At 48.3% G+C, this 57,671-nt stretch carries 41 protein-coding genes (2 of these 41 cut by a window edge); 26 read left to right on the forward strand and 15 right to left on the reverse strand.

The window, feature by feature from the left end:
* The 6 genes from GWG06_RS13095 to GWG06_RS13120 form a co-directional block, all read right to left on the reverse strand.
* Positions 1-274, reverse strand: the start of a protein-coding gene (locus GWG06_RS13095; RefSeq protein WP_202183011.1) for a SusC/RagA family TonB-linked outer membrane protein. 2,843 nt of this gene lie to the left of the window's left edge; the window shows 274 of its 3,117 coding nt (coding positions 1-274); the start codon lies at positions 272-274; the stop codon falls past the left edge of the window.
* A gap of 390 nt (positions 275-664) precedes the next feature.
* Positions 665-2,239: a SusD/RagB family nutrient-binding outer membrane lipoprotein gene (locus GWG06_RS13100; protein ID WP_160713716.1), complete on the reverse strand. Its 1,575-nt coding sequence runs from the start codon at positions 2,237-2,239 to the stop codon at positions 665-667.
* A gap of 10 nt (positions 2,240-2,249) precedes the next feature.
* Positions 2,250-5,714, reverse strand: coding sequence for a SusC/RagA family TonB-linked outer membrane protein (locus GWG06_RS13105; protein WP_160713718.1), 3,465 nt, complete (start codon positions 5,712-5,714; stop codon positions 2,250-2,252).
* Between the two features lie 26 nt (positions 5,715-5,740).
* Complete coding sequence (locus tag GWG06_RS13110) at positions 5,741-6,757, reverse strand: FecR family protein (RefSeq protein WP_160713720.1); 1,017 nt, start codon at positions 6,755-6,757, stop codon at positions 5,741-5,743.
* 72 nt (positions 6,758-6,829) lie between these two features.
* Positions 6,830-7,429: an RNA polymerase sigma factor gene (locus GWG06_RS13115; RefSeq protein WP_127037795.1), complete on the reverse strand. Its 600-nt coding sequence runs from the start codon at positions 7,427-7,429 to the stop codon at positions 6,830-6,832.
* Positions 7,430-7,621: 192 nt separating this feature from the next.
* The gene (locus GWG06_RS13120) at positions 7,622-8,497 is read right to left on the reverse strand and encodes an AraC family transcriptional regulator (protein WP_127037793.1); all 876 of its coding nucleotides are present in this window, start codon (positions 8,495-8,497) and stop codon (positions 7,622-7,624) included.
* A gap of 250 nt (positions 8,498-8,747) precedes the next feature.
* On the opposite strand from GWG06_RS13120, the gene GWG06_RS13125 reads away from it, so the two are divergent.
* The 6 genes from GWG06_RS13125 to GWG06_RS13150 all read left to right on the forward strand — a co-directional run bounded on the left by GWG06_RS13125 (position 8,748) and on the right by GWG06_RS13150 (position 21,067).
* Positions 8,748-9,767, forward strand: a complete 1,020-nt coding sequence (locus GWG06_RS13125; protein ID WP_160713722.1) for a LacI family DNA-binding transcriptional regulator — start codon at positions 8,748-8,750, stop codon at positions 9,765-9,767.
* 282 nt (positions 9,768-10,049) lie between these two features.
* Complete coding sequence (locus tag GWG06_RS13130; protein WP_160713724.1) at positions 10,050-13,136, forward strand: SusC/RagA family TonB-linked outer membrane protein; 3,087 nt, start codon at positions 10,050-10,052, stop codon at positions 13,134-13,136.
* Between the two features lie 11 nt (positions 13,137-13,147).
* A complete protein-coding gene (locus tag GWG06_RS13135; protein WP_160713726.1) occupies positions 13,148-14,716 on the forward strand; it encodes a SusD/RagB family nutrient-binding outer membrane lipoprotein in 1,569 nt (522 codons plus the stop codon).
* A 123-nt stretch (positions 14,717-14,839) separates the two neighbouring features.
* Complete coding sequence (locus GWG06_RS13140; RefSeq protein ID WP_160713728.1) at positions 14,840-15,562, forward strand: hypothetical protein; 723 nt, start codon at positions 14,840-14,842, stop codon at positions 15,560-15,562.
* 519 nt (positions 15,563-16,081) lie between these two features.
* On the forward strand, positions 16,082-19,333 hold the full coding sequence (locus GWG06_RS13145; RefSeq protein WP_160713730.1) for a SusC/RagA family TonB-linked outer membrane protein: 3,252 nt from the start codon (positions 16,082-16,084) through the stop codon (positions 19,331-19,333).
* A 21-nt stretch (positions 19,334-19,354) separates the two neighbouring features.
* Positions 19,355-21,067, forward strand: a complete 1,713-nt coding sequence (locus tag GWG06_RS13150; protein WP_160713732.1) for a SusD/RagB family nutrient-binding outer membrane lipoprotein — start codon at positions 19,355-19,357, stop codon at positions 21,065-21,067.
* Positions 21,068-21,180: 113 nt separating this feature from the next.
* On the opposite strand, the gene mutS is transcribed toward GWG06_RS13150, so the two are convergent.
* A complete protein-coding gene (mutS, locus tag GWG06_RS13155) occupies positions 21,181-23,790 on the reverse strand; it encodes a DNA mismatch repair protein MutS (protein ID WP_160713734.1) in 2,610 nt (869 codons plus the stop codon).
* A gap of 46 nt (positions 23,791-23,836) precedes the next feature.
* On the opposite strand from mutS, the gene GWG06_RS13160 reads away from it, so the two are divergent.
* The 9 genes from GWG06_RS13160 (at position 23,837) to GWG06_RS13200 (ending at position 30,645) form a co-directional block, all read left to right on the forward strand.
* A complete protein-coding gene (locus GWG06_RS13160) occupies positions 23,837-24,373 on the forward strand; it encodes a TrmH family RNA methyltransferase (RefSeq protein WP_160713736.1) in 537 nt (178 codons plus the stop codon).
* A 35-nt stretch (positions 24,374-24,408) separates the two neighbouring features.
* Positions 24,409-25,275, forward strand: coding sequence for a UbiA-like polyprenyltransferase (locus GWG06_RS13165; protein ID WP_127043766.1), 867 nt, complete (start codon positions 24,409-24,411; stop codon positions 25,273-25,275).
* Positions 25,276-25,415: 140 nt separating this feature from the next.
* A complete protein-coding gene (gene ruvX, locus GWG06_RS13170) occupies positions 25,416-25,826 on the forward strand; it encodes a Holliday junction resolvase RuvX (protein WP_127043767.1) in 411 nt (136 codons plus the stop codon).
* 40 nt (positions 25,827-25,866) lie between these two features.
* Entirely contained in the window at positions 25,867-26,445 is a 579-nt protein-coding gene (def, locus tag GWG06_RS13175; protein WP_160713738.1) for a peptide deformylase, read from the forward strand.
* Positions 26,446-26,515: 70 nt separating this feature from the next.
* Complete coding sequence (locus tag GWG06_RS13180; protein WP_127043769.1) at positions 26,516-27,067, forward strand: RNA polymerase sigma factor; 552 nt, start codon at positions 26,516-26,518, stop codon at positions 27,065-27,067.
* A 102-nt stretch (positions 27,068-27,169) separates the two neighbouring features.
* Positions 27,170-27,961 (forward strand): anti-sigma factor, encoded by a 792-nt coding sequence (locus GWG06_RS13185; protein WP_160713740.1) that lies wholly within the window; start codon positions 27,170-27,172, stop codon positions 27,959-27,961.
* Between the two features lie 198 nt (positions 27,962-28,159).
* Positions 28,160-28,708 carry an RNA polymerase sigma factor gene (locus GWG06_RS13190; RefSeq protein ID WP_127043771.1) on the forward strand — a complete coding sequence of 183 codons (549 nt, stop codon included), beginning with the start codon at positions 28,160-28,162 and terminating at the stop codon, positions 28,706-28,708.
* A gap of 16 nt (positions 28,709-28,724) precedes the next feature.
* The gene (locus tag GWG06_RS13195; RefSeq protein ID WP_127043772.1) at positions 28,725-29,573 is read left to right on the forward strand and encodes an anti-sigma factor; all 849 of its coding nucleotides are present in this window, start codon (positions 28,725-28,727) and stop codon (positions 29,571-29,573) included.
* A 121-nt stretch (positions 29,574-29,694) separates the two neighbouring features.
* Complete coding sequence (locus GWG06_RS13200; protein WP_127043773.1) at positions 29,695-30,645, forward strand: hypothetical protein; 951 nt, start codon at positions 29,695-29,697, stop codon at positions 30,643-30,645.
* Here the strand turns inward: GWG06_RS13200 and GWG06_RS13205 are convergent, their stop codons facing one another.
* Entirely contained in the window at positions 30,646-32,274 is a 1,629-nt protein-coding gene (locus GWG06_RS13205; RefSeq protein WP_158631642.1) for a T9SS type B sorting domain-containing protein, read from the reverse strand.
* Between the two features lie 205 nt (positions 32,275-32,479).
* A complete protein-coding gene (locus GWG06_RS13210; RefSeq protein ID WP_160713742.1) occupies positions 32,480-33,550 on the reverse strand; it encodes an RluA family pseudouridine synthase in 1,071 nt (356 codons plus the stop codon).
* A gap of 181 nt (positions 33,551-33,731) precedes the next feature.
* Between GWG06_RS13210 and lipB the strand changes: the two genes are divergently transcribed.
* On the forward strand, positions 33,732-34,430 hold the full coding sequence (gene lipB, locus GWG06_RS13215; protein ID WP_127038511.1) for a lipoyl(octanoyl) transferase LipB: 699 nt from the start codon (positions 33,732-33,734) through the stop codon (positions 34,428-34,430).
* Between the two features lie 134 nt (positions 34,431-34,564).
* Here lipB and GWG06_RS13220 read toward each other — a convergent pair whose 3' ends face one another.
* The 3 genes from GWG06_RS13220 to GWG06_RS13230 form a co-directional block, all read right to left on the reverse strand.
* Positions 34,565-35,314 (reverse strand): hypothetical protein, encoded by a 750-nt coding sequence (locus GWG06_RS13220; protein ID WP_127038514.1) that lies wholly within the window; start codon positions 35,312-35,314, stop codon positions 34,565-34,567.
* A gap of 65 nt (positions 35,315-35,379) precedes the next feature.
* Positions 35,380-36,246, reverse strand: a complete 867-nt coding sequence (locus GWG06_RS13225) for a 1-aminocyclopropane-1-carboxylate deaminase/D-cysteine desulfhydrase (protein ID WP_160713744.1) — start codon at positions 36,244-36,246, stop codon at positions 35,380-35,382.
* Between the two features lie 136 nt (positions 36,247-36,382).
* Entirely contained in the window at positions 36,383-37,723 is a 1,341-nt protein-coding gene (locus GWG06_RS13230) for an alpha-L-fucosidase (protein WP_160713746.1), read from the reverse strand.
* 131 nt (positions 37,724-37,854) lie between these two features.
* On the opposite strand from GWG06_RS13230, the gene GWG06_RS13235 reads away from it, so the two are divergent.
* Positions 37,855-38,757, forward strand: coding sequence for a nucleotidyltransferase family protein (locus tag GWG06_RS13235; protein WP_127038523.1), 903 nt, complete (start codon positions 37,855-37,857; stop codon positions 38,755-38,757).
* Positions 38,748-39,839, forward strand: a complete 1,092-nt coding sequence (locus tag GWG06_RS13240; RefSeq protein WP_127038526.1) for a phosphotransferase enzyme family protein — start codon at positions 38,748-38,750, stop codon at positions 39,837-39,839. Before GWG06_RS13235 ends, GWG06_RS13240 begins: the two co-directional genes overlap by 10 nt.
* A 90-nt stretch (positions 39,840-39,929) precedes the next feature.
* On the opposite strand, the gene GWG06_RS13245 is transcribed toward GWG06_RS13240, so the two are convergent.
* Together GWG06_RS13245 and GWG06_RS13250 are read right to left on the reverse strand one after the other, a co-directional pair.
* On the reverse strand, positions 39,930-40,502 hold the full coding sequence (locus GWG06_RS13245; RefSeq protein WP_160713748.1) for a hypothetical protein: 573 nt from the start codon (positions 40,500-40,502) through the stop codon (positions 39,930-39,932).
* The gene (locus GWG06_RS13250) at positions 40,502-44,482 is read right to left on the reverse strand and encodes an RHS repeat-associated core domain-containing protein (protein ID WP_160713750.1); all 3,981 of its coding nucleotides are present in this window, start codon (positions 44,480-44,482) and stop codon (positions 40,502-40,504) included. The genes GWG06_RS13245 and GWG06_RS13250 overlap by 1 nt, the downstream gene beginning before the upstream one ends.
* Before the next feature lie 563 nt (positions 44,483-45,045).
* Here GWG06_RS13250 and GWG06_RS13255 point away from each other — a divergent pair.
* The 6 genes from GWG06_RS13255 (at position 45,046) to ilvA (ending at position 52,734) form a co-directional block, all read left to right on the forward strand.
* Positions 45,046-45,948 carry a branched-chain amino acid transaminase gene (locus tag GWG06_RS13255; protein WP_127038535.1) on the forward strand — a complete coding sequence of 301 codons (903 nt, stop codon included), beginning with the start codon at positions 45,046-45,048 and terminating at the stop codon, positions 45,946-45,948.
* Positions 45,949-46,204: 256 nt separating this feature from the next.
* The gene (gene ilvD, locus GWG06_RS13260) at positions 46,205-47,884 is read left to right on the forward strand and encodes a dihydroxy-acid dehydratase (protein WP_160713752.1); all 1,680 of its coding nucleotides are present in this window, start codon (positions 46,205-46,207) and stop codon (positions 47,882-47,884) included.
* A complete protein-coding gene (gene ilvB / locus GWG06_RS13265; protein ID WP_235938315.1) occupies positions 47,850-49,598 on the forward strand; it encodes a biosynthetic-type acetolactate synthase large subunit in 1,749 nt (582 codons plus the stop codon). Before ilvD ends, ilvB begins: the two co-directional genes overlap by 35 nt.
* A gap of 94 nt (positions 49,599-49,692) precedes the next feature.
* The gene (gene ilvN / locus GWG06_RS13270) at positions 49,693-50,217 is read left to right on the forward strand and encodes an acetolactate synthase small subunit (protein WP_160713754.1); all 525 of its coding nucleotides are present in this window, start codon (positions 49,693-49,695) and stop codon (positions 50,215-50,217) included.
* Between the two features lie 81 nt (positions 50,218-50,298).
* On the forward strand, positions 50,299-51,342 hold the full coding sequence (ilvC, locus tag GWG06_RS13275) for a ketol-acid reductoisomerase (RefSeq protein ID WP_127038544.1): 1,044 nt from the start codon (positions 50,299-50,301) through the stop codon (positions 51,340-51,342).
* 135 nt (positions 51,343-51,477) lie between these two features.
* Entirely contained in the window at positions 51,478-52,734 is a 1,257-nt protein-coding gene (ilvA, locus tag GWG06_RS13280; protein WP_160713756.1) for a threonine ammonia-lyase IlvA, read from the forward strand.
* A gap of 56 nt (positions 52,735-52,790) precedes the next feature.
* Here the strand turns inward: ilvA and GWG06_RS13285 are convergent, their stop codons facing one another.
* The gene (locus tag GWG06_RS13285) at positions 52,791-53,381 is read right to left on the reverse strand and encodes an RNA polymerase sigma factor (RefSeq protein ID WP_127038550.1); all 591 of its coding nucleotides are present in this window, start codon (positions 53,379-53,381) and stop codon (positions 52,791-52,793) included.
* 101 nt (positions 53,382-53,482) lie between these two features.
* Between GWG06_RS13285 and GWG06_RS13290 the strand changes: the two genes are divergently transcribed.
* Positions 53,483-54,463 carry a FecR family protein gene (locus GWG06_RS13290; protein WP_160713758.1) on the forward strand — a complete coding sequence of 327 codons (981 nt, stop codon included), beginning with the start codon at positions 53,483-53,485 and terminating at the stop codon, positions 54,461-54,463.
* A gap of 63 nt (positions 54,464-54,526) precedes the next feature.
* A protein-coding gene (locus GWG06_RS13295; protein WP_160713760.1) for a TonB-dependent receptor domain-containing protein crosses the window boundary here: on the forward strand, positions 54,527-57,671 show its 5' portion. 191 nt of this gene lie beyond the right edge of the window; the window shows 3,145 of its 3,336 coding nt (coding positions 1-3,145); it begins with the start codon at positions 54,527-54,529; its stop codon lies off the right edge, out of view.

Raw genomic sequence — 57,671 nt, forward strand, 5'->3', positions numbered from 1 at the left:
CACCGCTTTTAGCGTTCAGATGAAACTGGCCGCTGGCATTTGTCTGCGCACCTCTGTTGGTGCCTTTTACCTGTACGGATACGCCTGGCAATGGCGCACCTTTGCTATCCCGTACAGTTCCGCTTATTTCCTTCTCCTGTTGAATGCTACGAAATGAAGCTGTGGGCGGATAAGTATAGCCGGCAGCCTTCACATACGCATGGTCTGCTAATATGGAAGTGAGCGCCAGTCCCGTAACAGCACACACTTTCATAAGGCGTAGGTTTGTTTTCATACTTGCCTGTTTTTTTGTGAATAATGGTATTTAACTTGTTGAAAAAAATTTACCATCGAATTGCGTGCATGAATATTATACCATTCCCTTCCGGCATCAGCCAAAAGAAGTCCCGCAGCATGGCGTGCGACCATACCTTGTCACGTGGTGATTAAAAAATGAATTTGAATTTGTGATGGGTACCTGCCCGGATCCGATAGCGTGCTGAACGTTGATGTCTGTTGCGGTTGTTGGCTGAATCCCGGCAATACCTGCTGTAATAGTTTTTCTACATGAAATTGTATTTAATCAATTCTGGTGATACGCACCGCTGCAATCGTCACCTGCAGCTATGCAACGGTAAAGATGTCGTGTGGTAAAAACAATGGTACCATCAGTAACAAAAAAAAATTATTTCCTGTCCCACCATAGGCGGGTGCCTCCGTCATCATCGTCTTTAAGCGTACGTATGGCGCGTTCCAGCGCCCTGGGGTTGGTGGTCTGCTCTATCTGTGGCATAGGCAGGCGGCGGATAAAAGTACCCTGCGGGATTGTATTGCCACTGTTATTGATAACCACCGGGAATAACCTGGGGTAACCGGTACGCCTGAATTCACTCCAGGCTTCCTGCCCTTCGGGAAACATTGCTATCCATTTCTGGGTGATGATACGTTCCAGCTTTTTCTCCAGGGAGGCGCCCTCTTCCCATTTAATGGTAATGGTACTCAGATGCGGACTGCCGGCTAATACATTGTTGACCTCGTTCTGCGGATCAATATAGGGCCTGGGCCGGCTGGTGCTGTTATTCGTATATTCGGTAACGTTAGGTATCTGGTATTGGGCGAAAGAAGTGCTGATACCCTTTTCGTAATTCGTGGCAGCATTGCCGGCATTCGCCCAGCCATATAGTGCTGCTTCTGCCTTCAGGAACCAGGATTCTGCTGCTGTCATGAATTGTATTTTGTTAGGAAACCTGACTAGTTGGGAGAATCCTGAATATTCTTCCTTGGCGGCAATGGCGATACCGTTACGGATGCCGTGATATGTAGCAGCGCCGTCTGTAGGCACAAAGTAGTAAGGTAAGCGCGGATCATTGTAGCCGGTAAGTATGGACTCCATCGGAGCGCTCATACGCAGGTCCGCCCAGGTGTAACACATGATGTTCAGCGGATGTGTGACGGGAGCGATGTTGACAGTGAAATTTTCCTGGTAGGCTTCCAGCAGCCCCAGCGGATGGGCCAGCGCCTTTTCACCTTCATATCTCGCCTTGTCCTCGTTTACGGTGGAAATACGTATGGCCAGCCGCAGCCGCAGCGTATTGGCAAATTTTACCCACTTGCGGTAATCCCCGTTATACACAAGATCGAAGTGCTGAAACCGCTGCTCGTCATTCCGGTTAATACAGGCGGTCAGGGTGTCAATGGCTTCGTTCAGGTCTTTGAAAAAAGCTGTGTATGCTTCTTCCTGCGAATCAAAGTCCACGCCCTGCTCATTGTTGATATGTCCGTAATGCGTATAGATGATAGGTCCGTAGATATCGCTGATACGATGCATGGCTTCTACTTTCAGTATCTGTGCCCACGCATAGAAATCGGAATAATGACCTTTGGCTTTCTGCTGGGCAAAATCGCAGGTCTTCATCACATTGCCATAGGTAACCGTCCAGGGTTTGTTGTTCCAGTAATACAACAGGCCGTAATTGGTGTTGTTGATGTTACCTTCAAAAGGGGTAGGCGACATCATATATCCGGAGAATACATCTGCATTCAGATTCTGTTGCAGCTGCGCGGTCGGAGGGTCGTTGTAGATGAGCAGGTTCAGCTGGGCCTGCGACAAAGGCTCGCCCATCAGCTGGAAGTCTGCCTGCAGGTCATCTTCCCCGAAACCGTAGGGGTTTTTGTTTATCTCGCCAAATTTCTTGACACAACTGCTTCCCAGCATCATTATGGCGATAGCCACCAGCGCTGTATATCTCCGGCTTTTCATTTGTGCGTTTTTAAAATCCGATTTTCAGGTTAATACCGGTACTCCGCGTAGGCGGCAGCCCGAACACATCTACCCCACCCAATCCGTTGGTAGTACCCATAGATACTTCCGGATCAAACGGCGCATCCAGTTTAAAGAAAAACAGGTTACGGCCGATGATGCCGGCGCGTAGGCTTTTGACCCATTTCCATTTCAGCGGAATAAGATAGCTGAGACTCAGCTCCCGCAAACGTATATTGGTAGCGTCGTACATATACATCTCCCCGATACCGGCCCTGCCACCGATGGTGGTATAGTAGGCCTGCGCATCAATCTTGCCGGTGAACGGCGTACCGTCTTCCTGCACGGCATCTATCACTACGCCGCCATTATCGCGGGCATTGGCGGTAACAGCGCTGACGCCGTACCAGTCCAGCACTGCCTGCGTAACACTCATCACTTTTCCACCGAAACGGCCATCTACCAGGAAGCTGAGGGAGAAGTTACGGTACTCCAGGGTGTTGTTCCATCCCAGCATGAAATCAGGGCTGGGGTTGCCGACTCTTTTGAAAGTGCCGCGTGTCCGCAGTTTACCTTCGCTGTCTACAATAATCTGTCCTTTCTGGTTGCGCACCAGTTCCTTGTTGGAGTAAATGTCGCCCCAGGAGCCGCCTTCCTTGATGTATGCCCCGAACATATTCACGCCGAATTCTGTCAGGGTGAACATATTGGTATTATCTGCACCGGGAATATTGATATTACTGAGTTTAATTACCTTATTCCGGTTGGTGGAAAAATTCAGGGTGCTGTTCCAGGTAACCGCTTTATTACGTATAGGTGTTACCGTTAGTGCTGCTTCCAGTCCCTGGTTCTGTATATTTCCCATGTTGAGATAATAGGTCATATACCGGGATCCCGGAGGGGCGGGCACTTCCATGTACTGCTTGTAGTTATTGTTTTTATAGAAGGTAACATCCAGGTGTACGCGGTTGCCGAAGAGGCGTGTTTCCAGGCCGGCTTCGAAGGAGCGGTTATCTTCAGGTTCCAGGAATACGCCGGGATAAGGTGTTTTCTGATTCAGTACTACCCTGGTAACGCCGGCAATGGTCTGCAGGCCGAATATGGAAGGCCTGGAAGAATAGGCGGCAATATCATTTCCTACTTTGGCGTAGGAGATGCGCGTACGCAGAAGATCTATATATTTCGGCATCTTAAACATATCATTCCAGATGGCGGAAATGCCGGCAGAATAATAGAAGTAGCCTTTCTCCAGGGTGGGCGTAAAGGCAAAGGTACTGGACCAGTCGTTGCGACCGGTAAGATCCAGGAAGACAAAATTTTTGATGCCCAGCTGTGCGTTGGCGAAGACCGCCTGCAGTTGCCGCTGGTCCACATTGTGCTGTGCATCCAGCGAATTGTTGGAAATATTGGTAACGGCGAATTTGTTAGGGTAGTTAAGACCGGGATCTGCATTGGGATTGGCGCCACTGAAGGTTCTTTCATGCGCTTTGATATCCGTGATACTGGACCCGATGTTTCCGGCCAGGTGCAGCCAGCTGTTGATCTTGCTGCTGGCATTCACCATAATGTCTGCATACAGCTGGGTATTAAACTCCCGTTCCAGCGTATACCGGCCGTTGGAGCCAGACAGTACCACCTGTGTGCCTGCGTAGGCTTCCAGTTCGTACTGGTCCAGCGATTTGTCGAAACTGCCGCGGCCCTTGAGGGACAGCCAGCTGTTGAGCTGGTAGCTGAGCGCCAGGGATGCCATGCCACGATAACGGGAATCCAGCCGCAGATTGCGTTCCAGCGCCCACACCGGGTTCTGCTGGTCATCCTGCCCGATCCATTTTTTATCATTGCGGATGTTCCACCAGTTCTGCATGTACAGGCTACGCGTTTTATCAAAGTATTCGAAATTATCGCGGTAGTAGTTGAAGTCCTGTCCGCGCGGAAAGGTATAGAGGCCGGAGATTGGGCTGAAGTACAATCCGGACGATAACCGGTTGTTGGTTTGCTGTGCCAGGAAGGATACGTTGGCATCCATTACCAGTTTGTTGTTCAGCAGTTTCAGTGTTTCCCTGAAGTTGAGGGTATGCCGGTCAAATTTATTGGTAGGCAATATGCCTTTGTTGTTGGTGTTGGAATAGGAAAAATAACTCTGTGCTGTTTCGGTGCCGCCGCTGAAGGCGATGGTATTGGTCCAGGTGTGGCCGGTATTATAGAACGGGCGCACATGGTCGGGGGCTTGTATGGCTTTGCCCCAGCTGCCGAGGGAGCCGGGTTGGGGAATGCCTACCTTATCCGGTCCCGGAGGGTCTGTCTGTGCATACCGGTATTGTAGTCCGGGTAGCAGGGACGGTGTTTCCAGGGTAAAATCGGAGGATACATCAATCTTGTTTCTGCCGGGGCGTCCTTTTTTGGTGGTGATGAGGATAACGCCGTTGGCTGCCTGGCTGCCATACAGCGCTGCTGCGGATGCGCCTTTGAGGATGCTGATGCTCTCAATGTCATCCGGGTTGATATTAGAAATGCCGTCGCCGCCATCGCGGCCGCCGGCGCCGATGATGTTGTTGGACTGGCCCCATACATCCTGTGGCTGCGAGGGGGTGAAGTTGGCGTATGGTACGCCATCTACAATATAGAGCGGCTGATTCTCGCGGGTAGATTTATTACCGCGGAGAATAACGCGGACAGAGCCGCCGATACCGGAAGCGCTGCGGGTAACGGAAACGCCTGCGGTTTTGCCGCTGAGACAATTAATGACATTGGCGTCTTTCACGAGGGAGAGATCGTCGCCGTCGAGCTGCTGGGTGGCATAGGGGAGTTCCCTTGATTTTTTCTGAATGCCCAGGGCGGTCACCACCAGTTCGCTGAGCGCTTTGATATTTTCCCGCAGAATGAGATTGATTTCGCTGTCGGTACCAACGGTTATTTCGCGGTTGAGGTAGCCGACGGAGCTGAAAATAAGTACATCGCCGGGGTAGGCTCTGATGTTGAAGCCTGCCTCAGCGTTGGTCTGCGTGCCTTTATTGGTGTTTTTGATTTGTACGGTTACTCCCTGAAGTGGCGTGCCTTTGCTGTCGCGTACAGTTCCGGTTATTTCTCTTTCAAGTGAAACGTGCTTTAGCAGGTCTACAGTGGGTGTATTACTGGTATCACTTTCTGCGCCTACGATTATTTTGTTATTAATGCGGGTAAACTTTAGTCCGGTCTGATCTGATAATAACGCCAGTACGTCTTCTATCGGTGTTTTGGTGCAATGTAATGAAACCTTTTTCTTCAGGTTCAGATCAGTTTTGTCGTAATGAAAGTTTAGCCCTGTTTTAGCCGAAATTTCGGCGATTACATCTTCCAGGTTTTTATTTTTCACCTGGATACTGACAAGGATAGTACCGGGAGGGTGTTGGGTCAGCGTGATAGCGCTGGTTAAGGTGTTCAAGCTCCCGGCCAACAGCAGTGTCAGCATCAGCCCCATGGATAGAAACCATATCATGGGGCATGGCTTTACCCTCATATGAGCTATTTTTGATTTACAAGATAAACGGTATCTTTTTTAATGGTATAAGAAAGTGATTTGGCGATACAAATGATGTCCATAACTTCGGCAAGATTTTCATTTTTAAAGCTGCCGGTGTAATTCCATGCTGTTTTATTACTTTGGTTGATAACAGTAACTCCATAACGGTTTTCAATTCCTGTTACAATTTCCTTATACGGAGCGTCTTTAAATACGAGGTAGCCCTGCTTCCAGGCGGTGACTTCGTCGGGTTTGCCGAAGGAAGTTTTAATCATACTGAGCTGGAGGCAGTCGAAGCTGATCTGTTCGCTGGGGAGCAGTACCATGGCGGTGTTGCTCTTGCTGTTGAGTTGTTCGATTTTTACTTTACCGGAAATCAGTGCTACGGTAACTTTATTTTCGCTGTCATAGGCCCTGATATTGAAAGCGGTGCCCAACGCAGTGGTGGCAAGATCGGAGGTACGCACCACAAATCTGCGGGCAGGATCCGGAGCGGCCACGAAGTAGGCTTCTCCTTCCTGCAGCTGCACGCTTCTTTCAGTACTGTCAAAATCAACGGGGTAGCGTAAGCGGCTGCCTGCGTTCAGGGCAATGGTGCTGCCATCCGGCAGGGTAATATTTTCTCTGGCTCCTTTTGCGGTGGTAATTTCCACGAAGCCGTCTTTAACGATGCGGGTACTGCCTGTTGCGGGCAGCTGGGCCAGTGGCTGGCTGCCGGTATGGTCTGCGGATAAGGGCCTGTTGCTGAACCAGAAGGCGCCGGCGGCCAGCACTACGGCAGCCGCTGCGGCAGACCAGTACCAGGGGCGCATATTGCGCACCTGTGGTGCAGGCCTGATATGTTCCTGAATGCGCAGTTTTACTTCATCGAGTTGCTGGTCGAGGATCCGGTCGTCTGCAATAACAGACTGGCGGCTGTTGATCTGCTCAAACCATTTATCTATAATATCCGCTTCCTCCGGTGAGCAACTCCCCTGATTATATCGCTCCAGCAATATTTTTATCTGTTCTGTGTCCACCTGATAGCGTTTTTTGGATGTGCATGTAAGTCGTAATAACGTGGAAAAGGTACCATTTACTCTTAAAAATTTTTAGGTATGAGTATTACTTGCAGCCAGGAGTACAGATATTACCAATAATATCATATCTGTCTGGGCATAGTTGGTACGTAATATCTTTAAAGCTTTGGTAATCTGGTTTTTGACGGTTTGCTGGGACAGTCCCAGGTGAGTGGAGATCTGTTCAATGGAAAGGTTCTCAAACCTGCTGAGCATAAATATTTCCTTCATGCGTTCCGGCAGGTGATTGATGGCTTCAAACAGTTCCTGTGTTCTGGCCTTATAGTCTACAGTGTCTACTATGGAATGCGGCTGCGCATCAAAATGCTCAATCAGCTGCTGCAGGTATTTGCGGTAGGTGGCATTCTTGCGGTAGATGTCAATAATTTTATGACGGGCTGCCTGGTAGAGATACGATTTCAGCGATTCCTGCAAGACTAATGTCTTTCTCTTCTCCCACAGGGAAATAAACAGGTCCTGCAGCACATCCTTACTGATCTCTGCGGTATCGAGCTTGCTGTAGATAAAGAGATACAACATTTTACTGTACCGGTCGTAGATGGCATTGAAGGCTGCGCTGTCGTCGCTTTTCAAAAGCGATAATAACTGGTTATCTGAATAACTGCTGAACATTGAATTACAGTAGCAACTTAGACGTTTTGGTTGAATACTAAAATGAAAGTAAGAAGAATATTTGAGATTTTATTATTTGGTTATCTGAGATTTTGCTGTCATGCAGGATATACTTCAGAAGTTATTGGTACAAGGTATTTCATGAATTGCAGCAAAATCTCAGATAACCAAATAATAAAATCTCAAATAATATTATGCTTCTTTCAAACGTAGCTCATTCTTGTACTCCTTCGGTGTCTTTCCTACTATTTCCTTGAAGAAGCGGTTAAAGTTGGACAGGTTTTTAAAGCCGCAGCTGTAGGCTATTTCGGCTATGGACCAGTCTTCCTCGGTGAGGCGCTTGCAGGCATGGCCGATGCGTACTTCATTCAGGAACTGTACAAACGACTTTTTGGTGCGGTTTTTAAAGAACCTGCAGAATGACTGCGGGGAGAGATTGGTGATACTGGCTACATCCTGTAGTGAAATTTCTTTCGGGAAGTTATTCATGACGTACTTGAAAACTTCGTCGATCTTGTGGTTGTCCTTCACGTTGTAGGCATGCGAGTAGCCGGTACTGGCCAGGTAGTAGCAGTCTTTTGTTTCGGATAATGTTTTGAGAATGCCGAGCAGTGAGATGATCCGCTCCAGGCCCTCTTTACGGGGGAGGGAAAGGATTTCCGGCTTCAGCCTGTCGTAGGTAGGACCGGTGATTTTCATGCCCCGCTGCGCCCGGTGGAACAGTTCCGTGAGTGCCTTCGTTTCAGGCAGGCCATAAAATTTTTCGCCAAAAATGTCTTTCGGAAAATAAATCACCACAGAGCGGGCCTTCAGGTTTTCATCTCCCTTGTAATATTCTTCTTCATTATACCACACATGCGGAATGTGAGGCCCCAGAAATACCATGTCACCTTCTTCAAAGCTCTCAATGCTGTCTCCTACAATTCTCTTCCCGTGGCTCTCCGTAACAAATACCAGCTCGCACTCCGGATGAAAATGGAACGGCGTGTTAAAATACGGATCACATCTCTCTATGATAGTGATCTGGTTATCGGCAAAAGCCCCAACTTTAATAAGAATGGGTTTCATTCATGTATTAATTTAAACTGCTTTTTACATGGTATTACCCTGTTTAGTATTACCATTGTCCTATGAATGTTGCCAAATTATTAAAAATTGGTTAAAAAAACATCATTCTCCCGAAAATGACCCTTACATGTCATATATCTCTGCCCGCCGATAATTTTTCCCTTATTTGGATAAATTCCGGCAAGGACGTAAATTGTTGTTTTCATTTTGTAATTTACGCTGGGCTAAATCGATATAGCAACTGTTTTCTATGAAAGGGATCTCTATTAAAGATATTGCAAAACAGGCGGGAGTGTCTCCGACAACAGTCTCGTTCGTTCTCAACGGAAAAGCAAAGGAAAAAAGAATCAGCGAACAGGTCAGCAAGAAAATACAGAAAATAGCCACCCGGTTGAAATATAAACCCAACCAGCTGGCACGTGGCCTCCGTACCGGTAAAACCAAAACCATCGGCCTCATGGTGGAAGATATTGCCAACAACTTCTTCGCCAGCCTCGCCAAAGTAATGGAAGATGAAGCCGACAAACACGGCTATAAAGTGCTCTACGGCAGTACGGAAGACAATACAGAAAAAGCCAGGGGCCTGCTCGAAGTACTGAAGTACCGCCAGGTAGACGGATACATCGTTACGCCCACCAAAAACCTGGAAAAGGATATTGAACTCCTGAAAGAAACCGCTAAACCCGTAGTTCTGCTGGATCGGTACTTTCCGCATGTCAGCTCCCACTACGTGGTAGTAGACAACTACCGCGGCGCCTATAACGCCGGCAGCCACCTCGCCGCTCAGGGATATAAAAAAATAGGCATCGTCACCATCACCTCCGATCAGATACAGATGAAAGACCGCCTGGACGGCTTCACCGCCGCCATGAAAGATCATCATCTGCCCTTCAGTAAAGCCCAGATCAAAAAACTCCCCTTTGAACTGGACCACGAAAGCTTTAACGCTGAAATAAAAAAATTCCTTACCTCCATCAAAGACCTGGACGCCGTCTTCTTTGCCACCAACTACCTCGGTATCTACGGCATCGAAAGCATCCGCTCCCTCGGCTGGCAGATAGGAAAACAAATCGGCGTGGCCAGCTTCGACGACCATGACCTCTTCCGCCTGCACAGCCCTGCTATCACCTGCGTTGCCCAGCCCATCACCGAAATAGGCCGCAACATCATCGAAGTGCTGATGAAAGAACTGAACCACCCCTCTGCTGCTCCGCAACAGATCGTGCTGGAACCAGCGTTGATTGTAAGAGAATCGTCGATGCCCCTGTAGGAATTACGGATTCATTTTATTATGTGATTATTTGGTTATTTGAGATTTATATAAAAGCGAAGACCAGAGCAAATACTTAAAGTATAATCGCTCTGGTCTTCGCTTTTATATAAATCTCAAATAACCAAATAATCACATAATAAAATGAATCCGCAATTCGTAATTGTGAAACAAAAAATCTCTCCGCGTTGTTATCTCTCCACGTATCAACCAACAAACGCAGTATCCCCGATTATTCTTCACCTCATTCATTAAAGCATGATTAAGAGTTCTATTCGTCTTATGCTCCTGCTTGTAATGTTGCTGGCTGCCCCTGCTATATGGGCGCAGCAGGCGGTTACAGGGAAAGTAACGGATGCCTCCGGCCAGCCCCTGGCAGGTGTGAACATCCTCGTAAAAGGTACTTCTAAAGGAACCGCCACCAATCCGGATGGCGCCTATTCGTTATCCGCCGCCGCGGGCAGCACCCTCGTATTCCGCTTCCTCGGATACCTCCCACAGGAAGTACAGGTGGGCAATGAAACAGTTATCAACATTACCCTGCAGCAGGATGAAAAAAATCTGAGCGAAGTAGTGGTGACCGCACTCGGTATCAGGAAAGAAAAGAAAGCGCTCGGCTATGCCGTTTCTGAAATCAAAGGGGAGGAACTGACTCAGGCCAGATCCACCAATATCGCCAATACCCTCTCCGGGAAAGTGGCCGGACTGAATGTCACCAATACCTCCACAGGACCGGCCGGCTCCAGCCGCATCATCCTCCGGGGTAACACCTCCATCGATAAAAACAGGAACAACCAGCCCCTGATTGTGGTAGACGGTATCCCCATCAATAACGATAACCTCGGCACCGCCAATGAATATGGTGGTACCGACGCCGGCGACGGTATCTCCAGCATCAACCCGGATGATATTGCTACCATGTCTGTACTGAAAGGAGGCACTGCCGCCGCCCTTTACGGCTCCCGCGCTTCCAACGGCGTTATCCTCATCACCACCAAATCCGGCGCCAGCCGCAAAGGCGTAGGTGTGGAATATAGCAGCAACATCGTATTGGACCGCCCCGCTGTAGAAAACCTGGACTGGCAATACGATTACGGCATGGGCAGAAACGGCCTGAAACCGCAGAATGCCGCTGATGCCCGCTCCGGCGGACTTTTCAGCTGGGGCGAAAAGCTGGACGGCTCATCTGTTATCCAGTACGACGGCATCAGCCGCCCCTACAGCGCAGTGAAAGACAATTTCAAAAAGTTCTATAAAAGCGGCTATACCTTCACCAATTCTATCGGCATGAGCGGCGGCAATGAAAAAATTACCTACCGCTTCGGCGCCACCGATATGAAGAATGAAGCCATGCTGCCCAATTCCGGTATCAGGAGAGACAACCTCTCCCTGAACATCTCCGCTGCCCTGGGCAGAAAATTACACCTGAACGTATACGCAAAATATATCCGGGAACGTACCGATAACCGCCCCCGCGTATCCGACTCCCCCGGCAACGCCAACTTCGCACTGTACCTGCTGCCTACCAGCTTAAGCGTACAGACGCTGAGAGACAGCAAACTTAATGCTGCCGGTAATGAATACCGCTGGAACGCCAACGAATACATCACCAACCCCTGGTTCTCTGTATATGATTTTGTACAGGACGATAAAAAAGACAGATTTATCAATTCCGCCGAACTGCGCTATGATGTGCTCAGCTGGCTGTATGTGAAAGGACGCATAGGCGCGGATATGTTCTTCCGCAACAACAAAGCCGTAACACCCAATGGTACCGCCTATCAGGTTGGCGGCCAGATCAACGACCAGACCCGCCAGCGCTTTTATGAACTGAATGCCGACGTTATGGTGGGAGTGGATAAAATGATTAAGGAAGACTGGCGCATTTCAGGCTTTATCGGCGCCAACGTTATGCGCAGCAAAAATGATAAACTCTTCCTCAGCGGAAATACATTCAATATCCCGTATTTCTATGATCAGAGTAACCTGCAGACAAAAACCATTACCAACGATATCTTTGAAAAGAAGATCAACTCCCTGTATGCTTCTGCAGAAGTATCTTTCAAAAGCTATCTGTATCTTACCCTCACCGGACGTAACGATTGGTTTTCCACACTGCCGCTGAACAGCAACAGCATCTTCTATCCTTCTGCAGGGCTGAGCTTTGTACTGTCCGACGCGGTAACAATGCCCAAATGGATCAACTACGCCAAAATCAGGACTTCCTGGGCGCAGGTGGGCGGCGATACCGATCCCTACAGGCTGCGCTTAGCCTATCAGGTACAGAACCCGCTTACCCTGGGCACTACCACGCTGCCCATTGCCGATATCAAGAAAGCACCCGATGGCAGCTACGCCGTGCCTAATCCGCTGCTGAAGCCTTATGTGAATACCAGCTATGAACTGGGCTTTGAAACCCGGTTCTTTGACAACCGGCTCTCGCTCGATTTCTCCTTCTATAACCGCCGTACCAAAGACGATATTGTGCAGACAACCATCTCCAATGCCTCCGGTTATAACACCGCCTTTATCAATGTGGGAGAGGTGAATAATAAAGGCGTAGAGCTGATGTTAACAGGAACGCCTGTACGTAATAAAAATTTCACCTGGGATATCACCCCCAACTTCGCCTATAATAAAAGTGAGGTGATACAGCTGGATGGCAAGCTGGCAGCGCTGAAGGTATCAGATGTACGCACTTTCAACGTAACCGTGCAGCAGGTGCCGGGGCAGCCTTTCGGCGTATTGCAGGGATACAGCTTCCAGCGCGATGCGCAGGGGAACATCCTGTTCAACTCCGCCGGTAAGCCGCTGCAGGGGCCACTCACCATTTTCGGCACCGGCGTAGCGCCCTATACGCTGGGCATTACAAATAATTTCACCTGGAAGGCTTTCTCCCTGGGCGTTCTCGTAGATGCCCGCTGGGGTAATAAAGTATACTCCGGTACCAACGACTACGGCTACTTCTTCGGACTGCAGAAGGAAACCCTCAAGGGCCGGGAAGGCGGCGTTTCCATTAAGGCCCAGGACCCCAATGATCCTACCAAATTTGTGGATAAAGTCATACCCGCACAGGACTACTATCAGAATATCGCTTTCAACATTGCAGAGCCATTCATTTACAGCGGCGCATTTGTGAAGCTGCGTCAGGTGATCCTGACCTACAGCCTGCCAGCCCGCATCCTGGCAAAAACGCCGTTAACAGGCGCCTCCCTGTCACTCGTAGCGCGCAACCTCTGGATTATCTACAAGGATACGCCGAACGTAGACCCTGAATCGACCTACAGTAATGGCGCAGGGCAGGGGACGGAACTGCTGGGATACCCGCAGGCAAGAAGTTATGGATTGAATCTGAATGTGAAATTTTAAATCATCTGATTATGGTTAAGATATTATATAAACGCGGCATATTAGCGGTGCTGGCCCTGTTCCTGCTGAGCGGCTGTACCAAAAATTTTGAACAGATCAATACAGACCCTACCTCATCGCCGGTGCTGCCGCCAGGTATCATGCTCACGAGGGGAATGATCTATACTTCCGGCGGCGAATTTGAAGCGTGGCGTACAAACCTCATCTACTGCGGCGCTATGATACAGCACATTTCCTCGCTGAGCCTTACGTATGCGGGCGATAAGTACCTGTATAACGACGGCTACAGCGGTGCCGCCTTCAACTCCTTTTATCCTAACGGTATTAAGATACTGGAGACGATGATTAACCAGACGAAGGACGATCCTTCCCAGGCTAACTATAATGCTATGGCGCGTATACTCAAAGTCATCCTGCTGCAGCGGCTGACAGACCTGTATGGCGATGTGCCGTATACCGGCGCCGGCAGGGGATTTATTGACCTGAACTTCACCCCGGCCTACGATCCGCAGGAAACGATCTATACCGGTTTCGCCAATGAGCTGCAGGCAGCGGCCTCCCTGCTGGACGCCGCCAAGGCTAACCCCGGCAGTGCAGATATATCCGGCTACGGCGGCGCTCCCGCCCAGTGGAAGAAACTGGCCTATTCCTTACTGCTGCGGGTAGGGCTGCGCCTATCCAAAAAGTCGGACCCCTCCAAAGGCCGTGACTGGGTACAGAAAGCCATTGCCGGCGGTGTCTTCACCCGTAACCAGGATATCTTCTATATTCAGCATGCCGGCGGAGATTACGATAATCCCAATAGCCACGTGATAGGCACCTATCCGGGCGCCCGCGGCGAAACCAGCAAGGATAACCTGAACATCAAATATTCCAGGTTTTTCATCAACCTGCTGAAATCCAAAGCAGATCCGCGTTTACAGATGATTGCCGAACTGCCCAAACCAGATTCCACTCCCGGCGGCAGCGATGTGCCGGCTCTGCAGAAAGGGCTGCCCAGCGGCTATGATAACAGCAGCGACCCGGTATATGGCATCGGCTCCACAGGCGATGCAGACCTCGCACACTATTCGCAGCCCAGGCAATCTATTGCGCAGCCTAATAGCCCCAATGTTTTTATCACCTATTCGGAAGTACAGCTGATGCTGGCCGAAGCGGCCGCCAGAGGCTGGATCGCCGCCGATCCGCTGGGCTATTTTATTGACGGGGTGAAGTCCGGCATCTGGCAATGGTCCCTCTATTCTCCCACAATTGTTTATGATGACGCTGCCGCCACCGCCTACGCCACCGCGCAATCTGCCGCGCTGGCAGGCTCCCTGAACAATAAACTGGAGGCTATCAACGTACAATACTATATCACTACCTTCCTGAACGAATACGAAGCATATGCTAACTGGCGACGCAGCGGCTATCCCGTACTGACGCCGGTGAACTATAAGAACAACGAAACCAACGGCCAGATACCCCGCCGCCTGCGATACGCCCGTAACGACTACGACGTAAACCGCGCCAATGTAGAAGCGGCCAACGCCGTGCAGGGACCGGATGTGTTTATGACGAGGATGTGGTGGGATAAATAGACGGTGAATTACGAATTACGAATGGCGAATTACGAATGGGAGCGGAGACAGCAGCGGATGTAATGATGAAGGAGGAATTAAGCGGGAAGGGAGGAAAGGTATATTTTAATAAAAACTAAAGTTATGAAGCAGACAATTGTGCTGATTCTTTGGGCGCTAAGCTGGAATGTGTTGCAGGCGCAGGATTCTATGGAGGTGATGAAAGCCATACGGGCTACCAATATCCTGGATAACGGCTGGAATCTGCGGACTTCCTATATAGGACTTACTTTTAGAGACAAGGAGAATACGGTTGGCAGTCCTTATCTGTATCCGGAGTGGCGGCGTATGTGGCTGGATTCCATGGATAACAAACCGGTAAAGCATTCGGTAGTATACGAAGCTAACCTGGACCTGGAGAAGAATGAGCTGATTATCAAAGGTGGCGATGGCAAGGCATATACTCCGGAAACCCGGCAGGTACAGATGTTCCACTTCCAGCGGGGAGATACGCAGCATATTTTTGTCGGCCTCCGCTTAGGCGATAGCTATAAATTCGTTCAGGAGCTGGCCGCCGGCAAATACTGCCTGGTAAAGGAAATCAAAATCTCCTTTGCCCGCGCCGATTTTGTAGACAAAGGCATGATCCAGTCGGGCAAGAACTACGACGAATACCGCAGGGAACCTGTCTATTACCTCGTAAAAGACGGTATTCCAGAAAAAGCCCCCCTGCGCAAAAAGTCCTTCCTCTCCCTGCTGGACAAAGACCCCCAGGCCGCCGCTACCAGCCGAAAGTTTCTTTCCTCCTACAACGGCCCCTTTGATGAAACCGCAATGGTAAAAACAGTAGAAGCGATTAATAAATAATTATGAATTAAGAATTATGAATTATGAGTTAAAGCGAAGATCTCAGCGAATAGATCAACATTCATCGCTCAGATCTTCGCTTTAACTCATAATTCCTAATTCCTAATTCGTAATTATTGGTGTTATCTTCACTTTGCTAAAATACTATTTTGTCTTCCTTAACGATCTGTTAACCAATTATCAAAAAATTGTTAAATCTTTTTTGCACTTCTCATAATTATACCTAAGTTTGAAACTGTTATTTTCTGTAATAAGACTTGTTTGTGAAGCGAATAGTGATGGGGGCTCAACAGGTTTTTTTTATTTGTAGCTAGCTAAAACGTTTTACTACTGTAGTTAAGCTGAACAGTGAATAAAGATGACGTAAGGAGTATTCCAGACAGAAAGAAACCACGACGGAAACCATTTAATATCAAACTGCCTCCTGTGCAATGCAGGGATGCTGTGGTAAAGGGTTTTACCGTGCATTAATGCTCATGTGACTGATCACTTGTAATAATTTAAATTCAAAAGGAAGCTATGCGAAGATCACTTCTTCTTGCCACGTTGCTTTTCTTATGCTGTGCTGTTGCTGCATGGGCGCAGGATAAGAAAGCTGTTACGGGAACCGTAAAAGATGAAAAGGGAACACCTTTGCCAGGTGTAACGGTAAAAGAAAAAGGTACAGCCAATGGCGCAATGACCACAGGCGATGGTACCTTTAAAGTTCAGGTAGCTCCCAATGCTACACTGGTACTGTCTTATATCGGATTTATCAACCAGGAAGTGCCGGTAAACGGACAATCCACATTAACCATTACATTAAAAGAGGACAACAAGAACCTGAACGAAGTGGTGGTAACGGCGATGGGTATGAAACGCGAACAGCGTAAACTCGGTTATGCCGTAACTGAACTGAAAGGTGCTGATGTTGCCAAAACAAATGCTATCAACCCGGTGTCCGCATTACAGGGTAAAGTAGCCGGTCTGGATATCTCCGCTGCTGCGGGTGGTCCTGCCGCTGCTCCGCGTATCGTACTCCGTGGCGCCAAATCCCTCAACGGTAAGGATCAGCCGATCTTCATCATTGATGGTGTGATCTTCGAAAATGATGAAAGTGCTGCCGATGTAAACTTCGGTAACGTACTGAAAAACCTGAACCCGGACGACTATGAATCAGTAACCGTGCTGAAAGGCGCTGCTGCTACTGCTTTGTATGGTTCCCGTGCTATCAATGGCGCCGTTCTCATCACTACCAAAAAAGGAAGTGTGAGAAAAGGTATAGGCGTTAGCGTTAGTCAGACTGCCCAAATGGAGAAAGTTTACCGTGGCGCTATCGACCTGCAGAACGAGTTCGGTCAGGGTCAGGATGGTACTTATAACAACGGCGCAGGCGGGTATAGCTTCGGTTCAAGAATGGACGGCAGCATGGTAAAACTGGCTAACGGTATGGAAGTACCTTATACTCCTAAGCCTAACAATGCCAAGGACCTTTACCAGACGGGTAAATATTTCAATACTAACGTTGCCATGGAAGGCGGTAACGATAAGGGAACTTTCCGTTTATCTTACTCCCACCTGAATAATAACAGCGTTTCTCCGAACAACGAATTCGGCAGAAATACCTTCGCTTTCCGCGGATCTTCCCAGATATCAAAAGTATTATCTGCGGATGCGGGCGTAACCTATGCTACTTCCAAAACACAGAACCCGGACCGTCAGGGTGGTGATTACACCAACTACAATATTGGTCGTAAATGGGTATATGTTTATCCACGTAACTACGATCCTTCTATCTGGAGCAAGCCTGAAAATTACATCGGAAAGAACGGCGGACGTGCTAACCTCAGCACTAACCCAGGTACTGATTATTTCTACCAGATGGCTTTCAACAGCTGGACCCGCAAAGAGTCGCTGATTACCGGTAATTTCTCCCTCACCGCAACTGCTAATGAGTGGCTGAAATTTGTAGGTAAGGCTAACTTCAGCAATGAGCAAACCACTGACGAGCGTAAGGAAGTAGGCACCGGAGAATTCTTTAAGGGATCTGATGGTTTCTATAGTACTGCAGGTGTGAATAAATCACAATATACCTTCACTGGTATGGCGATGATTACACCGAAACTGGGCAAGAAATTCGAAGGTAGCCTGAACCTGGGAGCTGAAACCTGGAACAGTGGCATCGGTAAACAGTATAATAACCGTACTTCCGGTGGCTTACGTATTCCGTTCCTGTATGATATTAGTAACAGCATTTCTGCTCCAATAGTAAAAAATGATCCGCTGCTGCGTAAAGTGATCAATTCCGTATTCTTCGCTGCAAGCCTTTCTTATAACAACGAATTGTTCCTGGATGTTACCGGCCGTAATGACTGGTCTTCTGCATTGACTTATCCTAAAGGCTCCCGTGGTAAAACAAACAACTCCTATTTTTATCCTTCTGTGAGCGGTGCCTGGGAATTTACACAGACATTCAAAGGACAGTTGCCTGAGTGGATCAGCTATGGTAAATTACGTGCCTCTTATGCAATGGTAGGTGGTGACCTTGATCCATATCAGATCAATATCGGTTACTATACACCGGAATTATTCCAGGGAGCTGCTTCTGGTAAAGATCTGCCACTGGTAAATATTTATAATTCCCATATCTTACCGAACATGAGCCTGAAGCCTTCCATCTCCAAAAGCGTGGAAGTTGGTGCCAATGTTCGTTTCTTCAATAATCGTCTTGGATTTGATGTTGCCTGGTACAGAACCAATATCACCAATCAGATTATTAACCTTCCTACCTCCATTGAATCAGGTGTAACATCCGCTTATATTAATGCTGGTAGCATGGTAAACAGAGGTATCGAAATCCTGATTAACGGTACACCGATTCAGAATAAGAACTTTACCTGGGATGTAAGTTTGAATGGAAGCCGTAATAAGAACAAGATAGTTGAGTTGGCGCCAGGCGTGGACAAACTGGAACTGAACGAAGACCAGGGTGTCAAAGCACTGGCTACTGTTGGCGGAAGTTATGGTGATCTGGTTTCTGACTATGCCTACACAAGAGATGCTAATGGACGTCCGTTGATCTCAATTGGCGGCAGTGATTTCCCTTATGTATACAAACGCGGTTATGCAGTGATAGGTAATATCATGCCTGACTTCAACCTCGGTCTGCAGAATAACTTTACCTATAAGAACTGGAACCTGGGCGTATTGATCCAGGCGCGTATCGGCGGCGACTTCTTCTCTGCTTCCCATCAGTATGGTACTGGTCGTGGTAACACTGCGAACACCCTGGATGGTCGTGATACTGAGCACGGTGGTATCACCTACACAGATGCTTCCGGTAAAGTACGCAACGATGGTATGATTCCTGAAGGCGTATTCCAGCCAGGCACCAAAGTTAAAGTTAATGGTACTGAAGTAGTACTGGATGGTATGACTTATCGCGATGCATATGACAAAGGTTATGTGAAACCAATGACTCCGCTGCAGTACTATGGTATGATCGGCGACTGGGGCGTTGGTATCCGCGAGGCTTCTGTATTTGACGCTTCCTATGTGGCATTGCGTGAAGTATCGCTCGGTTACTCCCTGCCTTCTTCCATCATTGACCGCTGGAAACTGACCAGCCTGCGCGTATCAGTGGTAGGCCGTAACCTGGGTTACCTGTTCAACAATCTGCCTAACCACATCAATCCGGAAGCAGTTCGTAACAACAAAACTTCTGCCTTCTCTGAATATGGTGCCGTACCATTTGTACGTAATATGGGTATAACTGTACAGGTAGGATTCTAATAACCGCTCAACAACAAAAACATGAAAATGAAAGCTGTAAATAAATGGGGTATAGGTGTAGCTGTTGCCGGTATGTTCCTGAGCTCCTGCACCAAAAACTTTGCAGATCTTAATACAAGTCCTGTTATCAGTCAGGATGCACCGCCTGAACTGCTTTTTACACAGTCTGCGAAAAGCGTTGTAGACCGTGATTTTGATTGGTTCTATGACTGTTACTCTTATCAGCTGCAATGGATGCAGTTTGGTACAGCAGCGCCTGGGTCTTCTGCCACCGGCCTCTTTAGTCCTAACAACACCAATAATTTTTATCAGGGATTCTATAAAGATATTGCCCGGAACCTGGTAGAAATTGAGGCAATGGTCAATAATAAGCCGGAGAGCGATCGCGCTGCTTATGCTAACGTGGTTGCAATTGCTAAAATTCTGAAAGTTTATGGCGCATGGAGAGTTTCTGATGCAAATGGAAGTATTCCATATTCCGAAGCACTCAAAGCACGGGAGAACCAGAATTTTACGCCTGTTTATGATACCCAGGAAAAGATGTTTGACGCATGGGATAAAGAATTGAAAGAGGCAGTTGCAGTGCTGGGTAAAAAACTCGGCAGTCAGGCTGGTTTAGGTACCGGGGATATTTTTTATTCCGGTAAAGCTGATAAATGGATCGCTGCAGGAAACGTACTTCGTATGAAGATCGCTATGCGCCTTCTGAAAAGAGCTCCGGAGAAAACAGCTGCCATTGTAAAGGAAGTTGTAGCCAACGCTGACGCTGGTTTGTTTAAGAGCAATGCTGATGAATGGAAATTTATCTCTGCTGATAACAACTTTGCCCGTGGTGGTAACTGGAATATGGATAACAGCCCGCTTTCTGCGAGCCAGAACATGCTGAATTACATGTATGACAACAAAGATCCGCGCCTCGGATTGTTCTTTGAGAAGAACAGTTACACGCCGGAACTGGTTGACAGTCTGAAGAATGGTGGAGTGTTCCCGGCTACTGCTACGTATAACCCACGCCGCTATTTCGGGTTGCCTTCCAACCCGGATAAAAGAGCTGACAAAAACCTGGCATCCATATTTGAGCGTAAGCAGTATACAATGAAGTTCAACGGTACAAATGTTGATGTAACTATTGACACTGTTTCCCGTGTACAACATCGTCTCTTCAACCTCGATGCGGAAAACGGCGGCGCCAACGGAGCCCGTTATACCCAGCCAATTCTGACATATGCTGAACAATGTTTCATGATGGCTGAACTGGTTGTACGTGGTCTGATCTCCGGTGATGCTAAAACCTACTATGAAAGTGGTGTTAAAGCATCTATCCAGGCTTATGACGATATGGGAAGAGAAGCCAAGATCCGCGACTACGCTGCATTAGATAACGCGGCAGTTGCTGCCTATATCGCATCTCCTGCCATTGCATTCACCGGCTCTCAGGATGTATTACTGGAAAAAATCAACATCCAGAACTTCCTGAACCACTTCAAATCTCCATGGGAAGCATGGGGCGCCTGGAAACGTACCGGCATTCCTAAAGTCAACGGTATCCTGGCATTCGAACAGAACACCGTGTCCGGCGTACCTGTTGAAGTTCCCCGCAGATGGCAGCTGCCACAGCCTACCATCGCCAACCAGACAAACTGGAGAAATGCGATCGAAGAAATGAAGAAAACAGGTGAATACGGTACCAACGATAACGACTTCACCGGTCGCGTATGGTGGGACAAAAAATAGATTCATGTAGTTATTTAATTAATTGAGATTTATATCCAAAAGAAAAAGCCCTCTGAACTGTTCAGAGGGCTTTTTCTTTTGGATATAAATCTCAATTAGTTAAATAATCACATTCAGTTGATCATCTCTTTTATTTCGCTGAGTTTGAGCAGGGCTTCAACAGGTGTGAGCCGGTTGATGTCTACGTGATCCAGTTTTTCCCTGATTTGCTGGAAGGTGTCGCTGTGAGCATCAAAAATATTGAGCTGCAGCTTCTGGGTGGCGGTGGCGATGTTTTTGATGTTTTTCTGCAGCGGCGCATCAATGTGTTTTTCTTCCAGGTTGGCCAGCACTTCGTTGGCACGGTTAATCAGTTCCGGTGGCATACCGGCCATGCGGGCTACGTGAATACCAAAGCTGTGGCGGCTGCCGCCGGGGGCGAGCTTGCGCAGGAAGATGATCTTATTGCCTGATTCCATATTGGTGATATGGAAGTTCTTTACGCGTTCGTGTTTGTTTTCCAGTTCATTCAGTTCATGGTAGTGCGTGGCAAACAGGGTTTTCGGGCGGTGCTCCGTCATGTCGTGGAGGTATTCCACTATACTCCATGCGATGGAGATACCGTCGTAAGTGCTGGTGCCGCGGCCTATTTCATCGAGTATCACCAGGCTCCGGGGAGTGATGGTATTGATGATGCTGGCAGTTTCGTTCATCTCTACCATGAAGGTGGATTCGCCTCCGCTCAGGTTGTCGGATGCTCCCACGCGGGTGAATATTTTGTCTGTCAGCCCGATTTCCGCGCTGCCAGCGGGTACAAAGCTACCCATATGGGCCATAAGGGTGATGAGGGCTGTTTGCCGCAGCAGGGCGGACTTACCGCTCATATTAGGTCCGGTGAGGATGATGATCTGCTGCTTGTCTTTGTCGAGCTGCATATCATTGGCCACATAGGATTCCCCCGGAGGCAGTCCCCTTTCTATAACCGGATGGCGTCCTTCGGTGATGTTCATGGCGAAGCCGTCGTTAATTACCGGGCGGCGGTACCTGTATTGCATGGCGTTGTGGGCAAAGCAAAGGAGGCAGTCTATTCTGGCAAATATCTGTGCATCCTGCTGTACCGGCTCAATGAAGGGTTGCAGGGCAAGCAGCAGCTCGTCGAACAGTTTTGTTTCCAGCGCCAGGATTTTATCTTCTGCGCCTACAATTTTTTCTTCGTATTCTTTCAGTTCCGGTGTGATGTAACGTTCGGCGTTGGCCAGTGTCTGTTTGCGTATCCAGGTGTCCGGTACTTTATTTTTGTGGGTGTTGGTTACTTCCAGGTAGTAGCCGAACACATTGTTGAATGCTATTTTCAGGGATGGGATGCCGGTGGCTTCCGATTCTTTCTGCTGTATCTGCAGCAGGTAGTCCTTTCCTTTGGTGGCGATGCCGCGCAGTTCATCCAGTTCTGCATTTACGCCTTCGCGGATAACGCCGCCCTTGTTAACCAGTACCGGCGGGTTTTCCATGACTTCGTTCAGTATCCGGTCGAGGATAGGGGGGCAGGCGTTCAGCTTTTCGTTGAGGCGTAACAGGTAGTTGTTTGCGGTGGCGGAAAGCAGTTCCTGTACGGCCTGTACCTGTTGCAGGGAACGGGCCAGCTGCATCACTTCGCGGGGATTGATCTTGCGCAGGGGTATTTTGGATACCAGCCTTTCCAGGTCCCCTGTTTGTTTCAGGTGGTGCTGAAGGGATTTAAAGAGGTCGGTTTCTTTAATGAAATATTCCACGGTGTCCAGGCGCTCATTGATCTGGAGTATGTCGCGCAGGGGGAATACCAGCCAGCGTTTGAGCAGGCGGGCGCCCATTGGGGTAACGGTGTTGTCCAGTACCTTGAGCAGGGTATGACCGTTTTCCACGCTGCTGTGCAGGAGTTCCAGGTTGCGCACGGTGAAGCGGTCCATCCAGAGGAAGTCTTGCTGATCAATGCGTTGTATGCCGGTAATATGCTGCAGATGCGGATGTTCGGTATCCTTCAGGTAGTGCATGGTAGCGCCGGCTGCGATGATGGCGGCGTTCATGCCTTCTATCCCGAATCCTTTCAGGGAGTGGGTCTGAAAGTGCTTGAGCAGTATTTCTTCGGCGTAGGAGGTGGTAAATATCCACTCATCCAGGTTATAGGTATAGAATTTTGCGCCGAAGGTGGCCTTGAAATGTTTCTGCTGCTGTCTGGCGAACACCACTTCTGCAGGGCGGAAGCTCTGCAGAAGTTTATCCACATATTCCGTGCTGCCTTCTGCGATGATGAATTCGCCGGTGGAAATATCCAGGAAGGATACACCGGTGATGTCCTGGCCGAAATGAACGGCGGCGAGGAAGTTGTTGCTGGCGTTTTCCAGCAGTTTATCGTTGACGGCTACGCCGGGTGTCACCATTTCGGTTACGCCCCGTTTTACGATGCCTTTTACTGATTTTGGATCTTCCAGCTGGTCGCAAACCGCCACCCTGTATCCTGCTTTTACCAGTTTGTGCAGGTAGGTGTCGAGCGAGTGGTGGGGAAACCCCGCCAGTTCAACATATGCGGCGGTGCCATTGGCTCTTTTTGTCAATACTATGCCCAGTACTCTGGACGCGATCACAGCGTCTTCACCGAAGGTTTCATAGAAATCACCGACACGGAACAACAGGATTGCATCAGGGTATTTATCTTTTATTGCCTTATGCTGCTGCATAAGTGGCGTTTCTTCCGATTTACTTTTTGCCATGCCGCAAATATATAAAACTCAGCTGATCCGGTTATCTTTGCAGATCATGAGAAAATTAAGCATGGATGAACTGGGCCGTAAAACGGTCGATGAGTTCAAGGCAGCAGATAAAACGCCGGTAGTGCTGGTACTGGATAACATACGCAGTATGCATAATGTGGGTTCGGTATTCCGCACGGCTGATGCATTTTTACTCCAGGGGCTGGTGTTATGCGGTTATACGCCTGTGCCTCCGCACAGGGATATTAATAAAACGGCGCTGGGCGCCACCGAAACGGTAGAATGGCAGTATTTCCCCACCACCATGGAGGCAGTACTGGCCCTGAAGGCTGCGGGCTACCGCATTCTGACGATAGAGCAGGCCATTGGCAGTACAATGCTGGATGCCTTTATGCCCCCGTCAGATCAGCCGCTGGCGCTGGTTTTCGGGAATGAAGTCAGCGGAGTGGATCAGGAAGTCATGAAAATAGCTGATGGCTGTATCGAAATTCCGCAGTCAGGTATGAAACATTCCCTGAATGTATCTGTCAGCACCGGTATCATAGTTTGGGATATCTTTGTAAAACTGCGTGCTGCCAGGTAGCCGTTTATATTATCGTATTCAATAAAGCGCAACATATGTTGACCACTATTAATAAGTATCTTTCGCTGGTGAAGTTCGCCCACACGATTTTCGCCATGCCTTTTGCCCTGACGGGATTTTTCATGGCTACCACCCTGGGCGGCGGCCATTTCAGCTGGCGGCTGTTTGTGCTGGTGATCCTGTGCATGGTCTTTGCGCGCAGCGCGGCCATGGCTTTCAACCGCTGGCTGGATGTAGATATCGATAAACTGAATCCGCGTACCGCCAAAAGGGAAATCCCTGCCGGTGTTATATCTCCGAGGAATGCCATGTTCTTTATCCTGATCAACGTGATGTTGTTTGTGCTGACCACCTGGTTTATCAATCCGGTATGCTTCTTCCTGTCGCCGGTGGCGCTGATAGTAGTACTGGGATATAGCTTTACCAAGCGTTTCACGCCGCTTTGTCACCTGGTACTGGGCGTGGGCCTGTCGCTGGCCCCAATCGGGGCTTACCTGGCAGTAACAGGCGAATTTGCCCTGCTGCCGGTACTGGTATCGGTACTGGTACTGTGCTGGGTTTCCGGCTTCGATATTATCTACTCTTTACAGGACGAGGACTTTGACAAATCCCAGCGCCTGAATTCTATTCCTGCCTGGCTGGGCCTTTCAGGAGCGCTGCGCTTTTCTGAACTGCTGCATGTTATAGCTGCCGCCCTGGTTATCACCATCGGACTGGCCGGCCACTTCCACTGGATTTACTGGATCGGCGCAGCAGTATTCATCGTGATGCTGATTTCCCAGCACCTCCTGGTAAAACCACATGACCTGAGCCGGGTGAATATTATGTTTATGACCACGAATGGTATTGCCAGCGTGGTGTTTGCAGTGTTTGCAATAGCGGACATGCTCATCTTTATCTGATATTTGTTTATTTGATATTTGATTATTTAAATACAGCGGAGATCTTTACGAATGTCTCCGCTGTATTTTTAAATGTCAGACATCAATCAGCAAAACGAAATAATATCTCAAATAAACAAATAATAAAATAACCAAATATTATGGCAAGGATAATGGCGATAGATTACGGGAAGAAGAGAACAGGACTGGCGGTAACGGATCCGTTGCAGCTGATTGCCAGCGGGCTGACAACGGTGGCTACACACGACCTGATTCCTTACCTGAAGAAATATTTTGCGGCGGAACAGGTGGAAACGATTGTCATCGGCGAGCCGAAGAGCCTGAAGGGAGAAGATACCCACGCTACGCCCCTGGTGGAGGAATGTATCCGTATTCTCCGGAAAAACTTCCCGGATATTCCCATTAAAAAGATAGATGAACGCTTTACTTCCAAAATCGCTTTCCAGAGTATGATAGACAGCGGGCTGAAGAAGAAGGACCGCCAGAACAAGGGACTGGTGGACGAAATCAGCGCTACTATTATATTGCAGGAGTATCTGCAATACAGGTAGAAAAATCGTAATTTCGCAGATTAAACCAAGAACCAGAAACATGATATTGCCAATAGTTGCTTACGGACACCCGGTATTAAGAAAGGTGGGAGAAGATATTACATCCGATTATCCTGAGCTGAAAACATTGATAGCCAATATGTGGGAAACCATGTACGCCTCTAATGGGGTAGGTATTGCAGCGCCTCAGGTGAACAAAGCAATCCGTTTATTTGTAGTGGATAGTGAACAGATTATTAATAATCTGGAAGATGATGAGAAAAACGATTATCCCGGAGATAATGGCATAAAAGAAGTTTTTATCAATGCGCATATAGTGGAAACAGGCGGCGACGATTGGGCCTATAACGAAGGTTGTCTCAGTATCCCTAAAGTAAGAGAAGATGTTAACCGTCCCGAAACCGTTACCCTGCGCTATGTGAACGAAAATTTCGAACCTCGTCAGCAAACATTTACCGGTGTAACCGCCCGTGTTATTTTGCATGAATATGACCATATAGACGGCAAACTTTTTATAGATCACCTCAAGCCATTGAAGCGCAGAATGTTAAAGAGCAAGCTCGATGATATCTCCAAAGGCAAAATACGCGTGGATTACAAAATGCTGTTTCCCAAATAGGAAATAATTTTGTAATGTAAATAAAACCCGTTATTTTGGTATTAGCAAAGCATAAACATCCGTATCCATTTTGGGAGCTACCTTAACATATACTGAAATAGAACTTGTTCAGGGCCTGCAAGCCAGGGATGAAAAAATATTCAGCTATCTGTACGACCATTATTCACCCGCATTATATGGCGTTGCACTCAAAATAGTTACGGATGAAGCTTCCGCAGGAGATGTGCTGCAGGAAGTATTTATAAAAATCTGGCGCAACATCGACAGGTACGACGCTTCCAAAGGCCGTCTCTTCACCTGGATGTTGAACATAGCCCGCAATACAGCCATTGACAGTCTCCGGTCAAAAGCGCATAAACTCGACCAGAAAGTCCAGGACGTTACCAGCACCTCACTCATGTATGAACCCCAACTAGCTGTACACCTTCCTGTGGACCACCTGGGACTTACCAAAGTGATAGACGGCCTGCCCAAAGATCAACGGATCATTATTGACCTTGCCTATTTCAAAGGTTGTACCCAGGAAGAAATAGCCAAGGTGCTTGAAATACCATTGGGAACCGTGAAAACCAGGATGCGTAATGCAATCATACAGTTGAGAATCCTATTAAAACAATTGTAAAATAAAGTGGATGTACAACGTTACATATCATCCGGTATTTTAGAAAGCTATGTGTTCGGGCTCCTGCCTGAATCAGAACAGGGAGACGTAGAAACAGCTGTCATGCAATACCCTCAGGTTAAAGCCGCCGTTCAGTCGCTGCAGCTTGACAAGGAGAAGTTTGTACAGTTGTACGCCTGTCCGCCGCCTGCTGAAATAAAGGATCGCCTGCTGGATATCCTCCGCAGGGAAGGCACGCAGGAAGGGAATGCCCTGTTGCCGCAAGAGTTACGTGTACCCGATCCCGTTAGTAACAAACGTATAAGGGAAACCCCGGTAAAACAACTGAACGGACAAAAGAAACCATCCACAGACCGTATCTGGAAATATGTGGCTGCGGCCTTTATTATCCTGCTGCTCGGAAGCGTATTTATGAACTTCTTTCTCGCCAGCCGATCCACTGACTATAAATCCAGGTACAAATCCCTGATAGCTGCCCGTGAAAAACTGGAAGCCGATAAGGAAGCACAATCCCTCACCAGTGCCGGTGCAGAACAAAAGGAAGCGGATATGCTGAAAGATCCCGCTTTCAAACAGATCAAGATTGAAGGCGCAGGCGAACAGCTGGGACATGTAGTCACCGTTTGCTGGAACCCAATCAGCCACGCCTTATTCCTGATGGCACAGGTAATGCCCGTACCTCCGGCCGGTAAAACCTACCAGTTGTGGGCTATCCATAATAAAAAACTCCTGGATGCAGGTGTGTTCGAAGGCGGCGCCCAGATGACGCAGAAAATACAGGAAATGAAACCAATGGAAGATGCCGAAGGCTTCGCCATTACCCTTGAAAATAAAGGAGGCAGCAATTCTCCGACTATGAACCAGGTAATCATGGCTGCCAGTATCAGCCGGTAAAACAGGAAACAATCATTTGTTTTCTGTTTTAAATATGTATATTGCTTCATAGTATTAATTGCCCCATTAACCATTATCAGCACCAGCCCTGAAAGACACTGGTAATTATGCACTGTAACAGCTATGCCCTTTGGGGATGCCCTGTTGTGTCATGTTATGAGTTCACCCTAAATGTTCAATCAATAGCCATTATCTGACTTGGATTTTTCAGCTACATACACTGAAGCCGAACTGGTACAGGGATTACGTGCCCGTGACCAGAAAATATTCAGCTACCTCTATGATCACTACTCCCCGGCACTGTACGGCGTGATCGTAAAGGTGTTGAATAATGACAGCACCGGCGGTGATGTACTGCAGGACGTATACCTCAAAATATGGCGCTACGCCGATCGTTACGATGAAACTAAAGGCCGCCTCTTCACCTGGATGCTGAACATCGCCCGCAACACCGCTATCGATATACTCCGTTCCAAGTCGCACAAACTTGAGCAGAAAATCCAAAATATTACGGATGACGTAAATGCTGGAAGCGGACCATTAACCGTATACCAATCCACCGATTACCTCGGGTTTTCAAAAATTCTGGAGAAACTGACCAAAGAACAACGTACGCTCATAGATCTGGCTTATTATAAAGGCTGTACTCAGGAAGAAATTTCCAGGGTACTGGACATCCCTTTGGGTACCGTTAAAACCAGAATGAGAAACGCTATCATACAACTGAGAAATATTTTAAACAAGTAAACACGTATCAACAATAGTGGACGCACAATACTTCATATCGTCCGGGCTGATTGAGCTTTATGCGGCAGGAATGGCTTCCGAACAGGAAGTCCAGGAGCTGGAAGCCGCTATGCGTCAATTTCCGGAAGTCGCCGCCGCGGTAGAAACCTACCGGCGCAATATGGAGGAATATGTAAGCCTGCAACGCCTCACCCCCGAAGCAGCCGTAAAAACCAGTTTATTTAACCAAATCAATAATGAACCCGATTTGCAGGACAGCTTGCAAAAGACTGACCAACAAATGCAACAACCAAAACTAGTGTCCATGACTGAAACAAAAAGCCTATCCTGGAAATGGATTGCCGCCGCATCAGCTGCATTGCTGATTGGCAGTCTCATTCTGAACTACGTGTTCTTTAACAGGTACAAGGAATTCAAAGAGTACAAAGACAAATACCAGTCTTTGCTATTATCCCAGAACTCCATCCTGTCCAAAGAAAATCTTTACAAAACGCGTCTTGAACAAATGCAGCAGTCCCTGGATGTTATCCAGGATCCTGATGTAATGAAAGTGAAGATGCCAGGTACCAAAGCCTTCCCTGAAGCAATGGCAACTGTATTCTGGAACCAGTCCAGCAAACAGGTTTACGTGAAAGTGAACAAACTGCCTGAACCTGCTGCAGACAAACAGTACCAGCTGTGGGCCATCGTAGATGGTAAACCGGTTAGTATGGGTGTGTTTGAAATGGGTGATACTGCTCAGCTCCTCCAGAAAATGCAAATCACCGGCGCTGCCCAGATGTTTGCGGTTACCCTGGAGAAAAAAGGCGGTGCAGCTGCTCCGACTATGGAACAGATGTATGTTGCAGGGAAAGTGCCAGGTTGATAACCATACATTTTAATTGCTGATCTTTAACAGCTCCGGCTTTTGGCGGCCCTCCCGCCGGAAGACCGGAGCTGTTTTTTTATGCCCCCGGAATAATGCAGCTTTTCTTTAAATTGCGGGCATGTCACATTTCTGGAAAAGTATAGCCGTAACCATTGTGGTTAGCCTGGTAAACCTGCAACAACTGTCCGCTCAGGACACTGCCCGATATAAAGGGATGACCGTTAACCTGGACGAAGTAATCGTGGCCGCAAAACGTATAGGCTTCGACGTTAACAGCTTTATCAGAAGGGTGGAAGAAGATACCACCTTTTACAAAGCCTTTAAAAATCTGCGCATCATCAGCTTCAGCGCAGATAACGACATCCGCATGCTGGATAAAAAAGGACAGTTGCAGGCATCGCTGAAAAGTATCACCCACCAGACCGTTCAGGGCAGATGCCGCTCCATGAAAGTACAGGATGAAAAAGTTACCGGCGACTTCTACACCCGTAAAGGCAACTACAACTATTATACAGCAGAACTCTACGCTAACCTGTTCTTTACCAGCGGCACCGTATGCGTAGACGCCAGCGGCGAATCCACGGATAAAGAAAGCGGCAGCCTTGCCAAACATAAGGCACAGCTGAAACAACTCATCTTCAACCCCGGAAAACCTATCCGTGGCGTACCTATCGTCGGACAAAAAGTAGCCATCTTCGACAGGGATGTTATCCGCTTCTATGACTTCTCTATCTCCGCAGAAAATTATGTGGACGGAACCCCTTGCTACGTATTTAGCGCCAGGGCCAAGCCCGGCCTGAGCCGCATCGACAGGGCAGACGTAGTGGTGGATGAACTCATCACCTGGTTCAATAAAGATAATTTTGAAATAGTAGGCCGTAAATACGCGCTCTCCTATAAAACCATGCTATTCGATTTCAACGTGAAAATGAATGTGCAGATGACGAAACAGTACGGCCTGCTCATCCCCGCACTGGTGACCTACAGCGGCACCTGGGATGTGCCGTTTAAAAAGAGGGAAACTGCTGAATTTACCGCCAGGTTCTTCGGTTTTAAGGCAGCACAGTAATCAGTAAACTACCGTCACCGTACCGGTTTTATGCACCGGCAACTGCGTACGTACCTCCTGGTAATCTACAATATACACATAGGTAGCTGCCGCAACCGGATCGCCATGCAGCTTGCCGGTCCAGCCAACCTGCGGATCCGTTGTATAAAAAATACGCTCTCCCCAGCGATTGTAAATGCTCAGCGTATATTTTTCTACCGGACATTTATACAGAGGCCGGAAGTAATCATTCCGCCCGTCGCCGTTAGGCGTAAACGCATTCGGGAAATGCATGGTGCATAGGCAATCCATGTAATCCACCACCACAGAATCGGTAGACTTTCCACAGGTATTGTACGCATAGATAGCATATACGCCGGGTCTGGTTACCACAAACTGCGGCACACTGGTGCTGTCCTGCCATTTGTACGCCGCGCCTGCCGCGCCGGTTACCCGCAGCGGATATACCTCATTGGTACAAAGCATCTTATCCGGCCCCAGGTTCACATGCAGTGTATCGTCAAAACCCACGTGGATGGTGTCGGAAGACTCACAGCGGCCTATCTGCGCATGTACATAATAATAGCCGGGCCTGGTTACGTAATAGGTAGCCTGGTCTGACTCGTCCTGCCAGCGGTAGATACCGTTCCCGAAATCGGCGGTGAGCACCAGGAAATTGCCTTTACAGATGGTTGTATCGTTACCCAGATTGAGTTTACGGAGACGGTTGAAATTTACGAAGATGGTATCTACCACACTGCAGGTGTTGTTGATTTCTACCAGCGCCCAGATATTGGCTTCGTAGTTAACAGTTATCGCCGGCATCCGGGAGCCGGTACTCCACAGCCAGCTGGTGGCTTCCGGAACATTGGGCGCCAGCCTGATAGATTCTCCCGGGCATAGCAGCGGGTCTGGTCCCAGCGTAAAGGGATACGGCGGACCGGTAAAAGTGATGGTGATCTGATCTGTAATTTCCGCGCATCCTTTAGGGAATATTCTTACGCTGTAGGTACCGGAGGTGCGTACCTGCTGGGTAGGCTCCGTATTGCCGGTAGACCACAGGTAGGTGCAGTTCTGTGCGGTAGCGTCCAGCATCAGCTGTTCGCCGGTACATAGCACCAGGTCCTGACCCAGCTCTACTTCAGGAACCGGCGTATAGAACACGTTGACAGAATCCGGTATCAGACATCCGTTGATTTTTACTTTATAGGTAGCGGCAGTATCTACCAGAATATCGGGCAGCGTGGAGCTGTCCTGCCACAGGTAGGTAGCACCCGGAATAACAGGGGCGCTGAGCGTCATGGTGCCGCCTTCACAGAGGGTTATGTCCTGTGGTCCGAAATCAAAGATAACCGGCGTCACAATGGTGATGGTCTGCACGGTAGTTTCGGCAACACCATTGCGCCACACAACCAGTGTATTGTTATAGGTGCCTGTATTCCTGTAAATATGATAAGCCTTCAGCGCAGCAGCGGAGTCTTTTTCCAGAGAGGCGGGGTCGCCAAAGTACCATTTCGCGGAATCAATACCAGCTTCATTCTTAATACGAAAAAAGACGGTATCATTTACACAGGTAGAAGACGTGGTAAAAGGGGTAGCGGCACGGACCTTTCCCGGCCATATGAGTGCGGCGCCCAACAAAAAAATCAATATATAAAACCTGCAAATGGAACTGCGTATGTATAGGTTAGTCATTGCGTTGACATGGTAATAAACGCTAATATATGATTTTAATTATGAATTAAGAATTATGAATGATGAGTTAGGGCGAAGATTAAAGCGAAGAACAAATTTTGTTACTCCCTTTAATCTTCGCCCTAACTCATCATTCATCATTCTTAATTCATAATTAAAATCAATTGTCTTCATTCAGCGGCCTCGCCGACCTATACCTTCTCCATTTTTCCAGAACGTTGGTGAAGTCTTCGGGCATGGGGCTTTCGAAGTACATCTGCTTACGGGTGCGGGGATGAATGAAGCCCAGTTGTTGGGCGTGGAGGGCATGTCTTGGCATTATTTCGAAGCAGTTTTCCACAAACTGTTTGTATTTGGCGAAGATGGTGCCTTTGAGGATACGGTTGCCGTTATAGGTATCATCATTGAAGAGGGAGTGACCTATATGCTGCATGTGTACGCGGATCTGGTGGGTGCGGCCTGTTTCCAGGCGGCATTCTACCATGGTAACGTAGTTGAAGCGTTCCAGTACGCGGTAATGGGTGATGGCTTCTTTACCGTATTCGCCGTCGGGGTAGGCGTCCATGATTTTGCGGAAGCGCTGATGACGGCCTACGTGAGCTACCACGGTGCCTTCATCTTCTTCAAAGTCGCCCCAGACGAGGGCTACGTACCTGCGGTGTACGGTATGGTCAAAGAATTGTTTGGCCAGGTCGGTCATGGCTTTTTCAGATTTAGCCACTACCAGCAGGCCGGTTGTATTTTTATCGATGCGGTGCACCAGTCCGAAACGAGGTATGGCAGGCTCTGTAGGCCTGGTTTTATCGCCCAGGTACCAGGATAGTCCGTTTACCAGGGTGCCGGTATAGTTACCGCAGCCAGGATGTACCACCATGCCGGCAGGTTTATCGATGACCATTACGTCGTCATCTTCATATATGATGTTCAGAGGGATTTCTTCCGGCAAAACCTCGGTACTTTCCGGGTTTTTGTTGGAGAACACGATGATCCTGTCCAGCGGCCGGATCTTGTAATTGGATTTAACGGGCTTATCGTTCACCAATACCATTTCCGTGTCCAGCGCAATCTGAACTTTATTACGGGTGGCGCCTTCAATGCGTGCGGTGAGAAATTTATCAATACGGACAGGCTCCTGGCCTTTATCTACGACCATATTGATTTTCTCGTACAAATCCTCACTGCCATCACCGTTTTCCAGTTCATCTTCCAGGTCCAGCAATTCTTCATTCATTCCTATAAATTTTAGCAAAAATACTATCATCATTTGAGATTTGGTTATTTATTCATTTGAGATTTGTTTCCCGGCATGGAGTCACCTTTGCCTTTTGGTGCTCACCGGTTATACCAATAAATCTCAAATGAATAAATAACCAAATCTCAAATGATGATAGTATTTTTGCAGATCAGAAATTATGGAAAAGCAGCAGATAATAGTAAAGGATCTTGGATTGGTGGATTATCAGCAGACCTGGGATTACCAGGAACAGTTGCTGAAAGATAATGTGCAGTTGAAATCAACGGCGGGGAACCAGTTCCCCAAACCTACGACCAACTACCTTTTATTTTGTGAGCATCCGCCGGTATATACGCTGGGCAAGAGCGGGCATATGGAAAACCTGTTGCTGAGTGAGCAGCAGCTGGAAGAGCAGGGTATAGGCTTTGTACCTACCAACCGCGGCGGTGATATCACCTTCCACGGGCCGGGTCAGGTAGTAGGATATCCCATTATTGACCTGGAGAATTTTTTCACGGATATAGGCAAATATCTCCGCTGCCTGGAAGAGGTGGTTATCCGCACCATTGCGGAATACGGCCTTACCGGCGACCGCTCTCAGGGGGAAACCGGCGTATGGCTGGATCCGCACGACCCCGTAAAGGCCCGCAAAATATGCGCTATGGGCGTACGTTGCAGCCGTTGGGTGACCATGCATGGCTTTGCCCTGAATGTGAACACCTCTATGAATTACTTCGATAACATCATCGCCTGCGGCATCGCCGATAAAAAAGTAGCCTCCCTCCATACTGAAGTAGGCCACGAAGTACCTATGGAGGAAGTCCGGAGGAAACTGATGAAGCATTTTGGAGAAGTGTTTGAAGCCCAAATGATATAGCATTAATTACGAATTACGAATTGCGAATTACGAATGTAAAAGCGAAGACCGAAGCGGATCTCATATTTGAGCTTTGCTTCGGTCTTCGCTTTTGCATTCGTAATTCGCAATTCGTAATTCGCAATTCCTGACAACTACATTTTGTAGTTCAGCGGAATAAAGAAATTCCATTTTTCCTTGAGCTGGCCATTGTCGTAGAGTTCGAAGTTGAACCAGCCTGCATGGAGGAAGATAGCTTTTTCGAGGATGAGCGAAGGGCCTTTGACATGGTTTATTTCAAAGAGGAAGGCGCCGTTCGGCTCGAAGAATTTGATCGTGTATTTTTTCTGCAGGGCATCCGCGAGTTTTATATTCACGTTACCGTCAGCAGTGGTGTAGATGAAGTTGGACGGATGCCAGATGACCTTAGGCTCCGGGTTGTTGTTTTCCTGTTCTTTGCCGGTGGCGGCGCGTTTTTCCGCTTTCATGGCTTTAGCGGCGTCTTTGATGTCGGCGTATTCCAGTTTCTGATCCGCACGGATGGTGCTGTCAGACAGGGCCAGTACGGTTTTGCTGTACATATAGCGGCCGTTGGTGAAGAGGATGAACATACGGTAGTAGTTGGTGCCGGGCAGCGGTTTGCTATCTATGTAGGCGTTTCTGGTCTGGGTAGGGTAGCTGGCGTAGCCAATAGTGTTAAAGTTCAGCACGCTGTCGAGGGAGCGCTGAATACCCATTTCTTTAACTTCCATGAAACCGGAGATCCAGTCCAGCTGAATTTTTCCGGTTTTAATGGTGGCGGTAAAGTTCGGCAATACCGGGGGCAGCGCCTGTTGGGCTTTACCCTGAGTAACCGTTAATAAAAATAATCCTATAGCAAATGTTAAACGCACTACCTGCTTCATACTTAAATCCGTAAGCTCTTAAAGTTGGCAAAAATACACTACCCTTCAAATATAATGAACAGTTTTTACAGGGAGAGAACGCCGGAAGGCAGTGAAAGATTGCCTTGTAGTCCGCCGGTATGTATTAGCAATACTTTGCTGGTGTCCGGAAAGTAGCGCTGACGCGATAATTCATGAAAAGCCATGACAAGTTTACCAGTATAAATAATATCAGTAGGTATGCCTGTTTCTTTATAAAAAGTATTGATAAAATCTATAAGCGCGGGAGATGTTTTCGCATAACCACCACCGTGGAAGTTGTGCAGCAGCTGCCATGATGGTCTGGCGCCGGGATGCAGCAATTTTGTTATTTCATTTTCCAGGTATTGTGCGCCTTTCAGGACAGGAATACCTATTATCTGCTGATGGGGTAATGCGCTGTTGATAAGCCCTGCCAGTGTGGTACCGGTACCTACGGCACACATAATATGCGTAAAATCTGCCGTTGGCAGGATCGATAAAATTTCTTCACAGCCGCTGGCGCCGTAGCTGTTGTGGCCGCCTTCCGGAATCACCCAGGCGCCTTCCCGCTGAAATCCGCCCTGAGTATACGTTTTATATGTTTCCCTGCTTACATATTCCAGCATCATGCCGTGAGCCTGCGCCTGCTGCAGCGTATGGCCCGGTACCGGCGGGCGTTCTCCCCGGATGATACCGGTACAGCGGTATCCCGCTTCTTTGCATGCCACGGCCGTTGCTGCAATATGATTGGAATAGGCCCCTCCGAAAGTAACGATATGAACCGGCGATAACGCCGCCGCTGCCGCCGCCAGGTTGTATTTCAGCTTGAACCACTTGTTCCCCGAAACCTCAGGATGCAGCAGGTCCAGGCGGAGCATAGCGGCTGTAACAGGCCCGGGAATGGGGGAGAGGGTGGTGTTTGAGTAATGCATTATGTAAAGTTAATTACGAATTACGAATTGCGAATTACGAATGAGGAGCGAAGATCTAAGCGAAGAAATAAATTCTTTATCCGCTTAGATCTTCGCTCCTCATTCGTAATTCGCAATTCGTAATTCGTAATTAACTTTATTCGTTTGTCAAAAACCCACCTTTCCCTCTGTACAATTTCACAGGTTTATCCAGTTTTACTTTGAGCACGGTTACATATTTATCCTGTACATTTTCCGGGATGTCTATGTAAACGAGGCCTGGTACGGGGCTCCAGGAGATTTTACCTACTACTTTATGAGAGAGTTTAGTGCCGTTGCCTACAACGGAAATCTCTTCAATTTTGTTGCTAAGTCCTTTGATGGCTACCTGGCCGCTGGTTTTGCCGGGGAGGAACAGGTAGAGGGTGCTGGAGTCCTTGGAGAGGGTAGTAGGGCCATAGAAGTGGCCTAACGGGATACCGCCGATGGTGTTGAAGATGGCTTCTCCGTGTTTTTTGTTCCAGGCGCCGAGTTCTTTCAGCACATTGATCTGCTGTTCCGGGATGGTGCCGTCTGCTTTGGGACCTATGTCGAGCAGGAGGTTACCGCCGTTGCTGACAGCGTCCACGAAGATGGTGATAATTTCGAAAGGTGTTTTCCAGTTGGTATCCTGTGGCTGCCAGCCCCAGTTGTTATTGATGGTCATACACAGTTCCCACCAGTGGTAGTGCGGGCGTGTTACCGGGAAGTTCTGTTCAGGCGTGTCATAGTCGCCATAACCCTGGAGGCGGCCGTTGATGATGGTTTTCGGGTTGTGGGTGGTCAGCATCTTACGCATTTTGGCAGCTTCCCATTCTTCTGCGGAGTGTTCCCAGTCGCCGTCGAACCACCAGAGGTCAGGATTAAATTTAGTCATGACTTCTTCCATCTGGCCCTCGTAGAATTTGAGAAAACGCTGCCACCTGGCGGGCTGCGCCTTGATATCGTAGCGGTTGCTGTCTTGCAGAAACTGCGGATAATCGGGATAGCTCCAGTCTATCAGCGAAAAATAGGCACCACATTTGATGCTGTCGCGCCGCAAAGCTGCGTAGAGGGGTGTCAGTACATCCCTTTTGGCAGGCGTGCTGTTGGCAACGTCGAGTTTACTGTATTTGCTGTCCCACAAAGCCACGCCATCATGATGTTTGGTAGTCATAACGGCATAGCGGGCGCCGGATTCTTTAATGAGGTCGGCCCATGCCTGCGGGTTGTAATTGCTGGCAGTAAAGCCTTTCAGCTGATCCATGTAATCAGGATAGGCTATTTTTTTGTTGTGGAAAGACCACGATTCATCGACGCCTTTTACAGAATAAATGCCCCAGTGGATGAAGATGCCCAGTTTAGCATCGGCAAACCACTGCATTTTTTCTTTGATTTCGTCGGGATTTGTTTTCTGTTGCGCGTTGGCGGTTGTAAAAAGCTGCATGACACAAGCTCCCAGCACTAAAAGTCTTTTCATCGTTCCGTTTGAATTAGTCCTTAAAATATGTGTGATCCACAAAAAGAAGTGTGAAAATACGCCAGAAAGAGTAAATTTAACGCCGATATTTTCAGGTAAATAATTGAAAATTATAAACTAATATCAGAAAAATGCAACCGACTTTATTGATTTTAGCGGCCGGAATGGCCAGTCGATATGGCAGTTTAAAGCAAATCCAGCAATTTGGGCCAAGCGGTGAAACTATCATTGATTATTCTATTTATGACGCAATACGCGCAGGATTTGGTAAAATAGTATTTATAATCCGCGAGAATTTCGCAGCGGATTTCAAGGAAATTTTTGAGCCAAAGCTGAAGGGCCGTGTTGCTACGGACTATGTGTACCAGGAAATGAATGCATTTACAGGCGACCATGAGGTGCCTGCTGACAGAACCAAGCCTTGGGGAACAGCACACGCTATCCTCTGCGCTAAAAACGCTATTAATGAGCCATTTGCGGTTATCAACGCGGATGATTTCTATGGCGCTGACGCCTTTGTGAAAATGGCGGCCTTCCTGAACGGAGAATGTAAATCAGATATCTATAGTGTAGTAGGTTATGAGCTGGGAAAAACCATCAGTGAACATGGATCAGTATCCAGAGGCGTATGCGCCGTGGATGCCAGCGGTTACCTGTCTGCTATCAATGAAAGAACAAAAATTTACACTGACAACGGCCAGATCGTTTATGAAGAAGCAGATGGCAGCAAGCACCCATTGCCTGCTGAAACGCCTGTTTCCATGAACTTCTGGGGCTTCCATCCCAGTGTATTTAACCTGAGCCAGGAACTGTTCAACGAATTCCTGGATAAAAATATCGGCAATCCAAAATCTGAATTCTTTATTCCGATTGTTGCTGATGAATTTATCCGTCGCAGCAAAGGAAAGGTAAAAGTGTTACCTACCAGCGCGCAATGGTTTGGTGTTACTTACAAGGAAGATGCTCCGGGCGTGCAGGCTAGTTTGTCGGCATTGGTTAAAAACGGAGAATATCCCGACAATTTATGGAAATAACACCCAATCAACTCATCCTTCAGGCTTTCGGACTGGAGCCTGAAGGATTGAATGTCCGAAGATTCGGATCAGGACACATCAACAGCACTTTTCTGCTCGAAAAGAAACAGGATGGCAGCAAGTACGTTTTACAGAAAATCAATGTGAATGTATTTAAGGAACCTGACGTAATCGCGGCCAATCAAAGAATGGCAGCTGATTATCTCGCAGTGCATCATCCGGGGTATCTGTTTATTACGCCCATTCCTACCATAACAGGGGAAGAGCTGTATGTGATAGACAACGAATACTGGCGAATGATTCCGTTTATTGCCGATTCCGTAACGGTTGATCAGGCTGATAACCCAAAGCAGGCATATGAAGCAGCCAGACAGTTTGGCCGCCTTGCCAATTACCTTTCGGGCATCGACCTGAAGCCGTTTAGAGCTTCGATTCCAAACTTTCACAATCTTACCTTACGGTACAGCGCTTTTCAGGAAGCTATCAGAACTGCCAGGGAAGAAAGGAAAGCAGCAGCAGAAAAGATGATTGACGATTTCCTCCGCTACTCCGATATCGCAGTCACTTATGAACAGCTGAAAACAAATCCTGAATTCAGGGACCATCTCATGCATCATGATACCAAAATCAATAATGTGCTGCTTAACAAAGACACTTATGAAGGTATCTGTGTTTGCGACCTGGATACGCTGATGCCGGGAAAAATCATTTCTGACCTCGGAGACATGGTACGCACCTACGTTTGCCCGGTTTCTGAAGAAGAAAAAGATGTCAGCCAGATCATTATCCGCGAGGAATATTTCGAAGCCCTCATGCAGGGATACCTCGGGGAAATAGGGAATGCGTTAACGAAAGTAGAAAAGGAACAACTGTTCTTCGCAGGAAAGTTCATGATCTACATGCAGGGAATACGGTTCCTCACTGATTATCTCAACGGTGATGTGTATTACCCGATCAAGTATGCCAACCAGAATTACGACCGCGCCCGCAACCAGTTAGTATTGCTGCAGCGCCTGATTGAAAAACAAGAGACATTGCAGGCCATTATCGATAAATGTCTGCATGTGAGTGAACAGGTTTAGAATACGTGAACAATCAAATGAAATCTTTAAAACGGCCGTCTTCCCCGGAAGACGGCCGTTTTTTTTATTGGGTTAGTATACTGAGCTGCGTCAGATGATATACTGATATATCGCGACAATACTGAATTCTTCCGATGAATAGGCTGTTTCTATGAAAGTTGTATCCTCCGTTTGTTCCGCTGCCTGACGCAGCCGGAGGTATTCCCGGCATTGTTCTTCCGTATTAAAAAGATAATACCGGTTCAGATTGGCCGGCAACTGCTGAAGGGCGGGATTGCCATCAGCCCTGATTTCATTAAGTATACCGGAAAAGAAAACAGGAGATCCTGCTTCTTCCAGTACGCCAACATCAAATCCCAGGAAAATCAATTCCGCTGATGCAGCAGGATCAGCATTCAATACAAGTATATCCGGATCCTTATTAAGATCAATCCTCAGATGAGTCACATAATCTGTTACTTCTTCCAGCGCTGTATATTGCCCGGCTTCGTTGTGAACAGAAAAACTAACCCGGCCGGACGCCTGCCATTCCTCATATAAAGGCCAGCGAATGCCGTCAAACCCTTTATAACCCAATATCTTCTTCCTTACCGGAAACGGGAGGTTACGCCATGTATTCGAATAATCCCGTTCAACTACTAATATGCTGTTTGCTGTTTTCATTAACTGCAGGCGATATGTTTATTGTGAATGTGAATATGACCGTTAGGGCCTTCATGTGCATAATGGCCCGGTGCAGGATTACTTCCTGAACTGAATCTGTGATCCAGTACCTTGACTTGCATAGGCGCATTTTGATTGACCTCATGCGCCATCTGCAACAAGGTATCTGCATCTGCAGCTGAAATAACAACTTTCCCCTTATTGGAGGCTTCGTTGGCCAGATTAATCAGTGCCTGCTGATCCGGAGTAAATCCGGCCAGCCCAAGCGGATCGATTTCTTTAGTTACATCAGCTACAAAACCGTATAACCTGTTGCCGCCAAATATCCGGATAGGGTCCTGGCTGATATACATCCCTTCCTGCGGCGAATAATACCTGAACCGGTTATAGTATAACCCTGTTTCCGGATCTTCATACTGCCCCTGAAAACGAAACGGTATAAAGTTTTTCTCTCCTTCGAACTTACGTACATTCCCGAATATATCCAATTCAGCAGACCATACCCTGTTGCCATTATTATCATAGGCTTCGCAGGGCGTACCCAGATGATCGGTGATGACTGCATATTGACTGTTAGCGGTTATTTTTGCTGCCAGCTTAAAGGTCTTCTCTTCAAATATCCACGTGATAAGGCTTTCGGGAGGAACGGGTTCTTCATGACTGCTTTTTATTTCTCCGTATTCATCAACGATGGTATGCGGTTTTTCTTTTTCAGGATAACTCCATTCATGCAAGGGGGTATTACCATTCCATACATAGCGCGTTACCTGTCCGTTGAAAACCTTTTCTGTCCTGCGTCCCAGGGCGTCGTATTTAAAGCTGACCGTTTTCTGGTCAGGCCGTTTTACCTGTTTAAGCAAACCATTTTCAGACCATATATATTCCCAGGTTACGGGGAAAGATGATTGTGTAACAATCTTTTTAATGAGATGTCCTTCGTCATCATATATGAAGCGCGCATTGTCAGATTCTGTTAAACGTCCGCCGGCACTATATTTTCTGTCATTCCGTGCCGGTGTTCTGTATTGATTGCCGGCTTTGTCGGGCAGCTTGTAATCATACTGTCCGTCTTCATATTGCGCCCATGCCAGGTTGCTGAAAGTATCGTGTCCGAACTTCACCATTCCGTTGCTGAGCCCATTGAGCATCTGTTTCAGCCGCAGGTTTGCATCCCAGTGATATTGCCGGTTGCGGCAGACTTTATTCCCGCTGGTTACTACATGTGCATCCGGTGTGCCTGTTGCCGAGGAGCCGGGATGATAGTTCCAGGAGCTTTTCACATTGCCTGGCAGGCTTCGTTCTATCTCCAGTCCGAGCAGGTTACGTTGTATCTGTGCCACCCATGGGTCGGTATGTCCGTTGGCCAGTGCGGATATAGCATTAAGATCGCCGGCATTGTTCCACGATGTTTGTATAACAGCGCCCAGATTGCTTTTTACGGCTTCTCTCCGGCCATCTGCATTGTACCGGCCGGATACGGTATACCCGTTTTGATCCTCAGAAATGACCCGCCCCATTATATCCCGTATATACGTTACCGTAGTATCCGGTGTGGCAGCACCAAGCAGTTGCCCGTTGGCATTGTAATGGTAGGTTTCCCAGCTGCCGTCTGCATATGATGCGCGGCTGAGTAAACCGTTGCTGTTGTACTCAAATTCGGTCCATTTACCACCTGCCCGGTGTACTTTGATGATCTTGCCGGCGGCATCTCTTTCATATTGGCGGGTAATGCCATCAAAGCCAGTCTCACTGATGATCTGCCCGTTGGGGTTCCGTACAAATTTGTACATCTCTCCGTGTTCATTTACCAGTCCGGTAAATTCTGCTGCGTTATTATAGATGAAGTGTATGCTGGCGCCGTCTTCTTCCCGCAGGCTGATATTCCCCAGGGGCGTATATTCATACCGGACCTCGTGATGTTTATCTTTCAGTGTGGTCACATTATCGTAGGCGTTGTATTGCAGCTGAATGTTGTTACCATTGGGGAGCCTGATACCGGTAACACGTCCGAGGGCATCATACTGAAAGGACTGTTCCTCCTGCAACGGATTGCGGAGTTGCAGGCACCGGCCCCAGTTATCGAAATGCCAGGAACTGGTGCCGCCGTCAGGAAGGGTGAGGCTGCTCAGGTTAAAATCTTCATCATAGTCCAGCAGCATATTTTCTTCTCTCTCTGTTTCAATTTTACTGACGAGGTTATGCGTATTATACCGCAGCATGGTAATCTGGCCATCTGCTTCCGTGATGGTATGTGCCAGACCGTTGGTTCTGTAGTAACTGTAGGTGCGGGTGGCGCCGCTGGCATCGCCGGACAGGATTATTCTGTTGTCTTCGTCATAAATGGCCCGCAAGACAGCACCATCCGGTAAAACCGTACTGGTGGCGTTGCCCATATCATCGTAGGTATAGCCGGTAACGTTACCTTCCGGATCAATGATGCGGTAAACTTCCAGGTGTTCCGTGTAGGAAAAGAAAACGGAATTACCCAGCGGATCTTTTATCTGAGAAACGACGAAGTCGGGAGAATAGTAGTAGGTGGTAGTATGGCCGCGTGCATTGGTGATGCGGTTGAAACCCTTTTCCGGATGGTATTCCAGGAATCCTTCCATCAGGCCGTTCTCACCGGTGGTATGTATGCAGCGGCGGTTGTTGTCGTACTCCCAGTAAAAGGACTGGCCGTTGCGGTCGGTTTTCTTTACCATCAGATGATCCTGGTAATCAATAGTGGTAGTCTGATTCAGGGCATCTGTGATGCTGGTCAGGTCGCCGGCTTCATTGTAGCCGTATGTGACCATCAGCCGCTCTTCTCCGCGGTGGCGCGCAGTGATACGGATAATTCTTCCTGCGTGATCGCTGGTGACAAGCAGGTGTCTGCCAATGCTGTCAATGATACGGAGAAGATGCCCGGCTGTATTGTAATGCAGACTGATCATAAACCCTGCTTCGCTGGTGATGCTGATGAGCCGGTATTGTTCATCTGCCGGATGAATTTTCCGGAAGACAAACGCCTGCCGGGTTTTATAATCAAACAGCGTGTATTCGTCAACGTTATTACGTGTGAGTTTCAGTTTTTCATGCCGGTTGTAGTCGCTGTTACCGGAATAAGGTAACGTGTCAAATACGGCTACACGGCCGTCCTGCAGGATGACAGCGGTAGCGTCGTCTGCATGAAATTCTTCTATCCGCATATCATAGGCCAGATGATTACCATACCCTAGCAATCCCTGAAACGGGCTGTCACTATTCCAGGACCGTTCCCATTTCAACGGAAGGGGGCCAGGTAGTTCGAAGTCCCATCCATCGTAAATCACGATACCCTGTATCAGGTCAACCGGCTCAAACCCTTTCTTACAGAGGAACTGGCTCAGTTTGTTGCTGCCTATTTTCTTTTTGAGCGCCTTGTTGAATTTTGTGAGTGCTTTTTTGCCCAGTTTGCCCAGGCCTTTCATGGCAGCGCCGAATCCGTAGGACATAATCAGGTTCAGTAACACGCCGGCCCAGTCCGGTGCAAATGGTCCGCCTACCATGACCGGCTTACCGAAAGACAGCGGAATGGAGTAGGAGGTGGGCAGGAACAGGCTGGGAATGGGAATGAATTTCTTTCCGGGAGAGAGTGATAAGGGTAAGCCTATATCATTGCAGGTCATGAGCATGTGCCCGGAGGGGCTCATCATGTTACCTTCCACCTGTACTTTTTTACTGCCGAAGAAATTCACGGATTCATGTCCTATCATGGGAGCCATCAGGAACGGGCCTCCCATGGGAATATGGAAGAGGAAGACCAGTTTGCCGCTGGTGTCGCTTTTTCCTCTGGGCACATGATTTATTCTGGTGGTAGCGCCGATAAAAGGAATGTAGTCCATCGGATCTATGACCAGTCCGATATAGGGATGCGGCAGGGGAAGTGGAAATCCGAGCAGGATAACAAAATGGATATCCAGACCGATGACGGGGATAAAATGCTTATTACTGACAAGCATCTGATATGGTTTTTATGGCTTTAAGCCAGGTTAAAACAATGTTTGGGATTACATTATAAATATAACGAAAACATGGCAGCGGGTGAATTATAAAAGTCAGGAAAATTTCAGCCACCGCAGCAAATGTTATGATGAGAATATACAAAGAGGGGCAGGAAGTTTGTCAGCAGTTTTGTGAATAATAGCCACTTTTTGCGAAATGTTGTAAAAATATCATTAAAAGGCTTCTTTTTTTGAATATTTTCAAAAACACTTAATGTGATTAATTTTTCACGAAATATTTGAAGCGTAGTTGTTTTTTATTTTTTTCACGAATACATTTGTACTGATAGAAAAAAATCAAGCACCTCCATGTGGGTAAATAAAGACAATATAAAACTTAATCACATCGTACCTCAGCTCAACTGGGCTATCACGAAGGTCGTGATTATCGTCGTTGTCATTATTAGCCACCACCATGGAGGATAGGTACACGTGCATATATCACAAAAATATAACGCCTTCCTCCGCAAAGAGGAAGGCTTTTTTTTTGGACTGTATTTCCTTTTTAACAATTCAATTTTATGTATAGCTATTACAACGACAACACCATTCTTTATCTTGACGGTGAATACCTCAAGGCAACAGCGGCCACTACAGATCTGTTTGGCCAGTCATTACACTACGGATATGCCGTATTTGAAGGGATCCGCGCGTACAAAACCGCCAGCGGTGAAGTAAAGATCTTCAAGGCCAAGGAACACTTCGACCGTCTGCAGCGGTCCTGTGAACTGATACATATCCCTTACGAATTTGACAACGAAGCATTGATAGCAGCCTGTTACAAGGTGCTGGAAATGAATAATATGGAAGAGGCGTACATCAGACCGCTGGTGTTCTGTCCGCCGAACATGACGCTGAAGGCGGCCTCCGAATCCCGCATACTGATATGTGCATGGGAATGGGGAGCTTACCTGGGCGAAAAGCTGCTGCGCGTAATGACTTCTTCCTTCGAAAGGCCTAATCCTAAAGCATTTAAGATAGAATCCAAATCGGCCGGCCTGTACGTTAACTCGATACTGGCATCGCAGGAAGCAAAAGGACAAGGATACGACGAAGCATTACTCCTGGATATAAACGGTTATGTTGCAGAAGGCCCGGGCGCTAACATCTTCTTTGAAAAAGACGGCAAAATCTTTACTCCTCCCACCGGTAACATTCTCCCAGGCATCACCCGCGCCACTGTTATCGAACTTTGCCACGAACTGAACATCCCGCTCGAAGAAAAACTCTTTACCATCGCTGAACTGAAAGAAGCTGACGCTGCATTCTTCTGCGGTACTGCTGCAGAAGTTATTGGGCTTGACTCCCTGGATGGCCAGACTTTCGGCAAACCATGGCAGGAATCTCTCGGAAAAGTATTACAACAGGCTTATAAAGCAAGAGTGCTCGGAAAATCCTTTCAACGCGAAGCACAATTAGCTTAGCTTTTAGCTGTTAGTTTTTTTAGCTGTTAGCCCACCGCGCTAACAGCTAAAAGCTAAAAGCGACCCTTGAACCCTGTAAAACCGAAAATACCTCAATCCCTTACAGTAAAGGGTTTGAGAGCGCAGGAAGCAGATTTGAAGACCGGTTATTTCAAAATTCTTGGTTTGAATATCATCACACTACCGGGTAATTTGTGCAGAACTTTTAAAATAGGGTTACTATCAGCAGTTGGTAATCCGGGAAACAAAAATGGCAATGGAATTAAATAAATATAGCAGAACGATTACACAGGACCCTACGCAGCCCGCTGCGCAGGCGCAGTTATACGGCATCGGGTTAACAGAAGAGGATCTGAAAAAAGCACAGGTAGGTATTGCCAGCATGGGATATGATGGTAACACCTGCAATATGCACCTCAACGACCTTGCCCAGCAGGTGAAAAAGAGCGTGTGGGCCAGCGATCTGGTAGGCCTCACTTTCCACACCATCGGCGTGAGCGACGGTATGAGCAATGGTACACCCGGTATGCGTTATTCCCTGGTAAGCCGCGATCTGATTGCTGATTCCATTGAAACGGTTTGTGGCGCGCAATATTACGATGCGCTGATTACCGTGCCCGGATGCGATAAAAACATGCCTGGTTCCCTCATGGCCATGGGCAGGCTCAACCGCCCGTCTATCATGGTTTATGGCGGTACTATTGCTCCGGGAAAATATAAGGGACAAGACCTGAATATCATCTCTGCCTTCGAAGCGCTGGGTCAGAAAATGGCCGGTACACTCGATGAAGGCGATTTTAAGGGCATCGTACAGAACTCCTGCCCCGGTGCAGGCGCCTGCGGAGGTATGTATACCGCCAATACGATGTCTTCAGCCATTGAAGCATTAGGTATGAGCCTGCCCTACAGCTCATCCAGCCCCGCCCTGAGCAAGGAAAAACAGGATGAATGTGCCGCTGCCGGCAAATACATCCGCCTGCTCCTGGAAAAAGATATTAAACCGAGAGATATCATGACGAAGGAAGCATTTGAAAATGCCCTCACCGTTATCATGGCTCTCGGCGGCAGTACCAATGCAGTACTGCACTTCATCGCAATAGCAAAATCAGTAGGCGTGTCTGTCAGACTGGAAGATTTCCAGCGTATGAGCGACAAAACCCCGCTGATAGGCGATCTGAAACCAAGTGGTAAATACCTCATGGAAGATCTGCACAACATCGGCGGCGTGCCGCTGGTGATGAAATACCTGCTGAAACAGGGAATGCTGCATGGTCACTGCATGACCGTTACCGGCAAAACCATCGCAGAGAATCTGGAAAGCGTTCCGGATCTGGACTTTGAATCACAGGATATTATCGTTCCGGTGGAGAAACCCATCAAGGCAAACGGACATATCCAGATATTATACGGCAACATCGCAGAACAGGGTTCGGTAGCCAAAATCACCGGTAAGGAAGGCGAACGGTTTAAAGGACCTGCCCGTGTGTTTGACGGAGAATTTGAACTGATAGCAGGCATCACTTCCGGCAGAGTACAGAAGGGAGATGTGGTGGTAATCCGTCAGGTGGGCCCCAAGGGTGCGCCGGGTATGCCTGAAATGCTGAAGCCTACCAGCGCCATCATGGGCGTAGGGCTGGGCAAAAGCGTAGCGCTGATTACCGATGGCCGCTTCTCCGGTGGTACGCACGGTTTCGTGGTAGGACATATCACTCCGGAAGCGCACGAAGGCGGTAACATTGCCCTGATAAAGGATAACGACATTATTGAAATAGATGCAGTGAACAATACAATCAATGTAGAAGTTAGCGCGGAAGAACTGGCAGCCCGCAGGGCGCAGTGGATTCAGCCTGCATTGAAGGCATCCAATGGAATCTTATTTAAGTACGCAAAACTTGTAAAAAATGCAACAGAAGGATGTGTTACCGATGAAGGCTGAGAAAGCAGACAAGCGGTTAGCCACTAAACCTGTTATCTCCGGTTCTGAAGCCGTTATCCGCTCGCTCATAGCAGAAGGAGTGGAAACCATATTCGGTTATCCCGGCGGCGCTATTATGCCGATTTATGATGCCCTGTACGATTTTCAGGATCAGGTCCATCATATACTTGTGCGTCACGAACAGGGCGCCACACATGCCGCGCAGGGATATGCCCGTAGCTCAGGCAAAGTGGGCGTGGCTTTTGCCACTTCAGGTCCCGGCGCTACCAACCTGGTAACCGGCCTGGCCGATGCTTATATGGACAGTACGCCGATGGTGTGCATCACCGGTCAGGTGGCTGCTTCCCTGCTGGGAACAGACGCTTTCCAGGAAACAGATGTGATCGGTATTACCATGCCTATCACCAAATGGAACATACAGGTAACACGCGCTGCCGATGTTCCGGGCGCTATTGCCAAAGCCTTCTACATTGCCCGCAGCGGACGTCCCGGCCCGGTGCTGGTAGATATTACCAAAAATGCACAGTTCGAGGAGTTCGAGTATGAGCACACTCCGTGCACGCATATACGTAGTTATCAGCCGGTGCCGCAGCTGAGCCACGATGCCGTGAATGCTGCTGCAGAATTAATCAACAGTGCCGCCAAACCCTTCCTGCTGGTAGGCCATGGCGTACTGCTGTCAGGTGCTGAAAAAGCGCTGCTGGCGCTTGCAGAGAAAGCGGACATCCCGATGGCATCCACGCTGCTGGGCCTCTCGGCTGTTCCGGTAGATCACCCGCTGTACACAGGTATGCTGGGCATGCACGGCAACTACGGTCCCAATGTGCTCACCGGCGAGTGCGACGTGCTCATCGCCGTAGGTATGCGATTCGATGATCGTGTAACCGGCGACGTTAGTACCTATGCCAACAAGGCTAAAGTGATACACATAGAAATCGACGCGGCCGAAATTAATAAGATCATTAAAGCGGATGTAGCCATTCACGCAGATGCGAAAACTGCGCTGGAAGCATTGCTGGAACAGGTTGATCCTGCTAAGCATACAGACTGGATCGCTGAATTCCGTGCAGCAGATAAAAAAGAATACGATAAAGTACAGCACCGCGAACTGTACCCGGAAGCCGGTGAACTGAAAATGGCAGAGGTAATCCGCCTGATCTCAGAAAAGACCAACGGTACCGCAGTACTGGTAACAGACGTAGGCCAGCACCAGATGGTGGCTTCCCGTTACTATCGTTTCAAAAATCCGAATACCAACATCACCTCCGGTGGTATGGGAACAATGGGCTTCTCCCTGCCTGCAGCCATGGGCGCTAAAATGGGGACACCTGAAAAAGAAGTGGTGGCCATCATCGGCGATGGCTGCTTCCAGATGACCTTACAGGAACTGGGTACTATCTATCAGTCCAAGATCGGAGTGAAAATCGTGATCCTGAACAATAACTTCCTCGGCATGGTTCGCCAGTGGCAGCAGCTGTTCTTCGACAAACGGTATTCATCTACCGAAATGATCAACCCGGACTTCGTACAGATTGCCAAAGGATTTTTTATCCCGGGTAAAAAAATTACAGCGAGAGAAGATATTGCTGCAGCCATTGACGAAATGCTCGCACACGACGGCGCATACCTGCTGGAAGTAGCCGTGGAAAAAGAAGACAACGTATTCCCAATGGTGCCTGCCGGCGCACCTATAGCCAACATCAGACTGGAGTAGTATCACCGGATTATCGCAATAAAAGGTAAAATTTTTATAAGAATTGCTCCTCTTTTTAACACAAAAAAAGGGAGGAGACGCCCAAGCTGTTTTTATGCAAAAAGAATATACAGTAACGGTTTATACGGAAGATCGTATCGGTATCACCAACCGTATCACCATTATATTTACCCGCAGAGGTATCAATATCACCAGTCTGACTACTGCTGAAACTGAGATTCCGGGCGTGTTCAAGTTCATCATAACGGTGATGTCTACACGTGAAAAGCTGGATAAGGTGGTTGGTCAGATTGAAAGACTGATAGAAATCCACCGGGCTTTTGTACATGAGGAGGAGGAAGTGGTATACCAGGAACTGGCATTGTATAAAATATCCACCAAATCGCTGGATACCGGCGATATAGAAAGACTGATCCGCGATAATCAGGCACGCATCCTGACGATCACAGCAGATTATTTCGTTATTGAAAAAACAGGTCACCAGCAGGAGCTGATAGATTTTATCAAGAAGCTGGAACCATATGGCCTGATTGAATATTCGAAGAGTGGCAGGGTGGCAATTATCAAGTGGAGCCGTCGTTTCCACGATCATCTGAAAGAGCTGGCAACTAACGCGTAAGACTATACTAAAATAAAATTTTTCATTCACTATTACATTATCAGCTGATGCACGTCGGCTGGTTATTAAAAAAAACAAAACATGGCAACCATCAATTTTGGAGGGGTACTCGAAGAAGTAGTAACCAGGGAAGAATTCCCTATGGAAAAAGCAAGGGAAGTGCTGAAAAATGAAGTGATCGCAGTTATCGGTTATGGTGTTCAAGGCCCCGGCCAGGCACTGAACCTGAAAGATAACGGATTCAACGTAATCGTTGGTCAGCGTAAAAATTCCGCCACCTGGGATAAAGCCGTTGCTGATGGCTGGGTTCCCGGCGAAACTTTATTCGATATCGAGGAAGCTGCCACCAAAGGTACTATCATTCAGTTCCTTTTGTCTGATGCAGGACAGATCACCCTCTGGCCTACGCTGAAACAGCACCTGACTCCTGGTAAAGCACTGTACTTCTCCCATGGTTTCGGTATTACCTACAAAGATCAGACTGGCATCATTCCTCCTGCTGATGTAGACGTAATCCTGGTAGCACCTAAAGGTTCCGGTACTTCTCTGCGCCGCCTGTTCCTGGCTGGTCAGGGCCTGAACTCCAGCTTCGCTATCTTCCAGGATGCTACCGGCCGCGCCAAAGAACGCGTAGTAGCACTGGGTATCGGTGTTGGTTCCGGTTACCTGTTTGAAACAGATTTCAAAAAAGAAGTATACTCCGACCTCACCGGCGAACGCGGTTCCCTGATGGGTTGTATCCAGGGTATCTTCGCTGCACAATACGAAACACTGCGCAGAAATGGTCATACCCCTTCTGAAGCATTCAACGAAACAGTAGAAGAACTGACACAGTCCCTGATGCCGCTGGTAGCAGAAAACGGTATGGACTGGATGTATGCCAACTGCTCCACTACCGCACAACGCGGCGCACTGGACTGGTGGAAGAAGTTCAAAGACGCTACCCAGCCTGTATTCGATGAACTGTATGCCAGCGTTGCTGCCGGCAAAGAAGCTGCCCGCTCTATCGCTTCCAACAGCACCGCAGACTACCGCGAGAAACTGAACGAAGAACTGAAAGAACTCCGCGAAAGCGAAATGTGGCAGGCAGGTGCAGCTGTGCGTAAGCTGAGACCAAATGCTTAAATAATAATTACGAATTACCAATTGCGAATGACGAATGAAAATGCAGCGGAGATCAATGTTTGATATCCGCAAATTTCTTCGCTGCATTTCATTCGTCATTCGTAATTGGTCATTCGTAATTCAAAACTGAATTTTATGTCTTCCAATAAAACGGTAGTAGGGCCTTTAAATATCCTTGATGCAGCCGTGAAGCTGAAACCGGTGGTGATACGTACGCCGTTGACCTATAGCGCAACATTGTCCCGCCGCTATAACTGTGATGTATATCTGAAAAGAGAAGACATGCAGATTGTACGCTCGTATAAGTTACGGGGCGCCTACAACCTGATCAGCAGCCTGCCTGCTGAAGTGCTCGCCAAAGGCGTTACCTGCGCCAGTGCAGGCAATCATGCACAGGGGTTTGCCTATGCATGTAAAGCGATGAACATTAAAGGTGTGGTATTCATGCCGATTATCACGCCTAAACAAAAAGTAAACCAGGTGAATATGTTTGGCGGCGAAAACATCGAAATACGCCTGGTAGGCGATACCTTCGATGATTGCTCCGCAGAAGCCCAGGCATATACACAGGCTAACGGAATGACATTTATTCCGCCGTTTGACAATCCGAAAATTATTGAAGGACAAGGAACGGTGGCCGTAGAAATACTGGAAGACCAGACTAACATTGATTATCTCTTTGTGCCTGTCGGCGGCGGCGGACTCGCAGCCGGCGTAGGTACCTACTTCAAAACCTACAGTCCTAAAACCACTGTTGTAGGCGTAGAACCGGAAGGTGCGCCTTCCATGCTCCGCGCACTCGAAAACGGCGCACCCGTAACCCTCGACGAAATAGAACGTTTCGTGGACGGCGCCGCCGTAAAAAGAGTAGGGGCCCTCAACTTCGACATCTGCAGGGAAGTGCTGGATAAAATGCATACCGTACCGGAAGGCATGGTTTGTTCCACCATCCTGAAATTATATAACGAAGACGCGATCGTAGTAGAGCCCGCCGGTGCGCTCTCTATTACAGCGCTCAACGACTTCGCGGAAGAAATTAAAGGAAAAAAAGTAGTATGCGTTATCAGCGGCAGCAATAATGATATTGACCGCATGCAGGAAATCAAGGAAAGATCCCTCCTGTATGAAGGGCTGAAACATTATTTCATTGTACGCTTCGCGCAGCGCCCCGGCGCACTGCGCGAATTCCTGAACCATATTCTAGGTCCCAACGATGATATTACCCGTTTCGAATTTATACAGAAGCATAATAAAGAAACAGGACCTGCACTGGTAGGCATCGAACTGAAGAATAAGGAGGATTATGATGTGCTGATTGCCAATTTCAGAAAGTATAACTTTCAGTATACAGAACTGAATAAAGACGATAACCTGTTCGGTTATCTGGTGTAAGTCAATAGTTGTTTTAAGAATATATATAGCCTGGTCATATTTATGGCCGGGCTTTTTTAATGGCTTCCTGCCGTGGCGGCCGCCGCCAGCAGTAGCAGTAACGCATAGTCTGTCAGCAGATCCTGTTTGAGTAAACGGATAGCTTTGCTCATATGCTTTTCTACCATACTAACGGATATGGATAAACGAAATGAAATTTCCCGGTAGCTCAGCCCTTCTTCCCGGTGCAGCAGATATACTTCCCTGCAGTTATCCGGCAGCCTGTCAATAGCAATATCCAGTGCCTGCAGGGAAGCCCTGGCGCTGACGCCGGGTGCTTCTACCAGCGTATCCACCTGCTCCTTCATTGCTTCCAGCCATTGCGTATCTTCTTTCATTCTGCGCCGTATTACATCTGTCAGCAGATTGCGTGCAATTGTTTTCAGCAGGCTGAGGGCATTGCCGGAATCCCTGATTACGGGCATACGTTCCCATATCTTCAGGTAGCATTGCTGCATAAGGTCCTGCACCAGGTGCTTGTCTCTGGTATAATAGCAGAGGTATTGATATAACCTGTCCTGCGTGCTGAGATACAGCTCCGTAAATTCCTGCTCCTTATTGAATGCGGTTGACGGCATGTCCGCAAAGATAGGCTGCGGTTCCGGCATACAGGATATTACCAAATTGTTAAGAGATGTTTCCGGTACTGAGGTAAATGACGGTTACAGCGTGTTAATACCGGAGGGCTGTGTAAAGCAGCTGCAGTAATATGATGCCGGATCAGCAGCAATGGCGGAACTATATCGATAACACTGTCACAGATAAGGAAAGAAAAGAAATGTTGTACTGGCTGCAGGAGCAGGAAGATGCGGTATGGCAGGAGCAGTTATCTGCCGGATGGCAGGTTACGGCGCCGCCTATGCCGGCTGCTGCCGCTGCAGCGCTGCATCAGCACCTTATGGCTGTTACAGGGAAAACAGCTGCGCCACGGAAAGTGATACGTCTGCGCTGGTGGTGGGCGGCTGCCTTACTGCTGCCCGTCGCGGTATGCCTGTGGATACTGCAGCCAGGTAGCCACACCAGCCAGGAGCCGGCCACTGTTGCCTGGAAAGAGATCCGCAATAACGGCAGCTATGTATCTCGCATCACATTGCCGGACAATTCCAGGGTATGGCTTACGCCGCAGTCTGCACTCCGCATTCCGGAGGACTACGCCATGACGCAACGCAGTATGGAATTATCCGGGGAAGCCTATTTCGACATAGCGCCGCAGGCAGGAATGCCGCTGGACATACATGCCGGTAGTATACATATTGCCGTGCTGGGAACGGGTTTCAGCGTAGAGGCCTATCCCGGAGAATCTGCAGTGGCCATCGCGCTGGCCAGTGGGAAAGTGGCCGTGAAAATACCGATGCATCACCGGAAAGACAGCACCCTGTTATTATCACCAGGTGGCAGACTGCTGTATATGCCGGCTACCGGCCGTTACACGCTGGGGCGTTTTCCGGTGGAAGATACGCTGGCATGGAAACAGGGCGCGCTGATACTGGACGATATTCCTGTTACTGCAGTATTTAACCGCCTGTCGCAACGCTTCTCCACGAAAATAAAATACGATGCCAACGCCTTCCGCCAGGCCCGCTTCTCCGGAAGATACGGACATCCTGACCTGCATCTCATCTTAAAGAACATGTCTTTCATTCATGGTTTCCGTTACCACATAGCAGGAGATTCCGTCATTATTCACTGATTCAGATAAAAAATGTCCTGCTGGCAGGCAGGACATCAAAAACACAGTTTTTAAAGTTTACGTATGAACAAATTTAGTAAAAGCAAAGCAAACTGGCGTTTGCCGGTCATGTGTATGTTATGGCTGCTGGTGACGGGCTATGCCAGGGCGCAGTCGCCGGCAATGAATGCACCGGTGAGCCTTTCGCTGACCAACACCACCCTGGCGGCAGTAATTGCTGAAATTGACCGGCAGAGTGACCTCTCTTTTTCTTATGACCGCGCCTCGCTGGCGACCGTAAAAATCAACAGCGCCGTGTGGCAGCATATGCCGCTGAAAGCTGTGCTGGCGGAGCTTTCCCGCAATACAGGCATGCAGTACGAAGTAAGCGGCAATACCGTGGCTGTTAAATCCGGCAGGCCGCAGCAGCCGGGAAGCATACGCGGACGCGTAGTTGATTTTGAAACCAGCGCTCCGCTGCCCGGCGCCACCGTACAGCTGCAGGGCACTACGGCAGGCGCTATCACCGACGCCCGCGGATTCTACCAGTTAAAAGATGTTGCCCCCGGAAAATATACGCTGCTCGTTACCTTCATCGGATATCAGCACGGTATCGTCAGCAATATAGTGGTGGAAAGCAACCGGCAGGAAACCTCCGACGTAAAGATGCAGGCCGGCGGCGCTCTCCGGGAAGTGGTGGTGGATGCAGGCCCGCGTAAGGTACGCGCAGTCACCCACAGCACGGAAACGCAACTGATCCGGGAAGTACGTAATGCTACCGGCGTGGTATCCGGTATCTCCAATGAACTGATCGCTAAAACTCCGGACAGGAACGCTGCAGAAATCGTTAAGAGAATTTCAGGCGTTACCGTGGTAGATGACAGGTTTATTGTGGTGCGTGGTATGAATGAACGCTATAACCTGACCTATCTCAACGGCAACATTGCACCTTCTACAGAACTGTACAACAAAGCCTTTGCGTATGATCTGCTGCCCAGCAGCGTCATCGATAAAATACTGGTGTATAAATCTCCGGTGGCCGACCTGGTGGCTGATTACGGTGGTGCTGCGGTGAAAATATTTACTAAAAATGCTATGCCGGTAAAGCATTTTGATATCGGTATCCAGCTGGCACACCGCGTCGGTTCCACCCTGCAGCAGCATGTGAGTTATAACGGCGGAAAGCTGGATGGTCTTGGCTTTGATGACGGTACGCGTAAATTGCCCGATTTCTCTCCCGGTATCTTTCACAGCAACCAGAAAGTACCCGGAACCGTTTCCAATGCAACATGGGTGGACGGATTTTCTTCTACCATGAATTATGGTACCAGGTACTCCCTGCCGGATATGCAGCTGTTTGCCAACTATTACAACAGCTGGAAAATAGGTAAAGCCAGGCTATATGACCTTACGGCGATTACTTTTACGAAAGAAACAACCGGCTATGACCTGTACCGGCAGAAAGGAAATACCAATGCCAGGGAGATTTCGGAAGATACGGTGAGCATGCAGGCTGCTTTCGACAGAAATACCCGGTCCTATATCCGGCAGTCCACCGAAACCGGTAAAATTAATATCCTGGAAAACCTCACGCTGCAATGGAATGATAAACACAAACTTTTTCTGCGGAATTTTTTCGTGAATGACGGACGACGCTTTACAAGCGTGAGCAGCGTTTATCCCAACATCATAGATAAGCCCGGCTTCTATATTCACAACCGTGATATTGTGTTGTCATTCCAGCAGCGTACACTGTACTCCGGAAACCTGGGAGGAGCGCATCAGCTGGGCACAGCAGGAAAGCACGATCTGGAATGGAACCTGGGGTTTACACATAATCAGCAGCAGTTCCCGGACCAGCGCATCATCCACCTGTATTCTTCTCCGAATTACGGAGATACCAGCTGGATAATTGCCGCCACAGACCAGTACGGTATATTTAACCGGCTGTATACCAAAATACAGGAGCGTATCTATAATGCTTCGCTGGATTATACCTTTCACGTAACGCCTGCCTTGTCATTTAAAACAGGCGCTTATGAACTGTTTAAGCTGCGGCAGGTAGGCCGCCGCGTATTCCGTGGAAACCGGGCAGGTCTTGGGTTGTATGAACTGCGTCAGCCAAATGATGACCCGCAGTGGACTACAGGTCACGGCATCAACAACCTGGCTATTCTCCGCTTTCGTCAGGATAATCTGTCAACATTCTGGAGCCACCGGAATTTCCCGGATGATAATACCGGCCTTGCCATGTATGATGGTACTTCCCCGGTAGACGCCTATGTGGCCAGCGAACAGTATAATGCCTTTTATGTAATGGGCGACTGGAAACCGGCAGACGAAAAGCTGGTATTCAATGCAGGGCTGCGGCTGGAATACGACCGGCAGCGCCTCGCAGGCGCTAAACCGGGAGTGCTGGGGAATGCTTCGTTGCTGCCGGTAAACATAGACCACCAGCAAACACTCCTGCTGCCTTCCATGAATATCAGCTGGAGGCCCGGAGAATCGCTGGTATTACGCGGTGGTTACGGAAGAACAGTAAACAGACCTGATTTCCGCGAAATATCCCCCTACAACGACATGGATTTTCAGAACCAGGAAATCATCTTCGGAAATAAGAATATCGTTCCTGCTATTATCGATAACTATGATCTGCGCGCTGAATGGTATCCTGCCCGTAATAAAAGCGAGATGTTCAACGCAGGTATCTTCTACAAACGCCTGCAACACCCTATAGAACGTATGCGTAAGGAAGTAGCCAATTCAGATTACGATGATGGCCTTGGCTATACCGTTATCTCCTATGATAATTCTGTAAAGGCAGAGATCTATGGAATAGAAGCAGAAGTAAAGAAAAGTCTTTCCTTCATTCCCGGTAATCTCTTCAGAAATCTCTCCTTTGTATTCAATGGTACACTGGTGAAAAGTGTAACAGAAAGACATGCAGTTGCCGGTAATTATTTCCAGGACAGCATCCGGGTAAAGGGACAGCCGCTGCAGGGACAATCGCCGTATGTACTGAATACCGGCCTGTTTTATGAAAACCCCGCCTGGGGAACTAAAATCGGATTGATCTACAATGTAAGCGGGCCACGCATATACGCCAAGAGTATGCGCGCAGAAACCGATTCTGCCAGGGATTACCAGTATACGCGCGCAGACCTCCTCCAGCTGCCCGTGCATCTGCTGGATCTCTCTGTTACCAAACGTCTTATTAAATCCCTCCAGG

Origin of the sequence: Chitinophaga solisilvae, from assembly GCF_009928525.1 — a bacterium.
Lineage (GTDB): Bacteria > Bacteroidota > Bacteroidia > Chitinophagales > Chitinophagaceae > Chitinophaga > Chitinophaga solisilvae.

Bases quoted from the DNA above. Each gene is read 5' to 3' on its own strand.
- GWG06_RS13100 (WP_160713716.1), bottom strand. From the start codon at position 2,239: ATGAAAAGCCGGAGATATACAGCGCTGGTGGCTATCGCCATAATGATG.
- GWG06_RS13105 (WP_160713718.1), bottom strand. From the start codon at position 5,714: ATGATATGGTTTCTATCCATGGGGCTGATGCTGACACTGCTGTTGGCC.
- GWG06_RS13115 (WP_127037795.1), bottom strand. From the start codon at position 7,429: ATGTTCAGCAGTTATTCAGATAACCAGTTATTATCGCTTTTGAAAAGC.
- GWG06_RS13120 (WP_127037793.1), bottom strand. From the start codon at position 8,497: ATGAAACCCATTCTTATTAAAGTTGGGGCTTTTGCCGATAACCAGATC.
- GWG06_RS13125 (WP_160713722.1), top strand. From the start codon at position 8,748: ATGAAAGGGATCTCTATTAAAGATATTGCAAAACAGGCGGGAGTGTCT.
- GWG06_RS13130 (WP_160713724.1), top strand. From the start codon at position 10,050: ATGCTCCTGCTTGTAATGTTGCTGGCTGCCCCTGCTATATGGGCGCAG.
- GWG06_RS13135 (WP_160713726.1), top strand. From the start codon at position 13,148: ATGGTTAAGATATTATATAAACGCGGCATATTAGCGGTGCTGGCCCTG.
- GWG06_RS13140 (WP_160713728.1), top strand. From the start codon at position 14,840: ATGAAGCAGACAATTGTGCTGATTCTTTGGGCGCTAAGCTGGAATGTG.
- GWG06_RS13145 (WP_160713730.1), top strand. From the start codon at position 16,082: ATGCGAAGATCACTTCTTCTTGCCACGTTGCTTTTCTTATGCTGTGCT.
- GWG06_RS13150 (WP_160713732.1), top strand. From the start codon at position 19,355: ATGAAAATGAAAGCTGTAAATAAATGGGGTATAGGTGTAGCTGTTGCC.
- mutS (WP_160713734.1), bottom strand. From the start codon at position 23,790: ATGGCAAAAAGTAAATCGGAAGAAACGCCACTTATGCAGCAGCATAAG.
- GWG06_RS13160 (WP_160713736.1), top strand. From the start codon at position 23,837: ATGAGAAAATTAAGCATGGATGAACTGGGCCGTAAAACGGTCGATGAG.
- GWG06_RS13165 (WP_127043766.1), top strand. From the start codon at position 24,409: ATGTTGACCACTATTAATAAGTATCTTTCGCTGGTGAAGTTCGCCCAC.
- ruvX (WP_127043767.1), top strand. From the start codon at position 25,416: ATGGCAAGGATAATGGCGATAGATTACGGGAAGAAGAGAACAGGACTG.
- def (WP_160713738.1), top strand. From the start codon at position 25,867: ATGATATTGCCAATAGTTGCTTACGGACACCCGGTATTAAGAAAGGTG.
- GWG06_RS13185 (WP_160713740.1), top strand. From the start codon at position 27,170: ATGCAATACCCTCAGGTTAAAGCCGCCGTTCAGTCGCTGCAGCTTGAC.
- GWG06_RS13200 (WP_127043773.1), top strand. From the start codon at position 29,695: ATGTCACATTTCTGGAAAAGTATAGCCGTAACCATTGTGGTTAGCCTG.
- GWG06_RS13210 (WP_160713742.1), bottom strand. From the start codon at position 33,550: ATGAATGAAGAATTGCTGGACCTGGAAGATGAACTGGAAAACGGTGAT.
- lipB (WP_127038511.1), top strand. From the start codon at position 33,732: ATGGAAAAGCAGCAGATAATAGTAAAGGATCTTGGATTGGTGGATTAT.
- GWG06_RS13220 (WP_127038514.1), bottom strand. From the start codon at position 35,314: ATGAAGCAGGTAGTGCGTTTAACATTTGCTATAGGATTATTTTTATTA.
- GWG06_RS13225 (WP_160713744.1), bottom strand. From the start codon at position 36,246: ATGCATTACTCAAACACCACCCTCTCCCCCATTCCCGGGCCTGTTACA.
- GWG06_RS13230 (WP_160713746.1), bottom strand. From the start codon at position 37,723: ATGAAAAGACTTTTAGTGCTGGGAGCTTGTGTCATGCAGCTTTTTACA.
- GWG06_RS13235 (WP_127038523.1), top strand. From the start codon at position 37,855: ATGCAACCGACTTTATTGATTTTAGCGGCCGGAATGGCCAGTCGATAT.
- GWG06_RS13240 (WP_127038526.1), top strand. From the start codon at position 38,748: ATGGAAATAACACCCAATCAACTCATCCTTCAGGCTTTCGGACTGGAG.
- GWG06_RS13245 (WP_160713748.1), bottom strand. From the start codon at position 40,502: ATGAAAACAGCAAACAGCATATTAGTAGTTGAACGGGATTATTCGAAT.
- GWG06_RS13250 (WP_160713750.1), bottom strand. From the start codon at position 44,482: ATGCTTGTCAGTAATAAGCATTTTATCCCCGTCATCGGTCTGGATATC.
- GWG06_RS13255 (WP_127038535.1), top strand. From the start codon at position 45,046: ATGTATAGCTATTACAACGACAACACCATTCTTTATCTTGACGGTGAA.
- ilvD (WP_160713752.1), top strand. From the start codon at position 46,205: ATGGAATTAAATAAATATAGCAGAACGATTACACAGGACCCTACGCAG.
- ilvB (WP_235938315.1), top strand. From the start codon at position 47,850: ATGCAACAGAAGGATGTGTTACCGATGAAGGCTGAGAAAGCAGACAAG.
- ilvN (WP_160713754.1), top strand. From the start codon at position 49,693: ATGCAAAAAGAATATACAGTAACGGTTTATACGGAAGATCGTATCGGT.
- ilvC (WP_127038544.1), top strand. From the start codon at position 50,299: ATGGCAACCATCAATTTTGGAGGGGTACTCGAAGAAGTAGTAACCAGG.
- ilvA (WP_160713756.1), top strand. From the start codon at position 51,478: ATGTCTTCCAATAAAACGGTAGTAGGGCCTTTAAATATCCTTGATGCA.
- GWG06_RS13285 (WP_127038550.1), bottom strand. From the start codon at position 53,381: ATGCCGGAACCGCAGCCTATCTTTGCGGACATGCCGTCAACCGCATTC.
- GWG06_RS13290 (WP_160713758.1), top strand. From the start codon at position 53,483: ATGATGCCGGATCAGCAGCAATGGCGGAACTATATCGATAACACTGTC.